The organism is Colwellia sp. 6_MG-2023, assembly GCF_030547765.1.
Taxonomy (GTDB): Bacteria; Pseudomonadota; Gammaproteobacteria; order Enterobacterales; family Alteromonadaceae; genus Colwellia.
The window spans coordinates 57,672-115,342 of sequence record NZ_JAUOPP010000012.1; the positions used below are offsets into that span (position 1 = coordinate 57,672).

General features: G+C 36.4%; 47 protein-coding genes (2 of these 47 cut by a window edge). 31 read left to right on the plus strand and 16 right to left on the minus strand.

From position 1 onward, the window contains the following. Window positions 1–1,098, minus strand: partial view of an MFS transporter gene (locus Q4503_RS09415; RefSeq protein WP_303602106.1) — the 5' portion only. 93 nt of this gene lie to the left of the window's left edge; the window shows 1,098 of its 1,191 coding nt (coding positions 1–1,098); the start codon lies at window positions 1,096–1,098; the stop codon falls past the left edge of the window. A 321-nt stretch (window positions 1,099–1,419) separates the two neighbouring features. Here Q4503_RS09415 and fadB point away from each other — a divergent pair, with 321 nt between their 5' ends. Both fadB and fadA read left to right on the plus strand, forming a co-directional pair. After that, complete coding sequence (gene fadB, locus Q4503_RS09420) at window positions 1,420–3,591, plus strand: fatty acid oxidation complex subunit alpha FadB (protein ID WP_303602107.1); 2,172 nt, start codon at window positions 1,420–1,422, stop codon at window positions 3,589–3,591. Between the two features lie 15 nt (window positions 3,592–3,606). Next, window positions 3,607–4,767: an acetyl-CoA C-acyltransferase FadA gene (gene fadA, locus Q4503_RS09425; RefSeq protein ID WP_215972150.1), complete on the plus strand. Its 1,161-nt coding sequence runs from the start codon at window positions 3,607–3,609 to the stop codon at window positions 4,765–4,767. A 263-nt stretch (window positions 4,768–5,030) separates the two neighbouring features. On the opposite strand, the gene Q4503_RS09430 is transcribed toward fadA, so the two are convergent. Both Q4503_RS09430 and Q4503_RS09435 read right to left on the minus strand, forming a co-directional pair. Next, window positions 5,031–5,951, minus strand: coding sequence for a manganese-dependent inorganic pyrophosphatase (locus Q4503_RS09430; RefSeq protein ID WP_215972149.1), 921 nt, complete (start codon window positions 5,949–5,951; stop codon window positions 5,031–5,033). 353 nt (window positions 5,952–6,304) lie between these two features. After that, the gene (locus tag Q4503_RS09435) at window positions 6,305–7,273 is read right to left on the minus strand and encodes a class 1 fructose-bisphosphatase (protein ID WP_215972148.1); all 969 of its coding nucleotides are present in this window, start codon (window positions 7,271–7,273) and stop codon (window positions 6,305–6,307) included. Between the two features lie 230 nt (window positions 7,274–7,503). Here Q4503_RS09435 and Q4503_RS09440 point away from each other — a divergent pair, with 230 nt between their 5' ends. Then, a complete protein-coding gene (locus Q4503_RS09440; protein ID WP_303602108.1) occupies window positions 7,504–9,990 on the plus strand; it encodes a zinc-dependent metalloprotease in 2,487 nt (828 codons plus the stop codon). A 137-nt stretch (window positions 9,991–10,127) separates the two neighbouring features. Here the strand turns inward: Q4503_RS09440 and Q4503_RS09445 are convergent, their stop codons facing one another. Continuing rightward, window positions 10,128–11,042, minus strand: coding sequence for a DMT family transporter (locus Q4503_RS09445; RefSeq protein ID WP_215972146.1), 915 nt, complete (start codon window positions 11,040–11,042; stop codon window positions 10,128–10,130). Between the two features lie 150 nt (window positions 11,043–11,192). On the opposite strand from Q4503_RS09445, the gene Q4503_RS09450 reads away from it, so the two are divergent. Genes Q4503_RS09450 through Q4503_RS09465 form a run of 4 tightly spaced genes read left to right on the plus strand, consistent with a single transcriptional unit; the run spans window position 11,193 to window position 16,635 of the window. Beyond that, a complete protein-coding gene (locus tag Q4503_RS09450; RefSeq protein WP_215972288.1) occupies window positions 11,193–12,677 on the plus strand; it encodes a PLP-dependent aminotransferase family protein in 1,485 nt (494 codons plus the stop codon). After that, on the plus strand, window positions 12,677–13,930 hold the full coding sequence (locus Q4503_RS09455) for a multidrug effflux MFS transporter (protein ID WP_303602109.1): 1,254 nt from the start codon (window positions 12,677–12,679) through the stop codon (window positions 13,928–13,930). Before Q4503_RS09450 ends, Q4503_RS09455 begins: the two co-directional genes overlap by 1 nt. Window positions 13,931–13,981: 51 nt before the next feature. Further along, window positions 13,982–14,638: an isoprenoid biosynthesis glyoxalase ElbB gene (gene elbB / locus Q4503_RS09460; protein ID WP_215972145.1), complete on the plus strand. Its 657-nt coding sequence runs from the start codon at window positions 13,982–13,984 to the stop codon at window positions 14,636–14,638. 8 nt (window positions 14,639–14,646) lie between these two features. Then, window positions 14,647–16,635, plus strand: a complete 1,989-nt coding sequence (locus Q4503_RS09465; RefSeq protein ID WP_303602110.1) for a glycoside hydrolase family 3 protein — start codon at window positions 14,647–14,649, stop codon at window positions 16,633–16,635. A 108-nt stretch (window positions 16,636–16,743) separates the two neighbouring features. Here Q4503_RS09465 and Q4503_RS09470 read toward each other — a convergent pair whose 3' ends face one another. The 3 genes from Q4503_RS09470 to Q4503_RS09480 form a co-directional block, all read right to left on the minus strand. Beyond that, window positions 16,744–16,935 carry a hypothetical protein gene (locus Q4503_RS09470; protein ID WP_215972143.1) on the minus strand — a complete coding sequence of 64 codons (192 nt, stop codon included), beginning with the start codon at window positions 16,933–16,935 and terminating at the stop codon, window positions 16,744–16,746. Between the two features lie 175 nt (window positions 16,936–17,110). After that, the gene (locus Q4503_RS09475) at window positions 17,111–18,301 is read right to left on the minus strand and encodes an anhydro-N-acetylmuramic acid kinase (protein WP_303602111.1); all 1,191 of its coding nucleotides are present in this window, start codon (window positions 18,299–18,301) and stop codon (window positions 17,111–17,113) included. After that, window positions 18,291–19,766, minus strand: a complete 1,476-nt coding sequence (locus Q4503_RS09480) for an OapA family protein (protein WP_303602112.1) — start codon at window positions 19,764–19,766, stop codon at window positions 18,291–18,293. The genes Q4503_RS09475 and Q4503_RS09480 overlap by 11 nt, the downstream gene beginning before the upstream one ends. Before the next feature lie 267 nt (window positions 19,767–20,033). Between Q4503_RS09480 and tyrS the strand changes: the two genes are divergently transcribed. The 6 genes from tyrS (at window position 20,034) to Q4503_RS09510 (ending at window position 28,147) form a co-directional block, all read left to right on the plus strand. Continuing rightward, on the plus strand, window positions 20,034–21,233 hold the full coding sequence (gene tyrS / locus Q4503_RS09485; protein ID WP_303602113.1) for a tyrosine--tRNA ligase: 1,200 nt from the start codon (window positions 20,034–20,036) through the stop codon (window positions 21,231–21,233). 265 nt (window positions 21,234–21,498) lie between these two features. Beyond that, complete coding sequence (locus Q4503_RS09490) at window positions 21,499–23,445, plus strand: S9 family peptidase (RefSeq protein WP_303602114.1); 1,947 nt, start codon at window positions 21,499–21,501, stop codon at window positions 23,443–23,445. Between the two features lie 286 nt (window positions 23,446–23,731). Beyond that, on the plus strand, window positions 23,732–24,988 hold the full coding sequence (locus Q4503_RS09495) for an HlyD family efflux transporter periplasmic adaptor subunit (protein ID WP_303602115.1): 1,257 nt from the start codon (window positions 23,732–23,734) through the stop codon (window positions 24,986–24,988). Between the two features lie 197 nt (window positions 24,989–25,185). Continuing rightward, a complete protein-coding gene (locus Q4503_RS09500) occupies window positions 25,186–25,344 on the plus strand; it encodes a hypothetical protein (protein ID WP_303602116.1) in 159 nt (52 codons plus the stop codon). A 12-nt stretch (window positions 25,345–25,356) separates the two neighbouring features. Continuing rightward, window positions 25,357–25,515, plus strand: a complete 159-nt coding sequence (locus Q4503_RS09505) for a hypothetical protein (RefSeq protein WP_303602117.1) — start codon at window positions 25,357–25,359, stop codon at window positions 25,513–25,515. A gap of 499 nt (window positions 25,516–26,014) precedes the next feature. After that, a complete protein-coding gene (locus tag Q4503_RS09510) occupies window positions 26,015–28,147 on the plus strand; it encodes a peptidase domain-containing ABC transporter (RefSeq protein WP_303602118.1) in 2,133 nt (710 codons plus the stop codon). Window positions 28,148–28,298: 151 nt separating this feature from the next. Here the strand turns inward: Q4503_RS09510 and Q4503_RS09515 are convergent, their stop codons facing one another. Further along, complete coding sequence (locus Q4503_RS09515) at window positions 28,299–29,996, minus strand: Zn-dependent hydrolase (protein WP_303602119.1); 1,698 nt, start codon at window positions 29,994–29,996, stop codon at window positions 28,299–28,301. Between the two features lie 241 nt (window positions 29,997–30,237). Next, a complete protein-coding gene (gene rpsT / locus Q4503_RS09520; RefSeq protein WP_215973415.1) occupies window positions 30,238–30,498 on the minus strand; it encodes a 30S ribosomal protein S20 in 261 nt (86 codons plus the stop codon). A gap of 363 nt (window positions 30,499–30,861) precedes the next feature. Here rpsT and murJ point away from each other — a divergent pair, with 363 nt between their 5' ends. From murJ to Q4503_RS09580, 12 genes are all read left to right on the plus strand, one after another. Continuing rightward, window positions 30,862–32,484, plus strand: a complete 1,623-nt coding sequence (murJ, locus tag Q4503_RS09525; protein ID WP_303602120.1) for a murein biosynthesis integral membrane protein MurJ — start codon at window positions 30,862–30,864, stop codon at window positions 32,482–32,484. A gap of 260 nt (window positions 32,485–32,744) precedes the next feature. Beyond that, window positions 32,745–33,668, plus strand: a complete 924-nt coding sequence (gene ribF, locus Q4503_RS09530) for a bifunctional riboflavin kinase/FAD synthetase (protein WP_303602121.1) — start codon at window positions 32,745–32,747, stop codon at window positions 33,666–33,668. Between the two features lie 63 nt (window positions 33,669–33,731). Further along, entirely contained in the window at window positions 33,732–36,584 is a 2,853-nt protein-coding gene (gene ileS, locus Q4503_RS09535) for an isoleucine--tRNA ligase (RefSeq protein ID WP_303602122.1), read from the plus strand. Window position 36,585: 1 nt separating this feature from the next. Further along, window positions 36,586–37,080 (plus strand): signal peptidase II, encoded by a 495-nt coding sequence (gene lspA / locus Q4503_RS09540; RefSeq protein ID WP_215973479.1) that lies wholly within the window; start codon window positions 36,586–36,588, stop codon window positions 37,078–37,080. Window positions 37,081–37,121: 41 nt separating this feature from the next. Further along, the gene (gene fkpB / locus Q4503_RS09545; RefSeq protein WP_215973419.1) at window positions 37,122–37,559 is read left to right on the plus strand and encodes an FKBP-type peptidyl-prolyl cis-trans isomerase; all 438 of its coding nucleotides are present in this window, start codon (window positions 37,122–37,124) and stop codon (window positions 37,557–37,559) included. A 31-nt stretch (window positions 37,560–37,590) separates the two neighbouring features. Next, the gene (gene ispH, locus Q4503_RS09550; RefSeq protein WP_215973420.1) at window positions 37,591–38,520 is read left to right on the plus strand and encodes a 4-hydroxy-3-methylbut-2-enyl diphosphate reductase; all 930 of its coding nucleotides are present in this window, start codon (window positions 37,591–37,593) and stop codon (window positions 38,518–38,520) included. 458 nt (window positions 38,521–38,978) lie between these two features. Next, window positions 38,979–39,551, plus strand: coding sequence for a type IV pilus modification protein PilV (gene pilV / locus Q4503_RS09555; protein WP_303602123.1), 573 nt, complete (start codon window positions 38,979–38,981; stop codon window positions 39,549–39,551). A gap of 53 nt (window positions 39,552–39,604) precedes the next feature. Next, window positions 39,605–40,636, plus strand: a complete 1,032-nt coding sequence (locus Q4503_RS09560) for a PilW family protein (protein WP_303602124.1) — start codon at window positions 39,605–39,607, stop codon at window positions 40,634–40,636. Window positions 40,637–40,695: 59 nt separating this feature from the next. After that, on the plus strand, window positions 40,696–41,232 hold the full coding sequence (locus Q4503_RS09565; RefSeq protein ID WP_215973422.1) for a PilX N-terminal domain-containing pilus assembly protein: 537 nt from the start codon (window positions 40,696–40,698) through the stop codon (window positions 41,230–41,232). A 52-nt stretch (window positions 41,233–41,284) separates the two neighbouring features. Further along, window positions 41,285–44,773, plus strand: a complete 3,489-nt coding sequence (locus Q4503_RS09570; RefSeq protein ID WP_303602125.1) for a pilus assembly protein — start codon at window positions 41,285–41,287, stop codon at window positions 44,771–44,773. A 38-nt stretch (window positions 44,774–44,811) separates the two neighbouring features. After that, entirely contained in the window at window positions 44,812–45,210 is a 399-nt protein-coding gene (locus Q4503_RS09575; protein WP_215973424.1) for a type IV pilin protein, read from the plus strand. 4 nt (window positions 45,211–45,214) lie between these two features. Further along, on the plus strand, window positions 45,215–45,559 hold the full coding sequence (locus tag Q4503_RS09580) for a hypothetical protein (protein ID WP_215973425.1): 345 nt from the start codon (window positions 45,215–45,217) through the stop codon (window positions 45,557–45,559). A gap of 106 nt (window positions 45,560–45,665) precedes the next feature. Here Q4503_RS09580 and Q4503_RS09585 read toward each other — a convergent pair whose 3' ends face one another. The 3 genes from Q4503_RS09585 to nadE form a co-directional block, all read right to left on the minus strand. Next, window positions 45,666–46,262 (minus strand): GspH/FimT family pseudopilin, encoded by a 597-nt coding sequence (locus Q4503_RS09585; protein WP_303602126.1) that lies wholly within the window; start codon window positions 46,260–46,262, stop codon window positions 45,666–45,668. Window positions 46,263–46,352: 90 nt separating this feature from the next. Beyond that, window positions 46,353–46,937 carry a GspH/FimT family pseudopilin gene (locus Q4503_RS09590; protein WP_303602127.1) on the minus strand — a complete coding sequence of 195 codons (585 nt, stop codon included), beginning with the start codon at window positions 46,935–46,937 and terminating at the stop codon, window positions 46,353–46,355. 76 nt (window positions 46,938–47,013) lie between these two features. Continuing rightward, window positions 47,014–47,856: an ammonia-dependent NAD(+) synthetase gene (gene nadE / locus Q4503_RS09595; protein ID WP_215973428.1), complete on the minus strand. Its 843-nt coding sequence runs from the start codon at window positions 47,854–47,856 to the stop codon at window positions 47,014–47,016. A 193-nt stretch (window positions 47,857–48,049) separates the two neighbouring features. Between nadE and glnB the strand changes: the two genes are divergently transcribed. Further along, window positions 48,050–48,388: a nitrogen regulatory protein P-II gene (gene glnB, locus Q4503_RS09600; RefSeq protein ID WP_215973429.1), complete on the plus strand. Its 339-nt coding sequence runs from the start codon at window positions 48,050–48,052 to the stop codon at window positions 48,386–48,388. A 126-nt stretch (window positions 48,389–48,514) separates the two neighbouring features. On the opposite strand, the gene Q4503_RS09605 is transcribed toward glnB, so the two are convergent. After that, complete coding sequence (locus Q4503_RS09605; RefSeq protein ID WP_303602128.1) at window positions 48,515–49,279, minus strand: outer membrane protein assembly factor BamD; 765 nt, start codon at window positions 49,277–49,279, stop codon at window positions 48,515–48,517. Window positions 49,280–49,458: 179 nt separating this feature from the next. Here Q4503_RS09605 and rluD point away from each other — a divergent pair, with 179 nt between their 5' ends. The 3 genes from rluD (at window position 49,459) to clpB (ending at window position 54,021) form a co-directional block, all read left to right on the plus strand. Further along, window positions 49,459–50,436, plus strand: a complete 978-nt coding sequence (gene rluD / locus Q4503_RS09610; protein WP_215973431.1) for a 23S rRNA pseudouridine(1911/1915/1917) synthase RluD — start codon at window positions 49,459–49,461, stop codon at window positions 50,434–50,436. Then, window positions 50,414–51,244, plus strand: coding sequence for a peptidoglycan editing factor PgeF (pgeF, locus tag Q4503_RS09615; protein WP_303602129.1), 831 nt, complete (start codon window positions 50,414–50,416; stop codon window positions 51,242–51,244). Before rluD ends, pgeF begins: the two co-directional genes overlap by 23 nt. Before the next feature lie 206 nt (window positions 51,245–51,450). Beyond that, entirely contained in the window at window positions 51,451–54,021 is a 2,571-nt protein-coding gene (clpB, locus tag Q4503_RS09620; RefSeq protein WP_215973433.1) for an ATP-dependent chaperone ClpB, read from the plus strand. A 183-nt stretch (window positions 54,022–54,204) separates the two neighbouring features. Here clpB and Q4503_RS09625 read toward each other — a convergent pair whose 3' ends face one another. Continuing rightward, window positions 54,205–54,675: a DUF4124 domain-containing protein gene (locus Q4503_RS09625; protein ID WP_303602130.1), complete on the minus strand. Its 471-nt coding sequence runs from the start codon at window positions 54,673–54,675 to the stop codon at window positions 54,205–54,207. 154 nt (window positions 54,676–54,829) lie between these two features. Here Q4503_RS09625 and Q4503_RS09630 point away from each other — a divergent pair, with 154 nt between their 5' ends. Beyond that, the gene (locus tag Q4503_RS09630; protein WP_303602131.1) at window positions 54,830–55,585 is read left to right on the plus strand and encodes an ABC transporter substrate-binding protein; all 756 of its coding nucleotides are present in this window, start codon (window positions 54,830–54,832) and stop codon (window positions 55,583–55,585) included. An 8-nt stretch (window positions 55,586–55,593) separates the two neighbouring features. Continuing rightward, on the plus strand, window positions 55,594–56,070 hold the full coding sequence (locus tag Q4503_RS09635) for an ion channel (RefSeq protein ID WP_215973436.1): 477 nt from the start codon (window positions 55,594–55,596) through the stop codon (window positions 56,068–56,070). A gap of 98 nt (window positions 56,071–56,168) precedes the next feature. On the opposite strand, the gene Q4503_RS09640 is transcribed toward Q4503_RS09635, so the two are convergent. After that, window positions 56,169–57,197 (minus strand): rhodanese-related sulfurtransferase, encoded by a 1,029-nt coding sequence (locus Q4503_RS09640; protein WP_303602132.1) that lies wholly within the window; start codon window positions 57,195–57,197, stop codon window positions 56,169–56,171. A 300-nt stretch (window positions 57,198–57,497) separates the two neighbouring features. Continuing rightward, window positions 57,498–57,671 carry the final stretch of a bifunctional aconitate hydratase 2/2-methylisocitrate dehydratase gene (gene acnB, locus Q4503_RS09645; protein WP_303602133.1) on the minus strand. The gene runs 2,418 nt beyond the window's last position, so 174 of the gene's 2,592 nt are visible here — the last part of the coding sequence; its start codon lies off the right edge, out of view — the gene reads right to left on this strand; its stop codon occupies window positions 57,498–57,500.

The following is a 57,671-nucleotide window of genomic DNA, read 5'->3' on the forward strand; positions in this document are numbered from 1 at the left end:
AAATCCAGCTCCTATATAGAATACCCACGTAGGTTGTACAATCCATAATATTCCTAACAACGCAGGAATTACAACAGCTGCAATATGGTTAATAGAAAAACTTACCCCTGCGGTTGCTGCAATATCTTCGGGTTGCGCAATTTTTTGAAAATAGGTTTTTATTGCGATAGCAAGTGCAAAGAACAAATGATCGATAACATATAGTGCTGCTGCAAGGTTGGGGTCTTCTACTAAGCCATAGCAGATAAATACAATAGCTAAACCAATGTATTCAAATCGTAGTATAGAGCGTTCGCCAACTTTTCGAATTAATTTCCCTATTTTTGCGGCAAATAACCAATTAAAAACATAATTAATAAGAAATAAAGCGCTGATATCTGCAACACTATAATGAAATTTTTCTACCATTAAAAAGCCAGCAAAAACAACGAAAATTTGTCGGCGGGCGCCACTGAAAAAAGTGAGAGCATAAAATAGCCAATAGCGTTTTCTGATGACAATTTTTTTTGTTTGCTCTACTTTTGCTTCAAAGTGTCTAAAGGATAACACCAGTATTAATGTGAATAATAAGCCCATACCGCCAAATAAGGTATAGGTTAGTTGATAAGACCAGTTAAAGTGCTCCATTAATAGCCAGATACTCGAAAAAGCGAGCAGCGAAGCGATTGCTTTCATAGATAACATTTTACCGAGGAAGTGTGCCGCTTTATCTTTATCGATCCATTGCAAAGTTAATGATTGGCTCAAGGTTTCATAATAATGAAAACCAACTGACATCAATATAGTTGTAATATATAGGCCTGCGACACTCGGGAAAAAACCGGTTAACAATACCCCTAAGCTAGTTATAGCTAAAGCAATTAATGCGAGTCGCTGCTCCTTAATAAAGAGTAATACATAAATTGCTGTAAAAGCTAAGAAGCCAGGTATTTCACGCAAGCTGTGTAATATACCAATTTCGACACCAGTAAAATTTGCTTTTTCTATTACAAAATTATTGAGTAGTACCATCCATACAGAAAAGACTAGCGGCATGATAAAAGCCATCGCTAATAATAAGTGCTCAGGTTGATTAAAGCGTTTAAAAAAACTGATCATAAATGAATTTTACCGTTGGATAGTAAAGAGCTTAGCCATACTCTACGTCAATTGCTAATCAGAAACAAATTTTCTATCTGATAGCTGTGCCTTATATCTTTATATAAAAAACAGCAGCTTAAGCTTATTAAAATGAAATTAATACAAACGATTAAAACAATCGTTTAAATAAATTTGCTATTCATTATATTTCAAGGCACACTCAGTCAGCTATTATTAGTTATCTATACTTTTTGGTATGAGAAAATTGACTAAAAAATATAGAACAACATCAATAATCATCAATACATCAACACCACTTTTAGGTGAAGGAGACAAAGCATGATATATCAAGGCAAGAGCCTTTCAGCCCAGTTACTAGAAGACGGCATTGTAGAACTTAAGTTCGATGCTCAAGGATCAGTAAACAAATTTGATCAAGCAACCTTTGAAGAATATAAGGCTGTTGTGGCGGCAATTAATAATTGTAGTGATGCAAAAGGCGTGATGGTTACGTCTGGAAAATCAACCTTTATTGTTGGTGCCGATATTACTGAATTTTTAAGTTCATTTAATCAACCAGAAGAACAATTAGTTTCTTGGGCTAAAAGTGCTTCAGATGTTTTCGATTCATTTGAAGATATTCAGTTACCTACTATTGCAGCCATTAATGGTATTGCTTTAGGTGGTGGTTGTGAAATGACTTTAGTATGTGATTATCGTGTTGCTGATACTAATACTAGTATCGGACTTCCTGAAGTGAAGTTAGGCTTAATGCCAGGTTTTGGTGGTACTGTTAGATTACCTCGCATAATTGGTTTCGATAATGCAGCAACGTGGATGTCTACAGGTAAAGCATTTAAAGCGTCAGCGGCTCTTTCACAAGGACTTGTTGATGCGGTTGTTAAACCAGAAAGTTTACGCTCAGCTGCTATTAGCATGCTTAAACTTGCTATTGCAGGAAAATTAGATTGGCGTGCAAAACGTCAGATTAAATTAGAGCCATTAACGTTATCTCAAACAGAAATGATCATGTCTTCAACTACGTGTAAAGGCATGATTGCAGCAAAAGCAGGTAAGCATTATCCAGCACCAATGGTGATGATTAATACATTAATTGCGGCTGCAGGTTTAGATCGTGCTGGTGCTATGGCGGTAGAAAATGCAGGGTTTGCTAAATTAGCAAAAACTGACGAAGCAACTGCGCAAATTGGTTTGTTTATGGCAGATCAAGTTATTAAAGGTAAAGCCAAAAAAGCAAGTAAGCTAGCGACCAAGTCTGTGAGTAAAGCTGCTGTATTGGGTGCTGGTATTATGGGTGGTGGTATTGCTTACCAATCTGCTTACAAAGGCACGCCTATCATTATGAAAGATATTAATGATCAAGCGCTAGACCTAGGTTTAAAAACGGCGACAGGCATCTTAACGAAACAAGTTGAACGTGGACGTATGGATGCTAAGAAAATGGCAGGCGTACTTAATAACATTACACCTTCTCTTAGTTATGACAGCGTTAAAGATGTTGATATTGTTGTCGAAGCGGTTGTTGAAAACCCTAAAATTAAAGGTATGGTTTTAGCAGAGGTTGAATCGGTAATCAGTGAAGATGCTATTCTTACATCTAATACGTCTACTATTTCAATTGACTTATTAGCACAAAGTATAAAACGTCCTGCAAACTTTTGTGGTATGCACTTTTTTAACCCAGTAAACAAAATGCCATTAGTAGAAGTGATTCGCGGTAAAGATACTTCTGATGAAACGGTTGCTGCTGTTGTTGCTTATGCTGCTAAAATGGGTAAATCACCAATTGTTGTTAATGACTGCCCTGGTTTTTATGTAAACCGTGTTTTATTCCCTTACTTTGCTGGCTTTAGTCAATTAGTACTTGAAGGTGCAGACTTTACTGCGGTTGATAAAGTGATGGAAAAAGAATTTGGTTGGCCTATGGGGCCAGCATATCTGCTTGATGTTGTTGGTATTGATACCGCGGATCACTGTACTGGTGTTATGTCATCTGGTTTCCCTACACGAATGACCAAAATTGATAATGATCCTGTAAGCACGTTATATGCTAATGATCGTTTAGGTCAAAAAAATGGTACCGGCTTTTATGATCATATGAAAGACAAACGTGGTCGCCCAATGAAGGTTGCTGCGCCTGTTGCTTATGAACTATTTGCTCAACACTGTGCTGCTAAAAAAGACTTCACTAGTGAAGAAATTATTGCACGTATGATGATTCCAATGGTAAATGAAGTGGTACGTTGTTTAGAAGAAGGTGTTGTTGATACTGCAGCTGAAGCTGATATGGGCTTAATTTATGGTGTAGGATTCCCACCATTTAGAGGCGGTGCGATTCGTTATCTAGAAACATTAGGTTTAAATAACTTTATTGCTATGGCTGATAAATATGCTCACTTAGGTGAAATATATCAAGTTACAGATGGTTTACGTGATATGGCTAAGTCTGGTAAATCTTACTTCACTACAGACGTTAAAACTAACGCTTAACCCGAGGAGAATAAAATGAACGAAGTTGTAATTGTAGACTGCATACGAACTCCAATGGGGCGATCTAAAGCCGGTGTTTTTCGTAATGTACGTGCTGAAGCATTATCAGCGCATTTAATGAAAGAAATTTTAAAACGTAATCCAGCATTAAATCCTGAAGATATCGAAGACGTTATCTGGGGATGTGTGAAACAAACCAAAGAGCAAGGTTTTAACATTGCACGTAATGCATCTTTACTTGCTGGTTTACCAAAATCTATTGGTGGTGTTACTGTCAATCGTTTGTGTGGTTCTTCTATGGAAGCATTGCATCAAGCAAGTACCAGCATTATGTGTGGCCAAGGTGATGTATTTTTAATTGGTGGCGTTGAACATATGGGTCACGTACCTATGATGTACGATGTTGATTTTGATCCTGCATTAAATAAGCACATCGCCTTAGCTTCTGGTAACATGGGGTTAACTGCTGAGCTTCTTGGTAAGCAACATGGTATAACGCGTGAAATGCAAGATGCATTTGGTGCTCGCTCTCATCAAAAAGCCTATGAAGCACAATTGGCTGGTCGTTGGGATAATGAAATTGTTGCAACGCAAGGTCATGACGCTTCAGGTGCGTTGACGTTAGTGGAACATGATGAAGTAATTCGTCCTGAAACTACCGCTGAAAGCTTATCTGCTTTGCGTCCAGTGTTTGATCCTGCCAATGGTACCGTAACGGCAGGTACATCTTCTGCGCTTTCTGATGGTGCTTCAGCAATGTTAGTGATGTCAGCAGCGAAAGCCAAAGCATTGGGATTAACGCCTCGTGCGAAAATTCGTGGAATGGCGGTTGCTGGTTGCGATCCATCAACCATGGGCTTTGGTCCGGTACCAGCGACGAAAAAAGCATTAAAACGTGCAGGTCTATCTATTGAAGATATTGAGTTATTTGAATTTAATGAAGCTTTTGCTGCTCAAGCACTTTCTTGTGTAAGAGCCTTAAAAGTAGAAGATCAAATGGATAAAATTAACTTGAATGGTGGTGCAATCGCATTAGGTCATCCGTTAGGTTGTTCAGGATCGCGAATTTCAGGAACCCTGATTAACTTAATGGAAGGTGAAGATGTGAGTCTTGGTTTAGCCACTATGTGTATAGGGTTAGGGCAAGGGATAGCAACTGTATTCGAAAGAGTCTAATATTTTTGTTGAAACCCTTTATTAATTGTATTGAAAGTACTCACAAATTCTTCGGGTAATAATATGAACACCCGAAGGATAACCTGAAAGGCGAAGTATCGAATGTATAGAGTAATGACTAGCGTCAACTCTGTGCTTTCCCCTGGTATAAATACTTATTACCTTTGATAATAAAGACTCAACCTTTAATGATTAGATATAAAAAAACCAGCAACTGCTGGTTTTTTTGTATTTCAAATAATTTAATTAGTTGAAATTAGCGATTAAGCAAAAACATCTTGTAAAGGTGGTACAACTTGTTTCTTACGACTGAGTACGCCGTCAAGCCATACTTTGCCATCGGTAGTTGCTTTACCAAAAGCAGCTTCGGCTAAATTTTCATTGTCACTAATAACTAGTAACTCTGAGCCTTCTTTCATTATATCTGTTAATAAAAGCATAACAGTATGGCGATTACCTTCAGCTTTAAGCTTAGCAATATCCGCTTCTAAATCAGCTTTCATATCATCAAAAATAGCTAAATCAATGACTTCTAATTGGCCAATACCAACAAGATTATCATTCATGTTGAAATCTTTGAAATCACGTAATACAAGATCTCGTACCGGTGTTCCATCAACAGCTGATTTTACTTTAAACATTTCCATGCCTACATCTGTTGGATTGTCAATACCCGCAATTTTAGCTAAGGCTTCAACACACTTAATATCAGCGGTAGTACAAGTAGGAGATTTAAAAATAACCGTATCACTTAAAATGGCACACATCATAGCACCGGCGATATTTTTAGGAATTTCTACACCGTGAAAATCGTACATCATTTTAATAATAGTGTTAGTACAGCCTACAGGACGCACCCAAATTTCTAATGGTGTTGAAGTAGTAATGTCACCTAGTTTGTGATGATCAATAATACCTAAAATAGTAGCTTCATCAATATCATCTGGCCCTTGTGTACGTTCAGAGTGATCAACAATATATATATTTTCACCAGCGTAACTTGTTTTAAGCTCTGGTTGTTCAAAACCGAACTTATCTAAAATAAATAAGGTTTCTGGTGTAAGCTCACCTAAACGAGCAGGAACAGTTTCTTCTCCTAAAGTCGTTTTTAAATAGGATAAAGCGATGGCTGAGCAGATAGAGTCTGAGTCAGGTATCTTGTGACCAACAACATAATTTGGCATGAAATAATCTCGGATGAAAAATAATATTAGTAATATTTTATCAAGAAAAATGTTGGCAGGATATAGTTTAACGCTATTTGTGATTAAAGTTTGCTATAAGCTAAATGAGCTTGGTACACAATTTGTAATTTATGCTAGTTACTCTGTAGGTAGCTTTATAAGGCGATTTAAACTGTGTTATATATTATTTTCACGCTTAAATATTAGGTTTAATAGGTTTGTATAAGTAATATTCAGTTGGTTGATAGTCATTATTTTATCGGGGATATAACACGAGTGTTATTTTATTTTTGTAGGGAGTTGAACAAGCACACTATCATGGTGCTTGTTCAGAAGCTTAATAAGATATTTAACTATTTATAATAAGCCAAACAAGCTTCTACTTCGTTTTTAGATCCCATGATAACTTCAACACGCTGATGAATACTGGTAGGTTCAATATCCATGATTCGACCTTGACTGGTCATGGCTAAGCCGCCAGCTTGTTCAATAAGAAAAGACATTGGATTAGCTTCATACATCAAACGTAGTTTATTTGGTTGCTCAGGGTTTTTACTATCAGTAGGATAAGTGAATAGACCTCCACGACATAATACACGGTGAATATCACCGACCATAGCGGCAATCCAACGCATGTTGAAATTTTTACCACGAGGCCCCGTGTCACCGTCAATTAAGTCTTTAATGTAGTTTTTCATTGGTTCTTGCCAGAATCGTTGATTCGACATATTGATAGCAAACTCTTGAGTATCCGTAGGAACTTGTACATTTCGGTGAACTAATAGGTATCCGCCATGGGTTCTATCAAGTACGTAGAAATGTGTACCTTTACCCGTTGTCATTACTAACAGCGTAGCAGGGCCATATAAAACATAACCAGCACAAACTTGATGATCGCCTGATTGTTTGAACATATCAGGATTGCTTGGGTCCATATCTTCAGGCGCTTTATGGATAGAAAAAATTGTACCAATTAGTGAATTGATATCAATATTTGAGCTACCGTCTAACGGGTCAAAAGAAACAAGATATTTACCGACAGGGTTACCTGCAACAGAAGTGTCTTCTTCTTCTGATGAAATAGCTTTAACAAAACCTGATTCAAGAACAATATCTTTAAATAATTCATTGGCAACTACGTCTAATTTCTTCTGTATTTCGCCTTGAATATTTTCATCGAGTGTAGAACCCATTAAGCCGCCTAAATGAGCTTGGCTAACACGAAATGAAATTTCTTTAGTTGCAGCTAAAATAGTTTTTATCAGTGAAATAAGATCTTCAGGAACATTGTCTTGGCGTAGAGCAGGGGAGAGTCGTTGCATTGGGTTACCTTATAGCGTTAAAGTTGTATACTTTACAATGGCTATTAATGAGGGTGCATTCTTGTTAATAGCAGTCTATTTTTTGAAAGTTGATAGTAATTTTTTAATTATGTATTTTGCTTTCCTCTTGATTATAACAAGTTTAACTTTGCTTTCTAAGGTTTAAACTTATTTTTATTGAGATACTACCCATTAATCATTTTAATTTAGTTTAATTAATAAGGAAAAAAATGAATTATATCAATCGACTATTATTTATATTATTTTGTGTTACTTCAACAATGAGTTTCGCTGAAAAAGCCACTGTAAGTTTTGCTGAGTTTACAAAAGGTAAAATAGCCCAACAAGGATATTTTTCATTTTATCATGATAAAAAGGAAGGAAAGGTTTATCTTCAAATTGATAATTTTGGCCAAGAATTTTTATTTCAATCGAGTTTACCTCATGGGATTGGTTCAAATGATATCGGTTTAGATCGTGGCCAACTTGGCGACACACGTTTAGTGAAGTTTGAACGGGTAGGTAATAAAGTCTTTTTAAAACAGTTGAATACTTATTATCGTGCCGATTCAGATAATTTATTAGAAAAAAAATCAATAGATGAAGCTTTTGCTAGCTCGATTATTTGGGGCTTTACCGTCGTAAATGAAACGGTTGATACGAGGAAAAACACTCAAAAAGTATTAATTGATTACACCCCTTTTTTATTATCAGATATTCATAATATTAGCCAAATATTAAAGGATAAAAAACAGGGGAATTTCAAGGTTGACAACAGTCGCAGTGCTTTATATGCAAAGCGCACTAAAGCCTTTCCTGAAAATACAGAGCTTGAAGCTATGGTTACTTTTACAGGCTCTGGCGCTGGTAGTCATTTAAAATCTGTGACACCTGACTCAAGTTCGGTTACTGTGCATTTACATCATTCTTTGATTAAATTACCTGACGATAATTATCAAACAAGAGCATTTCATCCTTTTAGTGGATTTTGGTCGATAGCTTATGCCGATTATGCCAGTGAAATAGATGAGCCGTTAATCAAACGCTTAATTCCTCGTCATCGCTTAGCTAAGAAATATAGTGCTACAACTGGCAACAGTGTCGCGGTTGAGCCTATTGTTTATTATCTAGATTCTGGTGTTCCTGAACCAATACGTACCGCGCTTATTGATGGTGCTATGTGGTGGGATCAGGCATTTGAAAGTATTGGCTATAAGGATGCTTTTCAAGTGAAAATGCTGCCTGCTGATGCAGACCCAATGGATGTACGTTACAACGTTATTCAGTGGGTACATAGGGCAACGCGAGGTTGGTCATATGGCGCCTCTGTTATTGATCCTCGTACAGGAGAAATAATTAAAGGCCATGTGACACTTGGCTCTTTGCGTGTACGTCAAGACTATTTAATAGCGTTAGGTTTAACATCGCCATTTACTGCTAAAGATACAGATACAAGTGCGATGAAAAATATGGCTTTAGCTCGTATTAGACAGCTTTCAGCACATGAAGTTGGACATACATTAGGCATTGCGCATAATTTTGCTGCCAGTGTTAATGATAGAGCATCAGTCATGGATTACCCTCATCCTTATATAACACTTGATGAGCATGGCGAAATTGATTTATCTGATGCATATAAAGAAAATATTGGCTTATGGGATAAGTACGTTATCGCTTATGGCTATGGCGATTATCAAAATGAGCCAGAGCAGTTATTAGCATTGGTTGCTGACACACAAGCACAAGGGCTTTTATATGCTTCAGATCCTGACGCTCGTTCGTCGTCAAGTACTCAAAGTACAGGTCATTTGTGGGATAACGGCAATAATGCTGCGATTGAATTAACGCGAGTTATACAAGTACGTAAAAAAGCATTGTCAGATTTTGGTTTAAATTCCATTGCTGTTGGAACACCTTTGTCTGAATTAGAGCAAACCTTAGTGCCTATTTATAATTTTCATCGTTATCAAGTTGAGGCTGCCGTTAAATTAATAGCGGGTTCAAACTATTCTTATGAGCTTAAAAATGATACTCAAAAAGTTACTGAGCAACAGGGACTTGTTACTGTTTCTGCCGAAATGCAGCAACAAGCTTTGTCATCATTATTAGCAACACTAAGTACTGACTTTTTGACTATGCCGGCAAGTATAATTCAATTGATACCACCAAAAGCTTATGGTTATTATCGTAACCGTGAAAGCTTTAACTCACAAACAGGAATTACATTTGACCCAGTTTCGGCGGCCCAAGCTAGCGCTAAACATACCATAACATTATTATTAAACGCTGAGCGACTAGCGCGCTTAGCGCAGCAAGAAAGCTTATATTTTACTGATAGTAAAAAAGGTAAAAGGCAAAAGAGCGCTTTTTCTGTTGAGGTGTTGATTTCACAACTTATTGATAAAACAATAAAGCAACGTCCAGAAAGTGGTTTGGCGTTATTAGTACAGCAGCGGGTGAATCAACAAGTTATTGAACAACTGCTTGAATTATGGCATTCGCCAACATCAGTCCCTGAAGTGCGTAGTGCAACGCTCGCGAGTTTAAAAAACATTGAAAATTGGTTAGATGATAATCATGATGATCGAGATTATAAAAAGTTAGCAACTCATTTTAAATTGCTTGAGCAGCAGATAGATTTTAGTTTAAGTGAAGGAAAGCGAGTGGTTATTCCTACAGAAATTACTATGCCACCTGGGTCACCTATTGGTAATTAATTGGTTAACGTTAATCAGCTTATATTAAGTGTTACTCGTTAAATTGTTGATATAAAAAAACGGCATAGCAGGAAGGAGCTGCTATGCCGTGTGCTATTGGCAAATACCTCATATATTGAGTAAATATGCCGTCAGCATTAAGCCTTTGCTGCTGCTTTAGTACTAAATAATCGCTGTAATGTCGATGTTTTAGTTAATACGATTAGGTTACCAAGTAAAACAGAGCTTAAACCAATTACTGTATATTCACTCCAAGCAAAACCTTCGACAACCGTAGAAATAAATACCGCTATAGCGGGAAAAATGATATTTGCATAAGAGGTTTTATGTGACCCAATACGCGTCATTAAACTTAAATAGCAGCCAAAAGCGATAACAGATCCAAAAAGCGATAAGTAAATTAACGATGTTAAATAAGCTGGCTCAAATGAAAAGGTAAACTGCTTACCTTGTATAATAACCGCTAGGCTAGTAAAAATAGCGCCATAAAGCATACCCCATGCATTTGCTTGTACAATAGGTACATTATTTTTTTGATTCTTAATCGATATCATATTCCCAATAGAAGCTGAAAAAGTTCCCATTAGGCAAAGACCTAGTCCAAATAGCGTGGCAACGCCTAACTCAATATCGGTTAACTGTGGCCAAAATAATGTGATGATGCCAAATAGACCAAAAGCACCACCAAAGTAAACTTGTTTTGTGATGGGGGTTTTAAAGAATAGCTTGGCATTAACAATATTCATCAACATTAATGTCGAAAAGGCAATACAAGTTAATGCCGAGTTAATATGCTGCTGCGCGTTATAAAGTAGTAAATAGTTTAATCCAAATAAACAAATACCAAAGGCTGCAAATAAGCTGTGCTGCTTGAGAGAAAAACGCATTGGTAAACGCTTTATTTTAGCAAAAGTAAATAAAATCAGGGCCGCTATGGCAAACCGGTAAGTTACTGAAGCTTCAGGAGCAACATCTCCTAATTGATAATTAATGGCAATCCAAGTGGAGCCCCAAATAAGGACAGTAATCAGGTAAAGGAAACTATTATTCATTTTGAATCTCTTTTTTGTTTAATACCTATACCAAATAAATAAAGGTAAATTTCGAAAGCGAATGACAGTATAGAGTTTATTTGTTTTAATAACATATACAAAATAATGAAAATGAAACCTATACAGTTTTTCGACTTAAAGATTGATACTATGCAATTACTTGATAAAACCTCTCCTGCTTTTTTATATCAACAAGTTATCGAATTTATTGATTACCAACAAAAAACAGGTGTTTTATTGCCAGGAGATAAGTTACCAAGTTTACGTAAGTTAAGCCGTCAATTTGAAATAAGTGTGCCTACCGTTAAGCAAGCTTATATTGAATTAGAACGTCAGGGGCGTGTTTGTGCTAGGCCACAGTCAGGTTATTACTTAATGGCACAGCGAACGCGAACATTGAAACCTATGCCAACAAAGTGGTCTCATTGTGCACCAGCAACTGTTCAGTGTCGAAATATGATAGAGCAAGTGTACGAAGCGGTACATATACCTAATACTGTTGCTTTAGGTATATCAAATCCTATCCAAGCCAATCCGCCAGATAAAACACTAGCAAGATTAATGCGTTCAGTTTTATCAAAAGTGGCAGAAAAAGCGGTGAGCTATGGCCCTGTTACAGGTGATGCTAAATTGCGTATGCAGTTAGCTTTTCGCTACCAAGAACAAGGCATTGTTATTAATTCCGATGAAATTGTTATCACGAATGGCGCGCAAGAAGCATTGTCTATTGCACTACAATGTGTTGCACAAAGAGGGGATGTTATTGCGGTAGAGTCCCCCTGCTTTTTTGGCATAATTGAATTAATTGAAACCTTAGGAATGAAGGCTTTAGAAATCTATACTTGCACAGAAGAAGGGGTTTGCTTAAGTGAACTGACAACCGCAATTCAAAAACACCCTATTAAAGCTTGTTTATTTTCTTCGGCAATAAATAATCCTTTGGGCTCAATGAAAACTGATGTGCAACGACAAGCGCTGGTGAGCCTACTTGAAAAACATGATTTGCCATTAATTGAAGATGACGTATACAGTGAACTGTACTTTACAGATAAAAAACCTAAACCGGCGCAGTTATATTCTGAAAAAGGGCTAGTGATGACGTGTTCATCATTTTCTAAAACAGCGGCCCCAGGTTATAGAATTGGTTGGTTATTACCTGGTAAGTTTGAAGAACAGGCTAAACGTGTCAAACGAGCACAATCATGCTCAACGCCAATGTTACAACAATGGACTTTAAACGAGTATATACAAAGCGGTGATTATGATCGTCATTTAAGTGTTTTGCGTAAGAAGCTAATTTACAACTGTGAACGTATGCGTGCTTTAATTGCGGAATATTTCCCAAGTGAGGTGTGTGTTTCTAAACCTCAAGGTGGAAGTGTATTATGGCTTAGGTGTCAGTCACACGTTAATACTAGTGAGTTTTTTCAAGAAGCCATAGAGCAAGGTGTAAGCTTCGCGCCAGGCGTTATATTTTCAATGTCAGGCAAGTATGCTAATTACATGCGTATTAGTTTTGGTGTGCAATGGAATGAACAAGTAGAGAATGCAATCCAAACGTTAGGTCGTTTAGTATTTAAGTATTCTCATAACGACAACATTAATAATAAAATTGATCAAAAGGACACGTTTTAGTGGAATCCGAAAATACATTTAAGGTTGAAAAGTCAGTACAGATATCACTTAAATTGCTTTTACCTTTACTTGCATCAATTATGGCGTTATCACCATTAGCTATTGATCTGTATTTGCCGGCAATGCCCGTTTTAGCTGAACACTTAGCCACCGATATGCCTATGGTACAAAACTCTTTGAGCATTTACTTATTAGGTTATGCTTTGGGGCTGATTTTATTTGGTCCAATGGCAGATCAGCATTCACGTAGAAAAATGGTGATCTTTGGTATCAGTGGTTTTTTACTGGCAAGTTTATTACTGCCTTTTGCGCTAAATATTGAGCAGTTTTTATCATTACGTTTTGTACAAGCGTTTATTAGCAGTGCAGCAACCGTTGTTATTCCTGGGACAATACGAGAATATTATAAAAAAGATACTGCCAAAGGATTGTCGTATGTATCTATGATAATGATGGTAGCGCCAATGATCGCACCCAGTATCGGTAGTATCTTATTGGTAGCGCACAGCTGGCAATTAATTTTCTATGTGCTGGCTTTTTACAGTGTTGTTGTTTTAGTACTCTCTATGAAGTATTTGCCAGATGCAATTAAACCGAGTTCTGCTAATGCTAACTTGGGCACAAACAATGTAGAGCAGGTTAAAGCAATTAATTTTTTAGAACGCTATAAAATTGTCTTCTCTAATCATGAAGCTAGGTTAGATATTATTAGTTCCATGATGATTTCATTAGCCTTTTTTTCTTATATTACGGCAATTCCCTTTGTATATTTGACCGTATATAAGGTTTCAGAATTAAGTTTTAGTGTTTTATTTGGTATTAACGTTGCAGGGCTAATGACGGCTCATTTTATTAATGCGCGTTTAGTTTCTCGTAAAGGCTCAAGAAAAATGTTGCGTTATGGCTTAATTATCTCGCTGATTTCATCAGCATCCTTGGTTATCGTAAACCTTTTATCAATGTCTGTTGTGTTCACTGTGTTATCTATCTTGCCGTTAATGGGCAGTATTTCAATGGTTGCTGTTAATTCTGACGCTTTAGTTTTTACTAAGTTTCCTGAACAATCTGGCACTGCAACTGCAGTAATAGGCACTTTGCGTTTCGGTGTTGGTGCTTTAGCTGGACCAATTTTAGCCTACTTTTATGATGGTAGTGCGTTACCTTTCGCAGGGTTAATGTTTTCTTCTGTGTTATTGGTGCTTTTATGCCAATTAATTATTAGTATAAATGAACAACAGAAAAAAATAGCGTAAAATATCAGTATTAAGATCTTAGTATTAGGCTGTCAGTGATAAGGATAAAAAATGAAAAAAGTTGCGGTAATTTTAAGTGGTTGTGGTGTTTATGATGGTAGTGAAATCAATGAAACAGTACTAACGTTACTGGCTATTGAACAAAATAATGCAAGTTATTGTTGTTTTGCACCTAATATTGAACAGCATCATGTGATTAATCATTTAACTGGCGAGGTCAGTGAGAATGAGAGTCGTAATGTGTTAGTTGAATCAGCTCGTATGGTACGCGGTAATGTTGACGATCTATGTGAATTACGAGTACAAGACTTCGATGCTATTATTGTGCCTGGTGGTTTTGGTGTTGCAAAAAATTTATGTAACTTCGCACTAGATGGCGATAATTATCAAGTAAACGACCAAGTGTTATCTGCCTGCCAAGCATTTGCAAAGGCAGAAAAACCTGCTGGTTATATGTGTATTGCTCCGGCTATGTTGCCATTAATTTACCCTAAAGGAGTACAAGGGACTATTGGTACTGATAGAGATACTGCATCGTTAATTACTGCCAAAGGATTGATACATAAAAATTGTGGTGTTGACGATATTGTTATTGATGAAACGCATAAGCTAGTGACAACGCCTGCTTACATGCTCGCTACTTCAATAAGTGAAGCAGCCTCAGGTATTAACCGTTTAGTACATAATGTTTTGGCTTTAGTTAAGTGATAAACAGGGTGATAAAAAACGGATCATTATTTGTTTTTTACTTTTTTTCCAGCTGCTTACTTTCAGGTAAATCTTATGCTTTACCTAGTAATGCAGCTAGCCAATTATCCGTTAATAAAACATCGAACTCTCCTATGACAGCCAAAAGCAATAATTCAATACTACTTTCTGACTTTGAAAAACAATTAGCAGCTAAAATGGCACTTGATATCCGTTATTTTTGCTCAGAAAAACCGATGAATACTACTGGGCGTTGTTTAGAGCCGGTGACTGAATTACCGAAAGCCTTAGCTGATGCTATTACGACAACGGGTATTGGGAGTGTAGTGCTTTTTGCTGAAAACTTATCAACAACAAAACAAATTATTCAGTTAACGCATGATTTACAAGCAGCAGCAGTTAAGTCAGATTCGCAACAACCGTTAATTATCTCTATTGATCAAGAAGGTGGCAGAGTAGTGCGTTTGCCTCAAGCCACATCATTTGCAGGTAATATGGCAATAGGTGCTACTTATCAATCTAAAGGTATCGAATTTGCTACGCAAACGAGTATGGTTATTGCTAAAGAGTTAATGTTATTAGGAATTAACAACAACTATGCTCCTGTTGTTGATGTGAATACTAATGCGATGAACCCGGTTATTAACACACGTTCTTTTGGTGAAGATCCAAAGCTTGTTGCTGAATTAGGCGCAGCAGTTGTTAATGGCTTACAAAATCAGGGGATCATGGCAACGCTCAAACATTTTCCTGGCCACGGTGATACTCATATTGATAGTCATTTAGGATTACCTCTTGTTGAACATGATTTAGCGACGATAGAAAGTAAAGATTTAACGCCATTTGAGTGGGCAATTAAACACAGTGATCCTGCGATGATCATGACTGCACATATACAATACCCAGCATTAGATAATTCAACGATTGCCAACCTTAAAGGCGAAAAAATTATTCGACCAGCAACAATGTCTCGAAAAATACTGACTGATTTGTTAAGAAATAACATGGGATATAACGGTATTATTGCGACAGATGCACTAGATATGGCAGGTATTGCGCATTATTTTAATGAAGTGACCGCCGTGGTCGAAACCTTCGTTGCAGGCGCTGATTTAGCCGTAATGCCGTTTAAAATAAGAAAAGTTGAAGATATTGATAAATTTAAGTTATTTGTTAAGGCTGTTGCTGAAGCATTACAACAAAAAATTAATAAAGATGAATTTTCAATAGCGGAAGTTAAACAGTCTGTTCAGAGAATAAATAGCTATAAACGAAAATATATAGCGCTACCAGAAATGTCTCTAGATAAGAGAGTTACGTTAGCAGAGCAGTATATAGCACAAGAACAACATTTATTGCTTGAACAAGCCTTAGCAGATAACGCTGTGGTGTCACTGATTGAAAATCAAGACAAGTTCCCAGTGGATGTTGAGCGTATTTCACGTATTCATTTGTTTGTACTGAATTGGCAAGAGTTTCGCGCTTTAAAAGCAGCGATCATTTTTCATTGGCAAAGCTTAAATCAATTAGCACCACAAATTAGCGCAACAGTGGTCGCAGAGCGTGATGCACAATCACAAATACATCAAGGTGATAAATTAGCTAAAGCCGATCTTATTATTGCAACAGTTGATACTAAGATAGCGAGCGCAGTTGATATTGGTGGCGCAGAAGATGTATTAACTCAAGCGTATGTTGCTAATAAACAAGGTAATGTGAGTTATGAGCAGTTACTTGCTTACCAGTTACAACAAGCTAAGCAACGAAAAGTAGCGAGTATGTTGATTGCTAAAGGGTCGCCTTACTTATTAACCCCTTATACTAAGCTAGCAGACTCTATTCTAGTGACATTTGACGATAGAATTTATAACAACAGTAATGATATAGCATACAGCCCCGGTTATCAGACGAGTATTGCTATTATGTTAGGTAAGCAAAAAGCATTAGGAGTATTACCGGTTAGTCTACCGAAATATAGCGAGTTATTACTTAACTGATAAAAGAAAGCCCATAAAATACAAAATTTCATGGGCTTTAGTTTTGAATATTCAAGTTTACACTAAATTTGCACTGACGATCACTGTGCTAATTCTAATTAGCACAATCTAATAAAAGGTATCACCTTTATTATGTGCTTGTGGATCTTCGATAAGTTCTTCAAACTCCACTTCAAAATTATTGTTATTGTAAGTATCCGCCATGTAGATTGTTCGGGTTGAGCCATCTATCCAAGTGACAGTGCCGCTACCCTTTCGACTACCGCATTTCATACCTATATGTATCTCATTAAATTCCATGACCTTCCTACCTCCTAATGTTAACACTGATATTTAGACGACGCTATGAATGGTTAGTTCGTTTTTTAACCAATATTTTTAATGTGTCGCTTGTTTTAAAACAAATTCAACTTGGTTGTTTTTTATACTATTCAGGATTCATTATAGAGATAATATTAATCTTTACTAGTGCATTCTAGGGTAAATACTCATTACCAAGGGTGCAACATTTGCTAGCCCCCGTTACCGTTGACATACTGCTTAATAACTTTTTGTCATAAGCAAAGGCCAGCCAGGCAAAAGCTATTGCTTCTAATTGATCTCCATCTATATCTTTTTGATTAGTAAGGAGAAGTTTGTAATTTTTATAGTGTAGAACCAGTTGTTTATCTATGGTATCTTTTAAAATTTTATTATGAGCACCGCCGCCACAAAGGTATATTTTAGTGCTAGCTTCATTATTAGGACTGTGCTGCTTAATTGCGTCAACAATAGTTATCGCTGTTAACGCGGTAAGCGTTGCTTGCACATCTTCATTGCTAATGTGAGTGAAGTTAGTTAGCTGGCGCTTTAGCCATGATAAATGGAAATATTCTCGACCAGTACTTTTGGGATGAGGAAGTTGAAAGTAATTGTCAGATAAAAACAGTGTTAGCAATTCAGCATTAATTTGACCTTTCCTTGCCCAATTACCATTCTCGTCATATTTCGTTTTACTGTGAGGGTTATGTAAGCTAAACCAGTCATCCATCAATGCATTACCTGGGCCTGAATCATAACCACAAACTTCTTGCTTATCAGTTGCAGGTAAAAAAGTAAGATTGGCTATACCGCCTATATTAACAACAAAAACATCAGCGCCATTATCACTGCTCTGACGCTCACTAAAAATGGTTTGATGAAAAGCCGGTACTAACGGAGCTCCTTGTCCTCCTAATGCCATATCTTTGCGGCGAAACTGCCCAATGACACGGATATTCGTCAAGGTTGCTAATGTTTGATTGCAGCCAATTTGTAAAGTAAATGGGTGGGTTATCAGTGGCCTGTGACGAATAGTTTGACCATGGTTACCAATGGCAATAATGTCGGAATAATTCAATTGTTGCTGTATTAAAAAGTTGTTAACTGCAGCGGCAAAGAGTTTTGCTAACTCAACATCTAATGCAAAGGCACGATCAATTTCATTATTAGTAGGATTATAAAGCGACTGAATTTTTTCTGCTGTTTCATTACTATATGCTTGATAGTAACTAGCGTGATGTTTAAGTAGGTTATTCTGATCGAAGGAAACTAAAGCCAAATCAATGCCGTCAGCACTTGTGCCTGACATTAAACCAATATAGTAGGTAGGCGCGTTTGAAGTACTTAATTTTGTATTAATCTTCATTTTTAGGTGTTTGCTCCTCGGCAATACTTACAGCCAAAACGATACGTTTTGAATCGTCCAGCTCTTTTAAACGTTGTTTCGAAATTGTGGTAAATTCAGCTTTAAATTCTTTAGCGATTGGTTTTGAATCAGGCAGTTTTACTGTTCTAGGATTACGGTGTACACCATTAAGTAAAAACTCATAATGTAAGTGAGGTCCTGCAGCCAACCCTGTTGCGCCTACATAACCAATAACTTGCCCCTGTTTTACACGTTGACCTTTTTTAACCGCTCGTTTTGAAAAATGTAAATACTTAGTTACTATGCCATTACCATGCTGGATAAACACATAATTACCATTGTATTTGTTATAAGTTGAATGCGTAACCTTACCATTGCCTGCTGCTACTACTGGAGTACCTGTTTTCGCTGCATAATCAACTCCTCTATGCGCTTTCCAACGCTTTTGTACTGGGTGAAAGCGTTTAGGTGCAAAACTAGAACTAATATACTTAAAGTTTACGGGAGCTCTTAAGAAAGCCTTACGCATACTTTTGCCACCAGGAGTATAATATTCACCATCAGTAAATCTTACTGCTTGAAATGGGTCTTTTTGGTTAATAAATTCGGCAGCTAAAATATTTCCTGTACCAATGTATTCGCCTTCAACATATTTTTTCTCATAAATTACATGAAAACTATCGCCTGCACGTATATCTAAAGCAAAATCTATATCCCAACCAAAAATATTAGCAAGTTCAATAATTTGTCGATCACTTAAGCCGGCAGCTGTTCCTGCATTCCAAAAATTTGAATTAATCGTTCCGTGTGCATAATCTTGTGTAATATCAACAGGTTTACTTTCTTTATGTGATTGATAGCTATCACCGACAAGATTGATATACAAAGTATCTGTTTTTGATAACGGATATTCAAGCGCTGTTATTTTTTGTTCATTATTGGTGGCAATGCGCAGCGTATCGCCGACGTTCATTTTTAGTAGTAGTTTACTGTCTTTCCCTTTAGCACTACTAACAGCATAAGTATCTTGCGCACTAAACCCTAAGCGTTTAAATATTCTTGCTAATGAATCTCCGCTACGAACTTTCACGGTTTGCCAAGACATGTCACTTTGTTGTTCTGAATTTACTGTTGTGGTGAGGTCATTTTCATCGGTTAGTTGGTTTTCTGGTGATGATACAGCGGTAGGGATTTCTATCTCAACCGGTGTGGAAGGTGGTTGTTCAGCTGAAGATTTTTCAGGAATTGCTACTTGGTAACGCTTACCAATCTCAAGGCTTTGCTTATTTGTTTTGTTGGTTAATTCATGCTTACTTGGCAGCAATATTATGAACAATGTTAATATTGATATACTAATAATGATTGCACGATGTTTTTTGGGTAATTGTTTAAAATTTGTCAGTAAGCTAAGAAAAACTTTATGAAGTGTTTTTAATTGTCGTTGTATTATTTGTTGTTTATTCACGGAGATAAGTGTTTACTTTATATTGGTAATAAAAATACGACAATTGTCGCTAATTCATAACAATTTGATTTTATTGGAACGGGGGAAATTAAATCAAATTAGTATCGTCTCGCACTATATCAAAGTTTTTAGCAAAGTTTTCAGAAAAATTTTTATAAAAGTTGTTACAAAAAATGGCTACATCGATTTTTATACTGTTATGTAGCAGATAAAATGAGTAGAATTCAGCCATTGAAATAAATATATAGCTAGCCAATGGAGCTAAAAATGACGGATGTAAGTCAAGCGTTTGCAGAATTGAAGCGCGGTTCAGAAGAAATATTAGTAGAAGAAGAGTTACTCGCAAAACTTAAAGCAGGTAAGCCGTTAAAAATTAAAGCAGGATTTGACCCTACAGCCCCAGATCTACATTTAGGTCACACTGTTTTAATCAATAAATTACGCCAATTTCAACAGCTAGGTCACGATGTTATTTTTCTGATTGGTGATTTTACCGGTATGATAGGTGACCCAACGGGTAAAAATGTTACCCGTAAACCACTTACTAAAGAAGATGTACTCGCCAACGCTGAAACTTATAAAGAGCAAGTGTTTAAAATATTAGACCCAGCTAAAACCACTGTGGCATTTAACTCTACTTGGATGGAAAAATTAGGCGCTGCAGGTATGTTACAGTTAGCTTCCCGTCAAACGGTTGCTCGCATGATGGAGCGTGATGATTTTAAAAAGCGTTATGCCAATGGTCAGGCGATTGCCATACATGAATTTATGTATCCACTTGTGCAGGGCTGGGATTCAGTAGCACTTGAAGCTGATGTTGAGTTAGGCGGCACAGATCAAAAGTTTAACTTGTTGATGGGGCGTGAATTACAGAAGTCTGAAGGGCAACGTCCACAAACTGTATTAATGATGCCTTTACTTGAAGGCTTAGACGGCGTGCAAAAAATGTCTAAGTCATTAGGGAATTATATTGGTATTACTGATAGTCCATCAGATATGTTTGGTAAAATCATGTCAATTTCAGATGTACTTATGTGGCGTTATTATGAGCTATTGAGCTTTAAGCCTTTAGCTGAAATTGAAGGCTATAAAACTGAAATCGAGCAAGGTAAAAACCCACGTGATGTTAAAATTGATTTGGCAAAAGAATTAATAGCACGTTTCCATGATGAAGCAGCAGCAGAAGCGGCTCATCACGAATTTATTAACCGTTTCCAAAAAGGTGCAATGCCAGATGAAATACCAGAGCTTGAATTAGTTGTTGAAGGTGGTGAAATCGCTATAGCTAACTTATTAAAAGAGGCTAACTTAGTTGGCAGTACTTCTGATGCTTATCGTATGATCAAGCAAGGTGCTGCTAAAATCGATGGTGAAAAAATTACCGATAGAAATTTAGTGATCGTAAGCGGTAGTAATGCGATCTATCAAGTTGGTAAACGCAAATTTGCTCGCGTTAGTGTTAAATAACGTTTAAGTTATTACTCCCATCAAATTAAGCCAGTCTGTTGACTGGCTTAATTCTTTTCTTTATTGGCATTTCGCTAAAACTCAGCCGTTAACCGTGTTAATTATCTCATCTAAAGTTAATTTTTTTGATGTTTTAAGTTATATAAGCTTTTATTTTACATAACTTTTTCTTATGATGGGTTTAATAAAGATAATTGATTTAAGAAATCTGGACTAATCGTTTTGATTTGGAATAGTCAACTTAGGGAGTGAAACACAAAACATTATGGCTACTATCGACATTAAAAAATTAAAGAAAATTTCGAGCTATATCATTATTACTCTACTTGTAGGGTGCTATATATTTACGACTCAGTCTCGCGCTGCAACAGTAGAAAACTTCTCTCGTCATCTAGAATACTACGATATGAAAATATCCCCAGATGGTAAGTATTTAGCCGCATCAGTTAATGTTGATGGTGATAAAAGCTTGGTCTTTTTAGATGCTAAAACGTACGAAGTAACATATATACTTAATTCTGGAGGAAAAAACCAAGCTGCTGATTATTATTGGGTCAACAATGAACGTGTAATCATCCAACTAGAGCAGTTACGTGGTTCGTTAGAAGAGCCTATTAACTTAGGTGAACTCTACGCGATTAATTATGACGGTAGAAAAGGGAAAATGATTTTTGGTTACCGTTCAAAAGCAGGCATCGTTTTATCAGGCCATGCAGGATTTTTAATCGATATTTTGGAGGAGGATGATAAAAGTGTTTTAATTTCAAAGCGGCTTTTATCACGTAAATCTGATGTGCTTCCTCAGGTTATTAAGTTAAATGTATATTCAGGTAAAGAAAACCGTTTGAAAACGGCTCCTATTCCTTATAGTCAATTCCTTGTTGATAATAATGGTCAACCACGCTTTGTTGCTGGGGTTGATAACGATTACAACGTTAAGCTTTTTTATTCAAAAGATAGAGATAGTGAATGGCAAGCGTTTGGTGAAGATTTTAATGGTGAATTTACACCGATTTCTTTTTCACCAGATAATGAAAGTATTTATGCATTAAAAGCTGAAAATGGTGAAGCAAAAGGATTATATAAATATAATCTTGCAACAAAAGAAGCAAAGTTGCTTTATAAGAGTAAGCTTGTTGATCCTACTTATATCATTAAATCCAATGTGAATAGTGTTTTTGGTTTACGTTTAGATGAAGATTATCCGAGTTATATTTACCTAGATGAGGATAATGAAGAAGCGAAAATACATAAAGCATTATATGCTGCATTTAAAGGAAGTAAGATTGCCATCACAAGTAAAACAAGAGACGGTAGTACTATTATCGTTAAAGTTAATAGTGATAGAAACCCTGGCTCTTTTTATTCCTTCAATACTAAAACGATGGCAGCAAAGCATTTATTTAAGAGTGCTTCTTGGATTAAACCTGAAGAAATGTCACCGGTAGAGCCTTTTAGAATAAAAACGCCAGACGGGCTAACGTTAAATGGCTTTTTAACCTTACCTAAAAATAAAGCTAAAAACTTACCAACCGTTGTGCTACCGCATGGGGGGCCACATGCTAGAGATTATTGGGGATATGACCCACAGGTGCAGATGTTAGCTAATGCAGGCTATGTTGTGGTACAAGTTAATTTTCGTGGTTCAGAAGGCTATGGTAAAGCTTTTATGGAAGCGGGCTATAAAAACTGGGGGACTAAAATTCAAGATGATATTTTATTAGCACTCAATTATGCGGTTCAAGAAGGTATTACTGATAAAAATAGAGTTTGTATTTTTGGTACAAGCTTTGGTGGTTACAGTGCTTTACAAAGTGCAGTTAGAACGCCTGAGTTATTTAAATGTGCTATAGGTTATGCCGGTGTATATGACTTGCCAATGCTATACAAAGAAGGTGATATAACGTCGCTTAAATGGGGTGGAGCATTCTTAGATACAACATTAGGTACTGATGTAGAGCAACAACGTGAGAACTCGCCTGTATACCACGTAGATAAATTAAAAGCGCCAGTACTAATTATTCATGGTGAAGATGATCAAAGAGCACCTATTGAGCATGCAGAGAAATTAAAAAAAGCGCTTGATGAACATAAACACCCTTATGAGTGGTTAGTAAAAGATAAAGAAGGTCATGGTTTTTATAATGAAGCTAATATTTTGGAAGCAAATAAGAAAATACTTTCTTTCTTAGAAAAACATATAGGTACATAAGTTAAGTTGTTAAATTACTAACATTATTTAATCTTGTTTAGGTGTTTACCCATATTATATTAAGTATGTAATATGGGTGAAGTCTGAGATAAATTTATCAATGATTAAAGTAATAATTTCAAATCAAAATGAATAAATACTTCAATAATTATCGTTAAGTATTCATTACGGTAAAATCTCAGTGTTATTTAATTAATATAAAACTAAATTAATTTTTCATTTCTAACTTGACGAAAATATCTCTTTTGACTACATTTTATTTAACTATGTATTGAAAGGAGTTGATATGTCGTTATTTAGAAAGGAAGCTATTACCCATCAAAGTACGCGTTTAACCGGCGCTATTACTTTAGCTCAACCATTATCAATTAAGCTAACTGTAACCCTTATAGCTTCTGTAGCTATTGCTATTATTACCTTTCTGTTTAATGCTGAGTATTCTCGTAAAGAAACCGTTCGTGGTTTTTTAATGCCTAGCAAAGGTGTCATTAAAAGCTTTGCTAATCAAAGTGGTACCATAGACAAACTTTGGGTAAAGGAGGGGGATAAGGTTGTTAAAGGACAATCACTTGCTACTATCATAGTTCAGCAAAACAATGGTAAGGGTGTTGATTTAAGTATACAACTTGCCGAACAATTAAATGCCCAAGAAAACTTATTAAGTGATGAAATATCACAACATCAAAGTTTAAAAGTACAAGAGTTATCTAATTTAAAAGATCAAAGAATAGCGTTAAATAATGAAAAAAAATCTCTTGAAAAACAATTAACATTGTCTGAAGAAAAGTTAATATTGTTGAATGAACAACAAGTTAATTTTAATCAATTGAATAAAAAGGGTTACCTATCTAACTTAGAAAAAGATAGTCAACATCAAGCACTGCTTGAAGCAAAGCAAGAAAAACAAAATATAGCGCGTTTATTACTTCAACATCAAAATCAACTCAATCAAGTTGCTTTTAATATTAAAAATATTCCTCAGCAATTTACTTTACGTATAAATAGCTTAAAGCGCCAACAAGCAGACCTGCAACGCCAACTTGCTCAAGTCGCCAGCAATTATAAATACACTATCACGGCGAGTAATAATGGTGTCATTACGGGTATTCAAGTTGTTGAAGGTGAAACACTGTCACAAAGCAAAGCACAATCTACACCTTTGCTGCATATATTGCCGGAAGGTTCTGAGCTGATTGCTGAGCTGTTGTTGCCTACACGTTCAGCTGGCTTTATTCGAGTGGGTAATAATACCCGTTTACGTTTTGATGCTTTTCCTTATCAACGCTTTGGTTTTATCAATAGTGAAATTACGCGTATTGATCAAACATTAATATCCCCTAATGAAGTGCAATTACCTGTATCACTGCAAGAACCGGTTTATCGTTTACGGGCTAAATTGAATCAACAACAAATGCAAGCATTCGGTAAAGCGTTTGATTTGAAAAGCGGTATGTTGTTTGAAGCAGATATTATGCTAGAACAACGCACATTAATTGAATGGTTACTTGAACCTATTTATAGCTTGAAAGGTAGAGTGAGTTAAGTAGCTTGCAAGTAAACCGAAAAGAATTTTTCTATCGAGGGTGTTTAATCTGAATAGCCTTGCTGGAAAATAGAGCGGCTGACTCTAGTAAAGCTTTAGCGAGATCAACTAAAGCCAGCCAGTTAACTGCTAATTTATATGAATAAATTAGCAAATCAACAACCCGATATAACGTCGGATAAATGGAGTATAACATCATGCGTGAATTAAACGTAAATGAAATTGAAGAAACTAACGGAGGGTTTGTATTTGTAGCCCCATTTGCATTAAAAGCAGCTACGTTTGCTGTGTCAGCAGTCGCTGGTGCAGCTAGTGCCGCTATTGCAGAGCACTATGTAAGCTATATGCTAAATTAGGAGGGAGTTATAATGAAAGAACTAACAAGTACGGAATTAGAACAGGTCCATGGTGGTGCTATTTTCCTCGTTCCGGCAGCAGTCTACGTTGGAAAAGCAGTGGGCATAGCTGTCGTAGGAGGTGCTATAGCGGGAGCAACAGCAGCACTTGTGAAATACATACTAAGATAGCCCTAAAAAAAGCTTGCTTAGTTGAATATGAGCAAGCTTTTACCTTTGAACAAGGAACAAAGTATGTTCAGTAGAAGTTGTCCAAAATGCAATAAAAAAATAAGCTTTAAAAGTCGATTTCGGCTGTTTGCTGCAACTACAATTACTTGTAGCCACTGTCAGTCTGTGCTTAAGTTGAATACACTATTTTTTACAATAAACCTATACTTTTCATCAGTTATATCTGGAATATTAATGGCCTATTTATCGATGCAAGTTTGGTCAATTGTTCCAATGATATTTTTAATAAACTCTATAATTTCACTATTTGTTTTCTCATTCGAGGAGGCTGAATATTTAGATTAACTCTTACTAATGAAAGGCATTATAATTCCCTTCTTAGGGAAAAACTATTTAGAGAATAAAGATAACTTATTCCCTATACAGTTAGGCATTTTATCAACAGTTGAGTTATTTTTACTCCTTTAAATCAAGCTTTGTGTTGTTGTCGGTAGCAATTATGGAACGTAAATTAGATTTCTCTATTACAAAATCAGTTCCTCTGATTTTACAAGCAGAAATAGCAGAGTGCGCCCTTGCCTCAATTGCGATGATAGCTTGTTATCACGGTCATCAACTTGATATGCCAGCGATGCGAAAGCGATTTTCTGCTAATTTAAAGGGCATGAACCTTCAACAGCTTATCGAATTAGCTGATAGTCTAGGGTTAGCTAGTCGTGCCTTACAATGCCCTATTGATGAAGTGCATAAATTAGCAACCCCTTGTATTTTACATTGGGATTTAAATCATTTTGTGGTGTTGACCAAAGTTTCTGGTAAAGGCTCTCACCCAACGAAAGGCGCTAAATTTTATATAAACGATCCCGCAGTTGGAAAACGTACATTAAATACAGAAGAATTTAGCAAACACTTTACCGGTATTTGTTTGGAGTTGACTCCCACCAGTAAATTCGAAGTAAAAGAAGAGCAAGCGCAAATGAAGTTCACCCAGTTGTGGAGTTCAATGTCAGGTTTAAAAGCAGGGCTTATTAAGCTGATTGCTTTATCGCTTGTTCTGCAATTATTTGCCTTAATGACGCCTTATTATATGCAATGGGTGGTTGATGAAGTATTAATAAGCTTTGATGAACCATTACTGACTGTATTGGCTATTGGCTTTGCGTTAATTACTGTTATTTCTGTAATAACCAATGCCGTACGTAGTTGGTTAATATTACGACTTTCAAGCTTGCTTAATATGCAAATGGGGGTAAACCTCCTTAGGCATTTGCTACGTTTACCAATGAATTATTTTGAGTCACGTCATATTGGTGACATAGTGTCTCGTTTTGGTTCATTAGCTCAAATTCGTGAGCGTATTACCACAGGTTTTGTTGAAACACTTGTCGATGGTGTGATGGCTATCACCGTACTGATCATGATGGCGTTTTATTCATTGAAACTGACTGCAGTAGTTCTTGCTGCAATAGCATTATATACCATAGTGCGTTTAGCATTGTATCGTCCATTGCATCAGGCTACTGAAGAGATGATTCAAAATTCAGCAAAGGAGCAATCAAACTTTTTAGAGAATATTCGTGGCATGCAAACCATTAAGTTGTTTGGTAATGAGTCACAACGGCAAGGTGTTTGGCAAAACCGTTATGCTGAAGTGATTAATAGTGAAATCCGTTTAGGACGTTTAAATATTAGTTTTGAGTCGTTTAATAAGCTTTTATTTGGTTTAGAAAATGTATTGGTAATCTATTTTGCTGCTCTTATGGTAATGGCGAATAGCTTGTCAGTGGGTATGCTCTTAGCCTTTATTGCTTATAAAGGTCAATTAACACAACGATTTGCTAATCTTATCGAGCAAATTATTCAATTTAAAATGATGCGTTTACACCTTGATCGTATTGCTGATATTGCGTTAACAGAGCAAGAGACTAATCGAGAAGGTGGAGCTACTTTTTCAAATAGTGGAGGTCAAGAGCCAAAAGGCCAATTAACGCTTGAAAATATCTGTTTTAGTTACAGCGATGATCAAACACCTATTTTGAATAAAGTTAACTTAACCCTTGATGCGGGTGATTCTATTGCTATTACAGGCCCATCAGGGGCAGGTAAAACTACGTTAATGAAAATTATGTTAGGTTTATTGCAACCTACCTCTGGTAAGGTTTACCTTGATGGTAAAGACATTACCCAAGTAGGCCTTAAAAACTACCGTAAAAAAATAGCGGCAGTGATGCAGGACGATACACTTCTTGCTGGCTCTATAGCTGATAATATTAGTTTTTTTGATCCGCAGCCAAATTATTTAAAAATTGAACAGTGTGCTCACTTAGCTGCTATCCATGAAGATATTAATAAAATGACTATGGGATATAATTCTTTGGTTGGTGATATGGGGTCTAATTTATCTGGTGGCCAAATTCAGCGTTTATTGCTTGCTCGTGCGCTTTATCAATCTCCATGTGTTTTATTTATGGACGAAGCAACGAGCCATTTGGATAAAGAGAATGAAGCTAAAATTAGTGAACAAATTCAGCATTTATCTGTGACTCGAATTATGATCGCTCACAGAGAAGAAACGATCAATATGGCTAAAAAAGTCTATGTATTAAATAATGGATCTTTAGTGAATGGTTAAAGAAAAAACTAGTATTCAAATTATTACCTTAGGTAAAACTGCAAAAGTACAGCCATTAGGTATTTACCTATAAATTATTGAATGGTGCTGGCCTAATATTTTTAGGTGTTAATATTAGGCCAACATTTATACTGTTAACTAAAGAAAATTACTATAAACCCAGTACTTTTTTACCTTGTTTAAAGACTATATCAACAGGGATTTTAGCACTTTCTAAGCGAGCTAAATCGGCCGCTAATGTTTCACTAATAACCCCCTTAGTCGCAACTAATTGTTCAACACCTTTGTAATCACCTGTGCCTTGCAAAGTTAAAATAAGCTCAGATAAAGAGTTAATCGCATCGCTCATTTTATCTATGTTCACGCTATATAACCCTTGTTCATTACGACTGAAAGCGCCTTGCTCTTGGAAGTAGTTAAAGCGAACCATGTTTGCCTTGCCGTGTGCTGAACTTGCGCCAAAGCGAACTGAGCGAAATATGCCAGCCATAAAGGTTGTGTAGTACTCTTCAAGCTTACCTTCGGTAATAACGCCTTTATCTAACAGCTGGCGTATCATGTATAAGCCTAAAATATCTGCTTTACCTTCTTCTAATGCACTAGCATGTTCTTTTAATGATTGGCGTACAGTACCTTTGTCGTTGATGGTATTTTTGATACCTAAACCATGAGCAACTTCATGAAACATGGTGTTAGCAAAGAAGCCTGTGAAAGTAACATTTTTACGTTGCTCAGGTACAATTAAGGTGTCAGCGATTGGGAGCATAATAGTATCAAACTTAGCACGCATCGCATTTTTAAGCTGTAAACGACGAGTTCCTTTTTTCAGCTGAACTTGTTCGTCATTAGGTAAATTAATTGCGATGGTTTTGCTACCAGCGTTTGAATGACCAGCATAATATATTACATCGTAAGCATTTAAATCAGCATCAGAGCCAGGTACTTCGGCTTTAAACTCATTTGATACGGGTAACTCTTTTTGTAGTTCAGGTAAATATTGTGCATATTTAGCGAGCTTTTCGCTCCATGTTAAATCTTTAATTAATACATATGATTCAAATGCCGCACGGTAACCGTATAATTGGTCTTCGTAAGTTTCGATTGGCCCAATAACAACATCTATCGGGTTGTTTTTCATATCCATCCAAGCAAAGTTTGAAGCCTGATATTCATCAGTTCTCAGCGCCTCTGCTCGCATTGTAAGATAATTTGCAAACTCTTTATCATCAGCTAAAGTGGCAGCTTTTTCTAAAATTGCTGCTGCACGAATAATCTCATCACTATACATTTCTGAGTAAGCCACTGTAAGTAAATTTCCGCTATCATCACGATCAATAATAGAATATAAGCCATCTTTTTTAGCTAACGTTGCTTTTTCAAATTCGGCTTTAGTCATATTTTTTGGGTAAAACTCTGCACCCTCAGCTTTAGCATCATTTTGTGTTAAAAAAACCTTATCTCCATCTAATCTATCCCAAGGACCGTAATTTATTTCGGCGAAACGACGAACTTTTTCATTCTTAATTGAAGCAAGAAAGGCATTTTTATCTTGTGAAAAAGCTTGTTGCCAAAATAGATCATCCATAATTTTAGAAGCATCAATTAATAAAGCTAACATTTTTTTTTGGTTATCAGATAGGTGACTTAAATCAGCAGAAAGTGTGACTTCTTTGTAAATATCTAAACGATCTTCAAATCCAGGCAATAATTGCGGAGCTGTTTCATTTACTACAGTGTTAGATGTATTCGATTCACTATTACAAGCGCTTAGTGATGTAAGAGTCACTATCACTATCGCAGCAATTTTGGTGAATTTTGTTGTTAAGTGTGATTTTTTTAGCAAAGTCATTATCGTTCTCAATGGTGAGTTAGCATCTTAGTTGGCAAAGAGACTAAAAAAAATAGACTCAAAGTGCAAGAGAACAGCGAAATTAAATACAATTAGTGTGTAAAGTTAGGGAGTATATGGATTTTTGGCATAAAAAAACCGACAAAAAAGTCGGTTTTTTACGTTTACCTTATAAATGATCTACTAAATCAATTCTAAGGTAATAATTTTTCATAAAATAATGCGCATTACTTATAAAATATTATAAAGCTTTAACTGCAGCATTCAAACGGCTCTTACTACGAGCTGCTTTGTTTTTATGAATAAGACCTTTAGATGCATAACGATCTAAAATTGGTGTTGCAGCAGCTAGTTCTTTCGTTGCTACTTCTTTGTCACCAGATTCAATAGCTGTGTTTACTTTTTTAAGTAAAGTACGCATCATTGAACGACGACTTGCATTATTTTGACGGCGCTTTTCAGATTGTACTGCGCGCTTCTTAGCTTGCTTTGAGTTAGCCAAGGTGACTCCTAAAGTATGTAATATATAAGCTTAAATTTAAGGCGACGAAATATGCCTGTTTTTTAGCTGATTGTCAAATGTTTAATTGCCTACTTAATAAAATAATCAATAATTTTTTTAAAAAATAGTAAAAGTGCAATTACAAAGAATATTGTTGGTTTTGTTACCCGTTAAAAATTAAACAAGCAGTTAACCAAATATGTTGTGAACAATGCTAAGTATACATTGTTTAAATGGGTAAAATCATCACATAATAGTAATTATTTTTAGTTACTTATTTTGTTGTTTAGGTTGCACGTTATTTTTACTGCTTAACCGAACAATAAAAGTGGGCGTTTGTTATGTATTATAAGGGTTTTGTTTTTGAGTAAAAAGTTAATTAAATCAGGGGCTATTGTCAGTTTTATGACCTTGGTTTCACGTGTTCTAGGTCTAGTTCGAGATGTTGTTATTGCTAACTTAATGGGAGCAGGAGCGATGGCGGATGTTTTTTTATTCGCCAATAAAATACCTAACTTTTTTAGGCGTCTTTTTGCAGAGGGTGCTTTTGCACAAGCTTTTGTTCCTGTCTTAAGTGAATATCACTCTCAAGATGAAAAAAATTCACTGCGACAGAATACCAATAACGCCCTGATGAATGCCAAAGTTTCTCTTGATGAAACACGACGCTTAATAGCACAAGTTTCGGGTACTTTAGGCGTGATAATTACCTTAGTGACCTTGTTCGGTATGTTAGCTTCTCCTTTATTTGTTGTTTTATTTGGTGGCGGTTGGTTTATTGAATGGTTAAATAGTGGACCAGAGAGTGTCGGCGGTGAGAAATTTGAATTAGCAGCCAGTTTATTAAAAGTAACATTCCCTTATTTATGGTTTATTAGTTTTACTGCACTTGCTGGCGCTGTTTTAAATACTATGGGTAAGTTTGCTGTTGCAGCATTTACACCGGTTTTACTCAATATTGTTATTATTTTAATGGCAATATATGGTGCTGAATATACAGACAGTCCCGCTTATGCACTAGCTTGGGGAGTATTTATTGGAGGCTTAATTCAATTTTTATTTCAAATTCCTTTTTTGTATAAAGCAGGCGTTTTAGTAAAGCCTTGTTGGTCATGGCATAGCAAAGGTGTTACTAAAATTAGAAAGCTGATTGTTCCGGCATTATTTGGCGTTTCTGTTACGCAAATTAATTTATTACTTGATACGTTAATTGCTAGTTTTTTGATAACCGGCTCTATTAGTTGGTTATATTATGCTGATAGATTATTAGAATTTCCATTAGGTTTGTTTGGCATTGGTATTGCCACGGTTGTATTGCCAAGCTTATCAAAACTTCATAGCAATAATGACCCTAAGCAGTTTAGTGCTACGTTAGACTGGGGGATTAAGGTAATAAGCTTTTTTGGCTGGCCTGCTTTGGCTGGTTTAATGGTATTGGCACAACCGATAATTATGGTGCTTTTCATGCGAGGCGAATTTAGTCAAGCAGATGTTTTACAAGTTTCTATGGCTTTATTTGCCTACCTTTCTGGTTTATTGAGTTTTATGTTTATTAAAGTATTAGCGCCAGGATATTATGCTAGGCAAGATACTAAAACACCGGTAAAAATAGGAATAAAAGCGATGGTAGCCAATATGGCTTTTAACCTGATGCTAGCGCCATTTTTTGGTTTTGTTGGTTTGGCTATCGCAACAACCTTGTCTGCAACACTCAATGCTTGGATGTTGTACCGAGGTTTGAAGCAAGCTAAAATTTATCATTTAGCAAAAAGCACTAAAATATTTATGGGGAAATTAATTTTCGCAGCAAGTGTTATGGCGTTAGTTGTTCATCAGTTATCAAATGATTTTGAGGTGTGGCTTAATATGACCTTTTTTGAACAAGTTACACAACTAGTGCTTTGTATCAGTGTTGGTTGTTTAAGCTACTTTATTATGATTTTTGTGTTAGGTGTTCGTTTTAAAGACTTTAAAGTAGAAAGTTAACTTGAAGTTAAATTATACGTAACATAAAAGTGTAAAAATAAAGCAGGCTAGCTACTGATTATTATCACACTTTAATATATAATTCGGCGATTTATTTTTATAAACAGTCGATATAAAGGTTTTTATTTAAGACTTCAGGCCTGTTATTACATTCTATGTTTTATCATGCCTATAACGGAGCATTGCTTTGTGTTTTAATCTTTATATAGGTATTAATTGGTACTGTTTTTTTTTGTTCCTTAAAGGTGAAGTCAAGAATAATGCAGTTAGTTCGCGGTATACATAATATTCAACCAAGTGATCATGGTTGTGTATTAACTATAGGTAATTTTGATGGTGTTCATAAAGGTCACCAACGCGTTATTTCAGCATTAGTTGCTAGAGCTAAAGCCCTTAACTGTGTTGCGGCTGTTTTGGTATTTGAACCACAGCCTCAAGAAGTGTTTGCTCAAGATAAAGCGCCAGCAAGGTTGTGCCGATTAAGAGATAAATATTCATTATTATCAAAATTAGGTGTACAACGCCTTATTTGTGTTAACTTTACTATGAAATTTGCTAACCAAAGTGCAGAGCAGTTTATTGAGCACTTATTGGTTGAAAAATTAGGCATAAAACATTTAATTGTCGGTGATGACTTCCACTTTGGTAAAGATCGTATTGGTGATTTTTCAATGTTGGCGCAGGCGGGCAAAAAATTTGGTTTTGAAGTCACAGACACCGCTAGTTGTAAAATGGAAAACTGCCGAGTTAGCAGTACAGCGATTAGAGCTGCATTAGATAAAGATGACCTTGCTAACGTTGAAAATATGCTGGGGAGACCATATTCAATTATAGGTAAAGTCTTTCACGGTGATAAACGTGGCAGACAATTAGGTTTTCCTACAGCAAATGTTTTACTAAAAAGGCATAATTCGCCTCTAACTGGTGTTTTTGCGGTAAAGATCAAAACTCTTGGTGGTCTTTTTAATGGTGTCGCTAATATTGGTGCTAGACCGACGGTTAATGGTATTCGAGAACAGTTAGAAGTACATATTTTTGATTTTAGCGATGACATTTATGGTCAGTGCATTGAAGTAATAATTATAAAAAAACTTCGTCAAGTGATGAAGTTTGAAAACTTAGCTGCGTTAACAGCGCAAATTAAGTTAGATAGTGAACAAGCGAAAGATGTGTTTGAAAAATAAATAATGTAGGTTAGGCATATGTGCCTGACAATTTAAAAAATTAATAATCGGATAATGATTTAAATGAGTGATTACAAACAAACCTTGAATTTGCCTGCAACGACTTTTGCAATGAAAGGCAATATGGCAAACCGTGAACCTAATATGCTCAAAGAGTGGGCTGAGAAAGACTTGTACGGAAAAATTCGTGCAGCAAAAAAAGGTAAGAAATCATTCATTTTGCATGATGGCCCTCCGTATGCCAATGGTGATATTCATATTGGTCACTCCGTAAACAAAATTCTTAAAGATATTATTGTTAAATCAAAAACATTATCTGATTTCAATGCACCTTATGTGCCTGGTTGGGATTGCCATGGTTTACCAATTGAACTGATGGTTGAGAAAAAAGTAGGTAAACCTGGTCATAAAGTTTCTGCTAGTGTCTTTCGTGAAAAATGTCGTGAATATGCTGCTAAACAGGTGAGTGCTCAACGCGAAGATTTTAAACGCTTGGGTGTGTTTGCTGATTGGGACAAACCTTATCGTACAATGGACTTTGACACTGAAGCGAATATTATTCGCTCATTAGGCAAAATTGCTGAAAATGGACATTTACATCAAGGCTTTAAACCAGTGCATTGGTGTACGGATTGTGGATCATCTCTGGCAGAAGCCGAAGTAGAATATAAAGATAAACAATCACCAGCAATTGATGTGAAATTTACCGCGGTAGATCAAAGTATTGCTGATAAATTTAAGCAAACTGATGAATCATCAGAGCAAGGCGAAGGCACTATTTCGGTTGTTATCTGGACAACAACACCTTGGACCTTACCGGCTAACCGTGCGGTTGCTGTGCATACTGATGTTGAATATACTTTAGTACAATGTGAAACTGAGCAAGGAAAAGAGCGCTTTATTTTAGCTTCAGACCTTGTAAATGCTTGTATGGAGCGTTTTGGTATTGATAAATATCATGCGTTGGGTTTCTGTAAAGGTGCTGAACTAGAGTTAGTGCAACTTAAACATCCATTTTATGATTTTACTGTTCCTGTTGTTTTAGGTGAACATGTTACTACTGATTCAGGTACCGGTTGTGTTCATACGGCACCAGGTCATGGTGTAGAAGATTTTGTTGTTGGCAAGCTGTACAACTTAGAAGTGGCAAATCCTGTAGGAGCAAACGGTGTTTACTTAGAAGATACGCCATTATTTGCTGGGCAGCATGTATTTAAAGCGAATGCGAATGTTGTTGAAACGTTGAAAGAACATGGCACATTAGTGCATCACCATGCGTTAGAGCATTCTTATCCACATTGCTGGCGTCACAAAACACCACTAATTTTCCGTGCAACACCACAATGGTTTATCAGCATGGATAAAAAAGGTTTACGTCAAGATTCACTTAAAGAAATTGAAAAAACACAATGGATTCCTGATTGGGGTCAACGTCGTATTGAGTCTATGGTTGAAGGTCGTCCAGATTGGTGTATTTCGCGTCAACGTACGTGGGGTGTGCCGATGGCATTATTTATTCATCAAGATACCGGCGCGTTACATCCTCGTAGTATTGAATTAATTGAAACCGTTGCAAAACGTGTGGAAGAAAAAGGTATTCAAGCATGGTTTGACTTAGAAGCTGAAGAGCTTATTGGTAATGACGCTCAAGAATACATCAAAGTACCAGACACCTTAGATGTATGGTTTGACTCAGGCACTACTCATTTCTCTGTCGTTAATGCTCGTGAAGAGTTTGACGGTATTGCTGATTTATACCTTGAAGGCTCTGACCAACATCGTGGTTGGTTTATGTCATCAATGATTTCTTCAGTAGCAATGAATGGAAAGGCTCCGTATAAACAAGTACTTACACACGGATTTGTAGTTGATGCTAACGGTCATAAAATGTCTAAGTCGTTAGGAAATGTCATTACACCAAAAGAGATTACTAATACATTAGGTGCAGATATTTTACGTTTATGGACAGCATCAGTAAATTACACGCAAGAAATTACTGCGGGCGATGAAATATTCAAACGTCAAGCGGACGCATATCGTCGTATTCGTAATACATCACGTTTTCTATTGTCTAACTTAAATGGTTTTGAACCAGCACAGCATTCTGTGGCTTTTGAAGATATGGTTGCGTTAGATCGCTGGGTTGTAGATAAAGCTGCTCATTTACAGACAGAAATTATTAATGCATACAATGAATATGAATTTCATATAGTTGCGCACAAAATTATGAACTTTTGTACTAATGAGTTGGGCGGGTTCTACTTAGACATCATCAAAGATAGACAATATACAGCTAAAGCTGATTCAAATGCACGTCGCTCATGTCAAACAGCAATGTATTTAATTGCTGAAGCTATGACAGCTTGGATGGCACCTATTTTATCGTTTACCGCACAAGAAATTTGGCAAGCACTACCAACGCCAGTTAGTGGTAAACGTGATGAATTCGTTTTTACAGGTGTTTGGTTTGACGGTTTAGAAACTATGCCAACAGATATGGCGTTAGGAAACGATTTTTGGAGTGAATTATTACTTGTTCGTTCAGAAGTTAATCGCGCATTAGAGCTGGCCCGTAAAGAGAAAATTGTAGGTAAAGCATTAGAAGCACAAGTAACGTTATATGCGACGGCTGATTTAGCTGAAAAGCTTACTAAGCTTGGTGAAGAGTTACGTTTTGTGTTAATTACCTCAAAAGTTAATGTTGATGTCGTCACCGATGCTAGTCAGGTACCTGAAGGCGCTAATTCAACTGACGTTGAAGGTTTATGGTTATCGGTAGCAGCAGCTGAAGGCAGTAAATGTGATCGTTGTTGGCATGTTACTGAAGATGTTGGTGTAAATGATGCTCATCCTGAACTTTGTCAGCGTTGTGTGACTAATGTTGATGGCGCAGGTGAAGTTAGAAAATATGCATAATATTATTTCCGCTTTCAACAATTCAGGTTTGCGTTGGCTTTGGCTAACGCTACTTTGTTTAGTATTAGATCAAGTGTCTAAACAATTAGTAGTAGGCTCATTTAATCTTTATGAATCAGTAAATATATTACCATTTTTCAACCTGACCTATGTTCACAACCCTGGTGCAGCTTTTAGCTTTTTGGCAAATCAGGGCGGTTGGCAACGGTGGTTTTTTACGGTTATTGCCGCTATTGCTAGTTTAGTATTTATAATCTGGCTTGCTAAAACGCCTAAATCACACACTATTTTAAGTATCGCTTTCGCGTTAATGTTAAGTGGTGCTGTAGGAAACCTTATCGATAGAGCTCTGTTTGGTTATGTTATCGACTTTTTAGATTTTCATTGGTCAGGGTATCATTTTCCCGCTTTTAACTTTGCCGATTCTATGATATTTATTGGCGCAGCGTTAATGATTCTTGACTCATTTTTTACAAAAAATGAAGATTCAGCATAGCTTGAAATATTCTCCGACAAAGACTTAATAGAAGATAAATAATGACAATTGAAAAAATAATTCAAGCTGACTCTAGTATTTTAGTACATATCACTATGAAATTGAGTGATGGTTCAGCTGCTGATAGCACAAAAGTAAACAATAAGCCGGCTAAAATTATTATGGGAGACCAGAGTATTTCTGCGGCTTTTGAAGCACAATTATTAGGCATGTCAGTAGGCAGTAGTAAAGAATTTACGCTTGAAGCTGTTGATGCTTTTGGTGAAACGAATCCTGATAATATTCATTATATGGATATTGATAAGTTTTCTGCTGAAGTACCTGCGAAAGTTGGTAATATCATTACTTTTTCTCAGCCCGGTGGTGAATTACCAGGCATGATTAAAGAAGTTAATGGCAGCTCAGTTACTATTGATTTTAATCATCCATTAGCTGGTCAGCCAGTCACCTTTGTTATTGATTTGGTTGAAATACTATAATAAGTTGGTATTCCAACGGACAGAGAATTGTATGAAAATTATTTTAGCAAATCCCCGTGGCTTTTGTGCCGGCGTAGACCGTGCTATTAGCATTGTTGATCGAGCGTTAGATTTATTTGGTGCACCTATTTATGTTCGCCACGAGGTTGTACATAATAAATTTGTCGTTGATGGTCTTAAAAATCGAGGGGCTATTTTTATTGATGAAATTCATGAAGTCCCTGATGATAACACTGTTATTTTTAGTGCTCACGGTGTTTCAAAGGCTGTTCGTAAAGAGGCTAAATCACGTGACTTAAAAGTGTTTGATGCCACTTGTCCATTAGTCACTAAAGTGCATATGGAAGTATCACGTGTAAGTAGAAAAAATATTGAGTGTGTACTGATTGGTCATCAAGGTCACCCTGAAGTTGAGGGGACTATGGGACAATATGATAGCGAAACTGCAGGCATATACCTTGTTGAATCGACAGAAGATGTATTAAAACTCGAAGTAAAAAATCCTGAAAAGTTATACTACTGTAGCCAAACCACTTTATCAGTAGATGATACTTCAGCTGTAATTGATGCATTAAGAGAAAGATTTCCACTGATTGAAGGGCCTCGTAAGGATGATATTTGTTATGCAACACAAAACCGCCAAGATGCGGTGCGTGCTATTGCAGATCAAGTTGACTTACTATTAGTCGTGGGTGCTAAAAACAGCTCTAACTCCAATCGTTTAAGAGAAGTTTCTGAGAAAATGGGAACGACGTCTTATTTAATCGATACTGCGGATGATATTGCAACATCATGGCTCGATGGCGTTAATTCTATCGGTGTTACTGCCGGCGCTTCTGCACCAGCTATACTCGTTACACAAGTTATTGATGCACTAAAAAGCTTGGGTGGTCATGAAGTTAAAGAATTTCCTGGGCGTAAAGAGAATATTGTATTTGCAGTACCTGTAGAATTACGTTAATCTTGGTTTGATTATAATTTAACCATTGTAATGCGGTTGCTATATTTAAGTTAATTTGAATATAGCAACCACTATAATATACAAGATATATTATTTATGTATTGTTAATAAGCTTATATAAATAATAAAAGTATAAGGGTTAGTGTTGTTCATAGTAAAAATTTTTTAACAAAATTGAATATCTAAATCCCCTTTAGCTATTAAAAACTAAGATTAACTGTTTTTATCTTAAAAAATTGTATAACCTTAGAGTTAAGTACTGTCTTTTAAAAGTAATTACTTTAATAATACTTCTATAAAATAGAAGGTTAACAAAGTTAAAAATATATTTTACTAAAAGAACTTTTTCACATCCCCCCAACTGAAAAGCACTTTTTTCAAATCTGTTTTATTACAGTTTTGCTGTCATATACTTTTTATACCCGACAATATGAAGCTAACATATAAAGAGAAAGTCGATGCCACAACGAATCAATGATAAATATCGTTATAGTAAAAAAAGTAAGAATAAAGGTATGACTTTTATCGAAGTTTTAGTTGCCTTAGTTATTATGGTTACCGGTATTCTCGGGGCCGTTGCTATGCAAGCGACAGCTAAGAAATCAAGCTTTGATGCTATGCAGCGTTCATTAGCCTCTAGCTTAGCACAAGATATTATTGAAAGAATTAGAGGCAATAATAGTAGTGCTTTATCGTTATATGCCGCCAATAGCCCTTACGGCTCTGGTAAAATCACCTCTTCACCAACGTGTAATTCGCCTGCCTCGTTATGCAGTCCAGCGGAAATGGTTACTCATGATCTTTTTGGTTGGGAGCAAGCATTAATGGGGGCTAATGCGCTCAAGGCTACGAATAAGGTTGGTGGATTAGTTGGAGGAATTGGTTGCATCACTGTGGTAGGAAACTCCGTTAAAGTTGTGATCACATGGCAAGGTAAAATTGAAACTATAGATTCTGCCAATGCTGAAGCGTGTGGTAGTGCAAATGATAGTGCTCGTCGTCAAGTCGTGGTAGATGCTTTTATCATATAGCTAGCTATAATAATTGTTAATAACAAATAAGTTTAAAGTTGAGACATTAGTAAATGAAAATCAAAAAAAACAAACAAGGTCTTAGCGTAAATCAAATGGCTAAACTAGGAAGGAAATATCAGTCTGGTTTTAGTTTGGTTGAAGTGTTTGTTGCTTTAATTATTGGTTTAGTTATTTTTGCGGGCGTTTTAAGTGTATTTGTTGGAATGAGAACCACAACGAGTGAAACATCAAGTTATGGTGAGTTACAAGAAAATGGCCGCTTTGCAATTAGTGTGTTAACTGATGATTTATTGAGGCAAGATTTTTGGGGGGATTATATCGGCTTTGTTGACCTTTCTCGTATTAGCTCTACGTTAGCTGCTCCCGTAGGAGAGTGTGTAGGAGGAGGTATAAATAATGGTACATTTCCTTTAGCTGTCGGGCACTTTAGAACGCTTTGGGGAGAAACGGCAACGAGTGCAAAAATATTATCGGGATGCCGAGAGGATGCCAAAATAGGCTCTGATATATTACAGCTTAAACGTGTTGTATCGACACCATTAGCGTTAACTGCTGGGGATGTAGCACCTGCTGGTAATTATTATTTTGTAAGTAATATGAATACTGGTGTTATCTTTTCGGCTGGTATTGTTCCTAATATAGAAGGCTCTCAAGTTTGGGAATATCAGCATCATATTTATTATGTTAGAGAAGAAACCCACGGTAGTAATACTGTACCTGTGTTAATGCAAGGGAGATTAGCAAATACTCTGTCTTTTGCTCCTATTATTGATGGTATTGAACTAGTTCGCTTTGAATATGGAGTCGATATGGAAACCGATCCGACAGATCCAGGATATGGTATTGTTAATGCTTACATTCCAGCAACGAGTATGACGGACGAACTATGGAATAATGCCGCAAGTCGCATAATATCAGTTAAAGTATATGTTTTGGCACGTAGTATTCTAGAAGATAAAAAATATACTAATACAAATACTTATAAATTAGGTAACCTTACTTATACTGTTAATGATAATTATCGTCGCTTGCTTTTTAGCTCAACAGTAACTTTGTATAACGCTGGTATGGATATATGGTAATTTTCCACAACTGAATTAACCTATAGTGACAACAAAAATAATTTAAGTAGGTCATTTATATGCATAATATAGATAGAATAAATAAATATGGTAACGCGAGAAAACAACAAGGTGTGGTGTTAATTGTCTCTTTAGTTTTTCTTGTTGCATTAACAGCTGTAGCTGCTGCCTTAATGCAAAATACGACAACTGATATGAAAATGTCAGGTGCTAGTGAAGAAAAAGTTGTTGCTGTTCAGGAAGCAATCAGTGCGATAGATGAAATTATTTTTAATCAAGTATCGCCGGGGTCAACAAATGAATTTGCCGCGTCTCTTGCTACCTTTAAAGATGAAGATGACAATGTACAAAAAGTAAAACAGATAGAAGCAGAAATGCCAACATTATGGGATTCAGAAAAGTTTGATCCTCCAGAGCTTGATATTACCAATAACAAATATATGCTTGAAGCTGATTGTCCTAACTCTAAATTAGCTTCTTCAACGCAAGTGTTTACTTGTAACATGCTAAAGGTTCAAGTAAATAGGAAATATGGCCGTAATAATACTAGTGTAGTTAACGTTAACTCAGGCATAGCGCAACAGCTTTTAAGATAGATGCAGTTACCGTTTTAAAGATGGTGTATTTCTTATTGCTTAAGGAAGAAAGATGAAAAAATTTATAGTGGCAGTACTCTTACTTTTAATTACTAATTTTTCTTTTAGTGAAGATATAGAGCTTTATATAAGTGATAGCGTCAAAGAAACGAAAAAACGACCTCAAGTTCTAATTATTTTTGATAATTCAGGCAGTATGAGCACGCGTGAATTGGTAAAAAACTCGTACGATCCGAATATAAATTACCCTGCTGTTAGTGGTTATACAAAAATATCAGGTAGTTACATTTACTATAGTAAAGGTCAAACTGATATTGACGATATGCCAATAGCAGATGATAGTAATGAAAAACGAAAATTTCCTCTGAGCATTAGTAATTGTAAAGTGGCGCAAGATATTATTGATGAATATGGTTATTATACTGGCCACGTTAGAGAGTATCAGTTTCAAGGGAACTCAGGTCGTTGGAGTGAGCTAAATGAGACTGACGGTACTGGCATTGTTATTACTGATTGTGAAGATGATGTAGAAGCGATAAATAATAACAATAAGAATTACTTAAGAGGTAGTGCGACAACAGCATTACCGTCAGGTTTTCCTATTGATGGTGAAGGTGATTCAACTAATCCTATCTTTTATACAGCAAATGTTGGTGATAGCAATATTGAATGGTCTGGCTCACTAGTAACCTTGTATAGCGATAATTATTTACGCTGGTACCATAGTGATGAGATAGCAACAAGTAGAAAAGAGCGTATTGCAATAGCGCAAGAAAGTGTTACCAACTTGATTAACTCTTCTCCAAATGTTGATTTTGGCTTACAAGTTTTTAATCATAATGCCACAAAAGAAAACTCCCGAGATGGTGGACGTATAGTTTTCGGCATCCAAACCTCTACTGTTTCAAGTCGAACAACTTTACTCGATATCATCAACAATCAACTTGATCCAGAAAATAATACGCCTTTGTGTGAGACTTTATATGAAGCATCACGTTATTTTGGCGGTAAAAGTGTTTATTATGGTGATAACGATAGTAATCGTTCTTCTTATACTGCGAACACCCCCCCTCGGGATACTACTATAGAAACAAGCAGTAAAATTTATAAATCTCCTTTTACTTCTTGTAGTGATAAAGCCTACGTTATTCTTATTACCGATGGAGCACCAACACTTGATACTGCAGCAAATGATGAAGTGAAAGCACTAGGTACTGCTGATAGTTATCCCATGTCGGAATTTGATGGTAATTATCTAGCTGCTCTTGCAGGTTGGATGAATAATAATGATGTCAATGCAACTGTTGATGGTAAACAAACTGTAACCACATACACCATAGGTTTTAGCCAAGGCGCGGAAGCGGCTGAACCTCTTTTAAGAGAAACAGCCAATCTCGGTGGGGGAAAATATTTTCCGGCACAGGATACTGCGAGTTTAACTGCAGCATTAACTAATGTATTAGCTAATTTAGAGCCGAGCAATAACAGCTTAACATCAGCTTCAGTTGCCGCGAATAACTTTGATCGTACCGAAACACTAGACTCTGTTTATTATGCGATGTTTCAACCTGATAGAGGGCCAAGATGGCAAGGGAATCTGAAAAAATATAAGGTTGAAGGGGGAGTACAAGTAGGTAAAAGTGGCAATGTAGCTATTGACGACTCTACAGGGCACTTCTCTTCTAACGTGACAAGTTATTGGTCAGACAGTAGAGATGGAGCTCAAGTAGGTGAGGGGGGCGTAGCAGAGATGTTACGTAATAAAACTGATCGATTAGTCTATAGTGATATTGGTGTTTCCAATGCGCTAGTGGAACTAACCGCTACCAATAAGTTAAGCCATTTTGGCACAGAGCAGGATTATGCAGATTTTCTTGGTGTTGATGTTTTAGAGTCTGATGATTATTTCAATTGGAATTTAGGTATCGATGTTGATGATGAGGACAAAGATGGCGATAAAACCGATATGCGTAGTGATGTTTTTGGTGATCCGCTTCATTCGAATCCTTTAGTTATCAACTACGGTAACAAAATACATATACTTATTGGGACTAACTCAGGTGCTTTGCACATGTTTGAGGATACTGGCGATAACGTCGATGAAACATGGGCCTTTATGCCCAAAGAGTTTTTTCCTAATATTAAAACCTTGCGCAATAATTCAACTAGTGATGATAAAGTTTACGGTGTCGATGGGAAGATTACTTCCTATATTGACGATAAAGACGGTGATGGGATTATTGAATCGGGAGATAGAGTATGGATCTTCTTTGGCTTACGCCGAGGAGGTTCTTCTTATTACGCTATTGATATAAGTAATCCTAGTTCACCTCGGTTAATGTGGCGTATCGAAGGTGGCACAACCGGTTTTACAGAGTTAGGGCAAACATGGTCGCAAGCTAAGTTAGGCTACTCTAAGTTAAACCTTAGTGGTGATACCGCTAAACCAGTGCTGTTTTTTGGTGGTGGCTATGACCCATCAAAAGATAATAGCGGGGTGGGCAGCGAAGATAATGTTGGGCGTGCAGTTTATATGGTAGATGCTGAAACAGGTAACTTGAAATGGAGCATGGCTGAAGATAATGCAACCACAGAATTTACTGGTCAAGATAGCATTCCTTCCAGTATTGCTACGTTAGATAGTGATGGCGATGGTTTGGTTGATAGATTGTATGTAGGTGATACCGGAGGCAGTGTTTGGCGAGTTGATATGCCAAGTAATAGCGTAACTGATATTTCGGTGTTTGAATTAGCCACCTTAGGTGGTGATACTAACTCAACGGATAGGCGATTTTTTAATGAACCAGCCATAGTTCGTACTTTCATTACTGAAACAATAGAATCAGAGGTTAAAGCTGAAGATCAAAGTACTTCTACCGTTACTGTTCATCAAGAAATACCTTACGATGCTATTTTACTTGGTAGCGGTGACAAATCTAATCCATTAGGAACTGATACCAGTGATGTTTTCTTTATGATTAAAGATAAAAACATTATCACTCAGAACTTTGGTGATAGTGGGACATCAATACCTGATGTAATAGCCATAGATGACCTTTATGACTTTACTGATAACCCTTTTGAGACTGTTAGTGATACTGGTAGACAAGCATTATCGGTAGCCGTAAGTAATAAGTCAGGTTGGTACTTTGATTTAGAACTCTCTGGTGAAAAAAGTACAGCAAGTGCAATTGTAATCAATAATACCGTTTATTTTACAACGTTCTCTCCACCTAATTTAGCCGATGAACAAATAGATTGTGAGCTTCCTAGTGGTCAAGGTTGGTTGTATGGGGTAGATCTTGCTTTGGGGATTTCAAAGTTCAAGTGGGCTGAGAAAGATTCTAAAAATAGAGAAGATAGAATAAGTTTTATTAGTGAACAGTTTTTGGGGGCTCCGACATTAATTGTGATTCCTAATGACCCTGATGATGCAACCGCGGGAACAACAGGAAATTTAATTGTTGGAAGACGAATTGTTGATATAGGTTTCAATTTACAAACAATGCGAACTTATCTTTATATTACAGAGGATCAATAAACATGGTACAGCCAAGCCTAAAGAATATGCAGAAAAAAATGAGTACTAAGACATTAGGCTTTACCTTAATTGAGCTACTGATTACCGTGGCTATTATTGGAATCCTAGCGAGTGTTGCTTACCCTTCTTATACTGATTTTGTGCTTCGCTCTAATCGGTCTGAAGGGCAACGTGAGCTAATGCGCTTAGCCAATTTACAAGAACAAGTCTTTGTTGATACTAGATCTTATGCCAGCAATATGAAAGGTTTAGGAATGAGTACTGATGAATATACAACGGAGTCGGGCAACTATTTAATTAGTGTTGTTGCTGGCGCAACAGCGACTACTTTCACCTTACAGGCTGTTGCAAAAAAGAGCCAAGTAAAAGATACCGATTGTACAACATTGAAAGTTGACTATTTAGGTGCCAAAACGCCTAAAGAGTGTTGGGAGTAACAAGATGAAAGCTTCAAAGTTAATCGTCTTCGTTTTGGTCAGTGGCATTGTTAGTTTAGTTAATGTGATGAGTGCACAAGCTGAAGAGCAAGAAGCCACCGCTATGCGGGTAGAAGTGAAATGTTATGTAGAGCTTGCTGGGGGCTCTGAAACGATTAGCCTTTGGAAAATAGAACCATCATCGTTAGCTGCTCTACCGGACGTTATTATTGGTCATAAAGCTAATATTATCGGTGGTCAGTCGAGTAAGAAAAAAGGAACTATTTACAGAGTTAAACAGTGTATTTTAGCGAAAGATGAGTTTAGTAGTCCAATTGCTAGAGCAATGGATAACAATATGCTTAGATGAATGTGAATAGTATAAATATATTCTTTCAATACTGACATTGATTGACTAGGATTCAGTGTTAGCTCTAGGCATTAGCTTTGAGACATTAGTGCTGCATCCTTAGAGGCTAAGTACAAACAATATCATTACCTGAGCTGTCTTCATCTTTGCCGTCGTTATCAGTATCTGAACTTTTATAGCTTCGACCTGACAATGAGACACTAATCCCTCTAGATAGATCTGCTTTATCTTTTGGGCAATATTTAAAATTAGTTGAGCTTGTTAATAATCGGCCATCAGGTGTATAAATAATACTATTTTCAGTATATTGAAGTTTATCACCAGCCTTAATTTCGTTTTTAACTTTTATTAGTTCATCAGGCGCAGCAAAGTTATTATTTGTTGCTAAACTGTTATCATCATTTGTGAAAATACTGATTTCACTCCCCCAGTTATTAGTACAAGCACCAGAGGTTAGGGGGCATATTGTGGTATTTTTTCCTGTGTTTATTGCCATATTTCTAGCGGTGAGTAATAGTCGTTGTACTTCATTTATTTCATTGTCAACACGCATTTTTACCAAAAAGTCACCCATACTAGGTAAAGCTACCGTTGATAATATCGCAACAATCGCAATCGAAATCATTAGTTCAATTAAGGTGAACCCTTTTTTATGGCGGCGGGTAGAAGTGGGAATTGATAAGGTGCTTTTAATGTTATGCATGGTACTTCACTAACGACTATTTGAGCTTGATAACATTTATACCATTTTATTACTTAACTCGCTAGTAAACGCCTTTTAGGAAATAAAGAGTTATTCGCAGCTAATTTCTGTGTTGCCTCTATTCTCATCAACACCATCATTATCAAGATCGCTTGATTGATAAACTCTACCTGAACGAGCTACAATAATACCTCTTGAATGTTCTTTATAATCCTTAGGACAATATCGAAACGTACCATTTGCAAGACCACTAAGTTGCCCCGTTGATTTAAATGTGATCATTGTTCTACCTATGCCATAAACAAGCTGATCTCCTACTGTAATCCCTTCTTTTATTTGTAGTATTTTTTCATCAGGATCAAATGTTTTATTATTATTGTTGTCAATAAAAATGCTGAGCTCATTACCCCAGTGTTCGCTACATTGAGAAGTTGTATTTAATGGGCAAAGTATTGTATTTTGTCCACTGTTAATCGCTGTATTTCTTGCCATAATCAGCATGCGATGGAGTTTAGAAATTTCATTGTCAACACGCATTTTAACAATGAAATCATTGAAGTTTGGAATAACTATGATCGCGAGAATTGCCGTAATAGACACAGAGATGATTAATTCTAGTAGCGTAACCCCTTTCATATATAAATTGAGATTAATAAAAGGCTTATGATTGAGCATAAAAAAAATCCATTTTTAATAACTTCCCTATAATATAGGTATAGTTATAAAAAATGGATTTTTCCAGTGACAAGTACTAGCTATAAATGGTTGGGATAGGTTGGCGCTTATGTTGTGTTTTTTTATAAATATTAATAATGTGTTCTTGTATATCTGATGATACATTCTTGCCCTCAAGAAAGTCATCAAGTTCATCATAGCTGATACCTAAAGCATCTTCATCGGTTTTTCCTGGATCTAAATCTTCTAAATCTGCTGTCGGAGCCTTTTCAACTAAAATATCAGGTGCACCTAAATGCTTGGCTATTATTCTTACTTGGCGTTTTGAAAGGCCAAATAAAGGAGCTAAATCGCAAGCACCATCGCCCCACTTAGTAAAAAATCCCGTAATATTTTCGGCACTATGGTCGGTGCCTAATACTAATGCACCTAAAATTCCAGCGATATGGTATTGAGATACCATGCGGATTCGTGCCTTTACATTACCTTTTGAGAAGTCTACCTGATTTTCTGACGCAGTTAATAGCTGTGCATTATTCAGAGCAGAAACAACTTCTTGATGTATTCCATTAACACCATCAAATACATTGGTGGTTAAGCAATGGCTAGGTTGGATAAAGTTCAATGCTGTTTGTGCATCATCTTCATCTGCTTGTACATTATAAGGGAGTCTTACAGCAATAAATTGAAACTGATCAGCGATATCTTTATTCTGTTCTGCGTTTAATTCAGAAACGGCAAGTTGCGCCAAACGACCACAGGTAGAAGAGTCTACTCCGCCACTAATACCCAGTACTAATGTTTTTAAACCTGAATTTTTTAAGGTAGATTTTATAAAATCAATACGTCGACGAACTTCAAAGTGAGCGTCTATTTTAGGTAAAACTTTCATTTCATCTATTATGGTTTGCTGATCCATGGACTATCCTGCTTTAAGTAAGAGTATTAGCTTGATTATACTAATTCTATTTAATTTATTATCCTTGATTGATGAATAACTTAGTAGAGTTAGTGTTAAATAACAGTTTAGCAAAATAAAAGCGTGATTTGCTAATAAACGCGTTGTAATATTACAGAAAGTCATATGGAAATCCATTATACAGAGAGAAATAATGAAAAAAATTGAAGCAATCATTAAGCCATTCAAGTTAGACGATGTAAGAGAAGCGCTAGGTGAGATAGGTATTACCGGTATGACAGTCTCTGAAGTGAAAGGTTTTGGTAGGCAAAAAGGGCATACGGAGCTTTATCGCGGTGCAGAGTATATGGTTGATTTTTTACCTAAAGTAAAATTAGAAATAGTGATTGCAAAAGAAGATCTTGAACGCTGCGTAAATGTTATTTTAGAAACAGCGCAAACAGGAAAAATTGGTGATGGTAAAATATTCATTACCGATGTAACACGTGTTATCCGTATTAGAACGGGTGAAGAAAACCAAGAAGCTATTTAGTTATTAGCCTTGTAATCGTTAATTCTAATAGTTTTATTTAATTGTTTACTAGTTACGAGTATCGAACTCATCAGCTTTAGTGCCGATAGTGTTTGATACTCGTATTTTTTTGATAATTAGTAGCGTTTATCTAATCATTGAGTTATTAGGATAATTAGCGGCTAATACTTGTAATGCATTAGTTTTCAAATCATCTAGACCTAACTTATCGTAACATTCAATCATTATCTCTAATGCAGGCTCTAACTCAGGACTTGGTGAAAAGTACTCAACAATATAGCGACCTCTGTTTGCTGCTGAAGCATAAGCTTCTCGTTCTAAGTAAAATCTAGCAATCGCAAGTTCATATTTAGCTAACCTTGATTTAATTTCAATCATTCTTTTTTGAGAATCAGCGGCATATTTACTATCAGGATAATGAGTAATTATACGTTTGAAGTCGTCAAAAGCTTCACGAGCTGCTGTCGGATCTCTATCTGAACGATCTATGCCTGCCAAATCTTGAAACAAATTATCTTCTGTTGATAAGTTTATTAATGCACGCATGTAATAAACATAATCTGTATTCGGGTTGTCTGGATTTAGGCGTAAAAATCGATCAGTAAGTGCAATACCTTGAGCAGCGTCGCCTACTTTATAGTAAGCATAAATTAAATCTAATTGAACTTGATGTGATATTGGTCCAAAAGGAAAGCGAGAGTCAATTGCACTAAGGATTTGGATTGATTTTTGATACAAACCATTATCCAGTGCTGTTCGGGCATCGACAAATAAAGCTTGCGCTGATTTGTCTGGTACTTTATCAATGTCATTGTCGGTGCCAGAAGATGAGCAACCTGCTAAAGCAAGTGCTAGTGTGATAAATACTATTTTTTTGGTCAATTTTTCCATGGATTTTGCAATTACGCCTTTGTTTAAAATTAAATAAGTATGAAACCTTTGATAGCCATGTAGCATGGTTATCATAAAAAGGGTAAAATGAAACTATTATACCTAGTGCATACTTGCGTATTAACATTCTAACCTAGCAATCATAAGTTGCACAACGTTAAAAATTTAAAGAGAGTTTAATGTCTGAAATAATTCAACATCAAGATACCGTTCCTGATTCGTGTTTAGGTAAACGATTAGACCAAACTTTGGCCATAATGTTTCCTGATTATTCACGTTCAAGGCTAAAAGATTGGATTTTAGCCGGTAAAGTGATGGTTAATGGTGAAGTATTACCCCGAGCGCGAGAAAAAATGTATGGTGGCGAGAGTATTGCTATCAATGCAGAAGTAGAAGCTGAGCAACGTTTCGCTGCACAAAAAATTGATCTTGATATTGTTTATGAAGATGACGACATTTTAGTGATTAATAAACCTGCAGGTTTAGTGGTTCATCCAGGTGCTGGTAATCCTGATGGCACTGTCTTAAATGCTTTGTTACATCATTTTCCAGCTATTGAAGTTGTACCACGTGCTGGTATTGTTCATCGTTTGGATAAAGATACCACTGGTTTGATGGTGGTTGCGAAAACAATAGCGGCACAAACGAACCTAGTTGAAGCATTACAATTACGAGAAATTACACGTGAATATGAAGCTGTTGCTAATGGTTTAATGACTGCTGGTGGCCTTGTTGATGAGCCAATAGGTCGTCATGCAACTAAACGCACGCATATGGCCGTTACATTTTCTGGCCGTCCGTCAGTTACGCATTATCGTGTAATGGAAAAATATCGTTTGCATACACGCTTACGTTTACGTCTTGAAACAGGGCGAACGCATCAAATTCGTGTTCATATGTCACATATAACGCATCCATTGGTTGGTGATCCAACCTACGGAGGTCGACCGCGTCCACCTAAAAATGCAACACCTGAATTATTAGCAAAGTTACGTACTTTTAAACGTCAAGCATTACATGCAGCTATGCTTTCATTATATCATCCTATAACGGGTGAATTAATGACTTGGCATGCTGATTTACCTGACGATTTTGTTGAGTTAGTTGAATTACTACAAGAAGACACTAAACTTAATGCCGTCGACGATTACTTATAAAGCAAATAATATTAGAACAAGTTCAGCTATTGAGCTTGTTCAATGGCCAATACCCTCATCGAACGATGAAAGTATTGGCCAAGCAGCTTTAATTGATAACGTTTTTTCAGTACAGACAACACGGCTTTTACCTAGTAATACGCTTAAAGGTTCATCACTGCCTTATCAAGCTTTTAATCTTGGTTTACATGTTGGAGATTGTCCTGAACGGGTAAAAGATAATCGTCGTTATCTACAATCTTTGTTACCTGTAAACACTCAAATTCAATGGCTTAATCAAGTTCATGGTAATGAGGTTGTCGAAATATCGACAATATCTGCAGAGTCACTTACCGCTGATGCTGCTATTACTCAAGAAAAGAATGTTTGTTTAGCAATTATGACTGCAGATTGCCTTCCTATTTTATTAGCATCTAAGTCAGGCAATGAAATTGCCGCCATTCATGGTGGTTGGCGTCCTTTGTCTGCGAATATCATTCAAAACACAATTACCAAAATGAACACACCAACCGAAGATATTTATGCATGGCTTGGGCCTTGTATTTCGAAAAATGCTTTTGAAGTGGGTAGTGAAGTAAAAGCTCAATTTGTTGAGCAATGTGATTCTTTTAACTGTGCCTTTATTGCAACCTCAACAGGTAAATATTTAGCCGATTTACATAAAATTGCCGAAATACAATTAAATACCCTAGGTATTAACGCCATAAGTACACTACCAGAATGTACTTATACAAATACGGATAAATATTACTCTTATCGTAAAGATAGCGTAACTGGAAGAATGGCAACACTGATTTGCCTATTATAAATACCTCGCTTCACTACTCATGGTGTTTATACTCTTAGTCGTTAATGCCAAGCCGTTTTATTTAGATTATGTCTGAGCAATTATTTGTTCTAGATCAAACTAATGCTTATCCTCTATTGAAAAAGACCACACTAGACCTAATGTTATAAGTAATTACATCAGGTTTAATTAATTCATAAGTCCAGTAATATGGCAGGAGAATATTTATGCGTTTAGATCGTTTTACACAATCATTCCAAGAATCTATTGCGGATGCACAGTCGCTTGCATTAGGTCGAGATCATCAATTTATTGAACCCATTCATTTAATGATGGCGTTGTTAAATCAAAATGGTAACTCTGTTATTCCGCTATTAAAAAGTGCGGGAATAGATGTTCATACGCTAAGAAATAAAATAGAACAAGCACTGCAATCTTTAGCACAAATAGAAGGCTCTGATGGCGATGTTCAGCTTTCTTCTGCATCAGGTAAGGTGTTAAATTTATGCGATAAATATGCGCAGAAAATGTCAGATAAATATATATCTTCTGAAATGTTTTTACTTGCAGCACTTGAAGATAAAAGCACATTAGGTTCTATTTTAAAAGAGCTAGGCGCTAATGAACAACGTATTAAAGCGGCGATTGAACACGTACGAGGCGGTCAAAAAGTTGATGATCAAAATGCTGAAGATGTTCGTCAAGCATTACAAAAATATACGGTTGATTTAACTGAACGTGCTGAGCAAGGAAAATTAGATCCTGTTATTGGCCGTGATGATGAAATCCGTCGTACTTTGCAAGTATTACAGCGTAGAACTAAAAATAACCCTGTTTTAATTGGCCAACCAGGTGTGGGTAAAACTGCTATTGTTGAAGGTTTAGCACAACGTATTGTTGATCATGAAGTACCTGAAGGATTAAAAAATAAACGTGTTCTTTCTTTAGATATGGGCGCTTTGATTGCTGGCGCTAAATATCGTGGTGAATTTGAAGAACGTTTAAAAGCTGTATTAAATGAGTTGTCTCAAGAAGAAGGTAAGATCATCTTATTTATTGATGAATTACATACCATGGTCGGCGCTGGGAAAACAGATGGGGCGATGGATGCCGGCAATATGTTAAAACCTGCGCTTGCTCGAGGTGATTTACATTGTGTTGGGGCAACAACGTTAGATGAATACCGTAAATATATTGAAAAAGATGCGGCATTAGAACGTCGTTTTCAAAAAGTGTTGGTAGAAGAGCCTACTGTTGAAGATACTATTGCTATTCTACGCGGCTTAAAAGAGCGATATGAACTTCATCATAGCGTTAATATTACCGATCCTGCTATTGTTGCGGCGGCTACATTATCTCATCGTTATATTAGTGATAGACAGTTACCCGATAAAGCGATTGATTTAATTGATGAAGCAGCTTCAAGTATTCGTTTGCAAATGGATTCTAAGCCTGAAGATTTAGATCGACTTGAGCGCAAGTTAATTCAACTTAAGTTAGAGCAAAAAGCATTAGAAAAAGATTCTGATGATGCAACCGTGAAGCGTTTAGCGGATATCTCGGAACAAATAAATGAAAAACAGACAGAATACGATGAATTAGACGAGGTTTGGACGACAGAAAAAGCAGCGTTGTATGGTACACAAACGATCAAAGAAGATTTAGAGCAAGCTCGTATTGAGCTAGAAGCGGCAAGGCGGGCAGGTGATCTTAATCGTATGTCTGAATTACAATATGGCAAGTTACCTGAGCTCGAGAAGCAACTTGATTTAGCTAGCCAAGCTGAAATGCAAGAAATGAGCTTATTAGCTAATAAGGTGACTGAAGTTGAAATTGCTGAAGTACTTAGCCGTGCTACGGGCATTCCTATTGCTAAAATGTTAGAGCAAGAGCGTGATAAATTACTCAACATGGAAGAAGAATTACACCAACGTGTTATTGGACAAGGTGAAGCGGTAGCTTCAGTATCGAATGCGATCAGACGTTCGCGTGCTGGCTTAGCCGATCCAAATCAACCAATAGGATCCTTTTTATTCTTGGGGCCTACAGGTGTAGGTAAAACAGAGTTAACAAAAGCACTCGCTTACTTTTTATTTGATACTGAAGAGTCACTTATTCGTATTGATATGTCAGAGTTTATGGAGAAACATTCAGTTGCGCGATTAGTTGGCGCACCTCCAGGATATGTTGGTTATGAAGAGGGGGGTTATTTAACAGAAGCTGTTCGCCGTAAACCTTATTCGGTTATTCTATTAGATGAAGTTGAGAAAGCGCATCCTGATGTTTTTAATATATTATTACAAGTGCTTGATGATGGTCGCTTAACTGATGGTCAAGGTCGAACTGTTGATTTTAAAAATACCGTTATCATTATGACCTCAAATATCGGCTCAGACATAATTCAAACATTTGATAATGACAATCAATATCAGCAAATGAAAGCGCAAGTAATGAATGAAGTTAGCCACCATTTTAAACCTGAATTTATTAATCGAATTGATGAATCGGTTGTGTTCCACACCTTAGGAGCAAGCCAAATAGAGAAAATTGCTGGTATTCAAATTCAATCATTATCAGATCGACTAGCAGAACAAGAATTAAGTTTATCTGTTAGTAGTGAAGCATTAGCTTTAATTGCTGAAGTTGGCTTTGATCCCATTTTTGGTGCTAGACCATTAAAGCGTGCTATTCAGCAGGGGATTGAAAACCCGTTAGCGCAGCGCTTATTAGCAGGAGACTTTGCGCACGGTTCAACAATAAATGTTACGGTGGAAGAAGGAGAGTTAGCTTTTTCTTAAAGCCTAGTCTTTATCTTAAGAGCTAGTATAGAGCACTCTTAGTTAAATATTGTTTATTAGGAATAATTAGGAGCGCTTAATTTCACTAAAGTATTGAGCCTGTAATCTCTTTGGTTACAGGCTCAATGTGTTTTTAACCAGGGAAGATTTAACGCTTACGCATTTTACCCTAGTTAAGGCTACCTATTCTTGTATGCTATCGGGCTTACAGTACAAGCTTATATTTTCTTTACTTAGTGCAAGTTGTGCTTTCTTGTCTTTATCAGACAACGTTTTATTTTTGCCATTAGTGTCGACTATCATTACTGTGCCTAGTGAAGTGAGCATCTTTTCATTGAGCCGTGCTGATTGGCAATTTTGCTCGGCTATTTTCTTATTGTTAGCCAAGACTTCTTTTTTCTTTTTTTCAAATTGGCTTAATTGCTCATTCATTGTGGCGTTTTGCTGATTATGCTTTGGTGCTATTTCTTTTGCTTGATAAGAGGAGTTTGTCGTTAGTTCAGTGTAATTATCATCTTTAGGTTGGCTTTGGCTAAAATGAACGACATTGTTTTCATCAACCCAACGATAGATAGGAATATCTTTTGCTAGCACATTGGTACTAAAAAACGTAATACAACTCAATATGATAAAAATTAGATTAATAAAAGGCATAATATTCCTTTGATATAAATAAGTCATAGAATAGCTATAAGAGTATTACAGCGCTATATTCAAAGCAATCGAGGCTATAAACTATTTAAGGTGTCTTATTTAATGTATAGGTTATAATCATAAATACGAGTCTCTTTATTGCTTTAGAATAATTATGAAATACCTTCCTCGATTACTTGTATTTTTATTGTTTTATAGCGCCTGGGCGTTAGCAGATAAAAAAGAAATTAAAATAGCAACTGTGCAAGGGCTTCCTTTTTCAGAAGTTGTTGATAATGAATTTGTTGGTACAAGTATAGAAATATCGACGCTATTGGCCGAGTCGATTAACTTGAAACCGACTTTTATTCATTGTCCTTTTGCTCGTTGTTTGAGTATGGTTCAGCAAGGGGAAGCTGATATGATTTTATCTGTTAAGAAGCTACCCGAGCGAGAGGTCGACTTAATTTTCCTTCATCCAGCTTATATGACGCAACGTGAACCGCTGCGTTTTTTCACCTTAGCTTCTAGAGAGATTAGCATAACAAGTTTTGATGATCTCAATAAATTAATTGTCGGTACCCTTAGAGGCGCTCGTTATTTTGATGCTTTCGATAAAAGTAACTCGATAACCAAAGTTGAATTAACCTCTCATAAGCAGTTAGTTCAAATGCTCTTACATGGCAGGATTGATGCGTTTATTGACCGCGAAAATTCTATCTTAGCATTTTCATTTTTAGCAGATATTCAAGAAAAGTTTGCGCTAGCAGATTATCAATATGATGTCGCGCTAAACGCTTATATTGCTATCTCCAAACATTCAAAGATTAAAGACTATGAAGAGCCTTTATCAAAAGAATTACAAAAATTAATTGCCAATGGCACAATAAATAATATTCTAATGAAAACAGCAAGCCAACGAAAAAAATAGAGTGAATTATGATTGTATTGCAAAGTGCTATGGAAAAAAGCCAACTGTATAAAGTGGACGAGTTTGGTATTAAAAATTATAACTATGGAGTAATAGGCTCTCTTTCCTTTATTGTTTTCTGTCTGTTAAATATTAGCTTGGGATATGTTGCATTTTTAGCTGAAACAAGTGTTGTTGGCTCGCCAGTAAAAACCTATGCTGATGCATTTTGGTTGATGTTAATGTCTTCTACCACTATTGGCTTTGGGGATGTGTATCCAATAACTTTTATTGGACGAGCCGCAGTTTTCATTATGTTTGTTTTAGGTGTGGGTATATTGGGTGGAGTAGGTGCTATCTTTGCTAACAAACTACTTGGCTTTGCTGATACGAGTATTAAAAACAGAGAATTAAGAAAACAAAATGCAGATATATATGTACAAAATCTTGCTATTTACAAAAAACTAGAAGAACTTGAAAAGAAGTTAGAGTCATTATCCAAGTAAGGTTTAGTTTGAATATTTAGAAGAGGGGAGCTATTCAAACTAAAAGCCTCAAAGGATGAGGCTAGATTCTTCTATTACTGATGAGCGTATGTCTTATTTTACTTCTTAGATTGTGCTTGTTTTTTATTTGTTTTTTCTTGACGACGCTCTTCAATTATAGCTTGTATATCACCACCGATATGGCTTTCACCACGGGCTTCGGCTAATGATATTTGACGTTGACGTTCCGCATAACGATTACGTTGTTCGTCCGTTACTTTATCATAACAACGGTGACAGCTTACACCCTTTACATAATGCTCACTTTGCTTTTCATCTTCTGTTAACGGAAAGCGACAGGCAAAACATTGATCATATTGGCCTTGCTCTAAATCATGATTAACAGCAACACGACCGTCAAATACAAAACACTCACCTTCCCACATTGTTTCAGTGCTAGGTACTTCTTCAAGGTACTTTAAAATACCGCCTTCAAGATGATAAACCTCTTCAAAGCCTTGTTCTTTTAAATAAGCTGTCGACTTTTCACAACGAATACCACCAGTACAGTACATGGCTACTTTCTTATGCTTATTTTTATCAAGGTTTTTTTCGACGTATTCAGGAAATTCCCGGAAGGTTTCAGTGTTTGGGTTAACTGCGCCTTTAAACGTGCCAATTTCTACTTCGTAATCATTACGGGTATCTACCAATAAAACTTCTGGATCAGAAATTAATGCATTCCAATCTTTTGGTTTAACGTAAGTACCTACTACTTGGTTTGGGTCTATTCCTTCAACCCCCATAGTGACAATTTCTTTTTTCAACTTTACTTTTGTACGATGAAAAGGGTTTTCCTCACTGTAAGATTCTTTATGAGAGATATTATCTAAACCTGGTTGTTCACCAAGGAAAGCTAATACTGTATCAATACCAGCTTGTGGTCCTGCAATTGTGCCATTAATGCCTTCTGCGGCTAATAACAAGGTGCCTTTAACATCAACACTGGTCATTTTTTGTGATAATGGTTCGCGTAACGCTTCAAATGCGTCTAAACGAACGAATTTGTATAATGCACAAATAGTAATTGTGGATGAGGTTTTTTTTACGGTAACAGGGCTCGAAAACGCTTTATCTGATGAACTCATATGTACTCCATTGAACTAGCTGGAACGTAAATCCAGTGCTATAGATTGAAAGATTGACCCAAAATATTATGTCGCTGATATTTGCGTGGCATATTCTAACAGGAGGTGAATAGACAAGTCTATTTTCTCTTGTGTTTGGTGTTAGTTTAACTGTAAGTTTGGTTTATTGCAGTTGCACGCTGCTTAAAGTGAAATGATAGCAAAGGGAATTAGTAGGATTAAGGTGATATAACTTAAAACGCCCATTGAGGTGAGTGACCAATGGGCGCTTACTTTTAATAGTACAATTGCAATTGCTAATTAAGCGTCAACTTTTAATATAACGGTATCGGCTTTCTTGGTATATTGCTCCATTTTATGGAAGTTTAAATAACGATAAGTGTCTGCAGCCGTTGCGTCAATTTGTAAGGCATACTCCATATACTCAGTTGGCGTAGGTAATTTACCTAAAATAGCACCAACTCCGGCTAATTC

Coding starts and splice junctions, on each gene's coding strand:
- fadB (WP_303602107.1), top strand. CDS start 1,420: ATGATATATCAAGGCAAGAGCCTTTCAGCCCAGTTACTAGAAGACGGC.
- fadA (WP_215972150.1), top strand. CDS start 3,607: ATGAACGAAGTTGTAATTGTAGACTGCATACGAACTCCAATGGGGCGA.
- Q4503_RS09430 (WP_215972149.1), bottom strand. CDS start 5,951: ATGCCAAATTATGTTGTTGGTCACAAGATACCTGACTCAGACTCTATC.
- Q4503_RS09435 (WP_215972148.1), bottom strand. CDS start 7,273: ATGCAACGACTCTCCCCTGCTCTACGCCAAGACAATGTTCCTGAAGAT.
- Q4503_RS09440 (WP_303602108.1), top strand. CDS start 7,504: ATGAATTATATCAATCGACTATTATTTATATTATTTTGTGTTACTTCA.
- Q4503_RS09445 (WP_215972146.1), bottom strand. CDS start 11,042: ATGAATAATAGTTTCCTTTACCTGATTACTGTCCTTATTTGGGGCTCC.
- Q4503_RS09450 (WP_215972288.1), top strand. CDS start 11,193: ATGCAATTACTTGATAAAACCTCTCCTGCTTTTTTATATCAACAAGTT.
- elbB (WP_215972145.1), top strand. CDS start 13,982: ATGAAAAAAGTTGCGGTAATTTTAAGTGGTTGTGGTGTTTATGATGGT.
- Q4503_RS09470 (WP_215972143.1), bottom strand. CDS start 16,935: ATGGAATTTAATGAGATACATATAGGTATGAAATGCGGTAGTCGAAAG.
- Q4503_RS09475 (WP_303602111.1), bottom strand. CDS start 18,301: ATGAAGATTAATACAAAATTAAGTACTTCAAACGCGCCTACCTACTAT.
- tyrS (WP_303602113.1), top strand. CDS start 20,034: ATGACGGATGTAAGTCAAGCGTTTGCAGAATTGAAGCGCGGTTCAGAA.
- Q4503_RS09490 (WP_303602114.1), top strand. CDS start 21,499: ATGGCTACTATCGACATTAAAAAATTAAAGAAAATTTCGAGCTATATC.
- Q4503_RS09495 (WP_303602115.1), top strand. CDS start 23,732: ATGTCGTTATTTAGAAAGGAAGCTATTACCCATCAAAGTACGCGTTTA.
- Q4503_RS09500 (WP_303602116.1), top strand. CDS start 25,186: ATGCGTGAATTAAACGTAAATGAAATTGAAGAAACTAACGGAGGGTTT.
- Q4503_RS09505 (WP_303602117.1), top strand. CDS start 25,357: ATGAAAGAACTAACAAGTACGGAATTAGAACAGGTCCATGGTGGTGCT.
- Q4503_RS09510 (WP_303602118.1), top strand. CDS start 26,015: ATGGAACGTAAATTAGATTTCTCTATTACAAAATCAGTTCCTCTGATT.
- Q4503_RS09515 (WP_303602119.1), bottom strand. CDS start 29,996: ATGACTTTGCTAAAAAAATCACACTTAACAACAAAATTCACCAAAATT.
- ribF (WP_303602121.1), top strand. CDS start 32,745: ATGCAGTTAGTTCGCGGTATACATAATATTCAACCAAGTGATCATGGT.
- ileS (WP_303602122.1), top strand. CDS start 33,732: ATGAGTGATTACAAACAAACCTTGAATTTGCCTGCAACGACTTTTGCA.
- fkpB (WP_215973419.1), top strand. CDS start 37,122: ATGACAATTGAAAAAATAATTCAAGCTGACTCTAGTATTTTAGTACAT.
- ispH (WP_215973420.1), top strand. CDS start 37,591: ATGAAAATTATTTTAGCAAATCCCCGTGGCTTTTGTGCCGGCGTAGAC.
- pilV (WP_303602123.1), top strand. CDS start 38,979: ATGCCACAACGAATCAATGATAAATATCGTTATAGTAAAAAAAGTAAG.
- Q4503_RS09560 (WP_303602124.1), top strand. CDS start 39,605: ATGAAAATCAAAAAAAACAAACAAGGTCTTAGCGTAAATCAAATGGCT.
- Q4503_RS09565 (WP_215973422.1), top strand. CDS start 40,696: ATGCATAATATAGATAGAATAAATAAATATGGTAACGCGAGAAAACAA.
- Q4503_RS09570 (WP_303602125.1), top strand. CDS start 41,285: ATGAAAAAATTTATAGTGGCAGTACTCTTACTTTTAATTACTAATTTT.
- Q4503_RS09575 (WP_215973424.1), top strand. CDS start 44,812: ATGAGTACTAAGACATTAGGCTTTACCTTAATTGAGCTACTGATTACC.
- Q4503_RS09580 (WP_215973425.1), top strand. CDS start 45,215: ATGAAAGCTTCAAAGTTAATCGTCTTCGTTTTGGTCAGTGGCATTGTT.
- Q4503_RS09585 (WP_303602126.1), bottom strand. CDS start 46,262: ATGCATAACATTAAAAGCACCTTATCAATTCCCACTTCTACCCGCCGC.
- Q4503_RS09590 (WP_303602127.1), bottom strand. CDS start 46,937: ATGCTCAATCATAAGCCTTTTATTAATCTCAATTTATATATGAAAGGG.
- nadE (WP_215973428.1), bottom strand. CDS start 47,856: ATGGATCAGCAAACCATAATAGATGAAATGAAAGTTTTACCTAAAATA.
- glnB (WP_215973429.1), top strand. CDS start 48,050: ATGAAAAAAATTGAAGCAATCATTAAGCCATTCAAGTTAGACGATGTA.
- Q4503_RS09605 (WP_303602128.1), bottom strand. CDS start 49,279: ATGGAAAAATTGACCAAAAAAATAGTATTTATCACACTAGCACTTGCT.
- rluD (WP_215973431.1), top strand. CDS start 49,459: ATGTCTGAAATAATTCAACATCAAGATACCGTTCCTGATTCGTGTTTA.
- pgeF (WP_303602129.1), top strand. CDS start 50,414: ATGCCGTCGACGATTACTTATAAAGCAAATAATATTAGAACAAGTTCA.
- clpB (WP_215973433.1), top strand. CDS start 51,451: ATGCGTTTAGATCGTTTTACACAATCATTCCAAGAATCTATTGCGGAT.
- Q4503_RS09625 (WP_303602130.1), bottom strand. CDS start 54,675: ATGCCTTTTATTAATCTAATTTTTATCATATTGAGTTGTATTACGTTT.
- Q4503_RS09630 (WP_303602131.1), top strand. CDS start 54,830: ATGAAATACCTTCCTCGATTACTTGTATTTTTATTGTTTTATAGCGCC.
- Q4503_RS09635 (WP_215973436.1), top strand. CDS start 55,594: ATGATTGTATTGCAAAGTGCTATGGAAAAAAGCCAACTGTATAAAGTG.
- Q4503_RS09640 (WP_303602132.1), bottom strand. CDS start 57,197: ATGAGTTCATCAGATAAAGCGTTTTCGAGCCCTGTTACCGTAAAAAAA.